The organism is Arenibacter echinorum (assembly GCF_003259375.1).
In the GTDB taxonomy this organism is placed as follows: Bacteria; Bacteroidota; Bacteroidia; order Flavobacteriales; family Flavobacteriaceae; genus Arenibacter; species Arenibacter echinorum.
The window spans coordinates 851,089-908,759 of record NZ_QLLN01000001.1 but is presented as its reverse complement, the minus strand read 5'-3'; the positions used below and the strand labels follow the sequence as shown (position 1 = coordinate 908,759).

Annotated in this window: 43 protein-coding genes (2 of these 43 only partly in view); 25 read left to right on the top strand and 18 right to left on the bottom strand. The window is 36.2% G+C overall.

Translation table 11 applies throughout. From position 1 onward, the window contains the following. The 16 genes from LV92_RS03790 to LV92_RS03715 form a co-directional block, all read left to right on the top strand. Positions 1-376 carry the end of an SDR family oxidoreductase gene (locus tag LV92_RS03790; RefSeq protein WP_111622286.1) on the top strand. The gene continues 623 nt to the left of window position 1, outside the view, so only the last 376 of its 999 coding nucleotides appear in the window; its start codon lies off the left edge, out of view; it ends in the stop codon at positions 374-376. Positions 377-389: 13 nt separating this feature from the next. Continuing rightward, on the top strand, positions 390-1,730 hold the full coding sequence (locus tag LV92_RS03785) for a UDP-glucose dehydrogenase family protein (RefSeq protein ID WP_111622285.1): 1,341 nt from the start codon (positions 390-392) through the stop codon (positions 1,728-1,730). Positions 1,731-1,741: 11 nt separating this feature from the next. After that, complete coding sequence (locus LV92_RS03780; protein WP_111622284.1) at positions 1,742-3,025, top strand: nucleotide sugar dehydrogenase; 1,284 nt, start codon at positions 1,742-1,744, stop codon at positions 3,023-3,025. Next, complete coding sequence (locus tag LV92_RS03775; protein ID WP_111622283.1) at positions 3,025-4,128, top strand: glycosyltransferase family 4 protein; 1,104 nt, start codon at positions 3,025-3,027, stop codon at positions 4,126-4,128. Before LV92_RS03780 ends, LV92_RS03775 begins: the two co-directional genes overlap by 1 nt. A gap of 7 nt (positions 4,129-4,135) precedes the next feature. Beyond that, positions 4,136-5,494 carry a murein biosynthesis integral membrane protein MurJ gene (murJ, locus tag LV92_RS03770; RefSeq protein WP_111622282.1) on the top strand — a complete coding sequence of 453 codons (1,359 nt, stop codon included), beginning with the start codon at positions 4,136-4,138 and terminating at the stop codon, positions 5,492-5,494. Between the two features lie 283 nt (positions 5,495-5,777). Beyond that, positions 5,778-6,860, top strand: a complete 1,083-nt coding sequence (locus LV92_RS03765) for an O-antigen ligase family protein (protein WP_170126278.1) — start codon at positions 5,778-5,780, stop codon at positions 6,858-6,860. Between the two features lie 29 nt (positions 6,861-6,889). Beyond that, positions 6,890-7,849 (top strand): ATP-grasp fold amidoligase family protein, encoded by a 960-nt coding sequence (locus LV92_RS03760; RefSeq protein ID WP_111622280.1) that lies wholly within the window; start codon positions 6,890-6,892, stop codon positions 7,847-7,849. Then, positions 7,833-8,906 (top strand): glycosyltransferase, encoded by a 1,074-nt coding sequence (locus tag LV92_RS03755; RefSeq protein ID WP_111622279.1) that lies wholly within the window; start codon positions 7,833-7,835, stop codon positions 8,904-8,906. The genes LV92_RS03760 and LV92_RS03755 overlap by 17 nt, the downstream gene beginning before the upstream one ends. A 27-nt stretch (positions 8,907-8,933) precedes the next feature. After that, a complete protein-coding gene (asnB, locus tag LV92_RS03750; RefSeq protein ID WP_111622278.1) occupies positions 8,934-10,784 on the top strand; it encodes an asparagine synthase (glutamine-hydrolyzing) in 1,851 nt (616 codons plus the stop codon). Positions 10,785-10,846: 62 nt separating this feature from the next. Then, positions 10,847-11,941, top strand: a complete 1,095-nt coding sequence (locus LV92_RS03745) for a glycosyltransferase (protein ID WP_111622277.1) — start codon at positions 10,847-10,849, stop codon at positions 11,939-11,941. A gap of 266 nt (positions 11,942-12,207) precedes the next feature. Then, positions 12,208-13,362 (top strand): glycosyltransferase family 4 protein, encoded by a 1,155-nt coding sequence (locus LV92_RS03740; RefSeq protein WP_111622276.1) that lies wholly within the window; start codon positions 12,208-12,210, stop codon positions 13,360-13,362. Between the two features lie 217 nt (positions 13,363-13,579). Beyond that, positions 13,580-14,191, top strand: coding sequence for a sugar transferase (locus LV92_RS03735; RefSeq protein ID WP_111622275.1), 612 nt, complete (start codon positions 13,580-13,582; stop codon positions 14,189-14,191). 79 nt (positions 14,192-14,270) lie between these two features. Further along, positions 14,271-15,140, top strand: coding sequence for a 1-aminocyclopropane-1-carboxylate deaminase/D-cysteine desulfhydrase (locus LV92_RS03730; protein WP_111622274.1), 870 nt, complete (start codon positions 14,271-14,273; stop codon positions 15,138-15,140). After that, entirely contained in the window at positions 15,140-16,156 is a 1,017-nt protein-coding gene (locus LV92_RS03725; protein ID WP_111622273.1) for a GNAT family N-acetyltransferase, read from the top strand. The genes LV92_RS03730 and LV92_RS03725 overlap by 1 nt, the downstream gene beginning before the upstream one ends. Before the next feature lie 16 nt (positions 16,157-16,172). Continuing rightward, positions 16,173-17,192, top strand: a complete 1,020-nt coding sequence (locus LV92_RS03720) for an ATP-grasp domain-containing protein (protein WP_111622272.1) — start codon at positions 16,173-16,175, stop codon at positions 17,190-17,192. 9 nt (positions 17,193-17,201) lie between these two features. Next, positions 17,202-18,209, top strand: coding sequence for a GNAT family N-acetyltransferase (locus tag LV92_RS03715; RefSeq protein WP_111622271.1), 1,008 nt, complete (start codon positions 17,202-17,204; stop codon positions 18,207-18,209). A 116-nt stretch (positions 18,210-18,325) separates the two neighbouring features. On the opposite strand, the gene LV92_RS03710 is transcribed toward LV92_RS03715, so the two are convergent. Further along, complete coding sequence (locus tag LV92_RS03710; RefSeq protein ID WP_072864031.1) at positions 18,326-18,685, bottom strand: hypothetical protein; 360 nt, start codon at positions 18,683-18,685, stop codon at positions 18,326-18,328. A gap of 325 nt (positions 18,686-19,010) precedes the next feature. Here LV92_RS03710 and LV92_RS03705 point away from each other — a divergent pair, with 325 nt between their 5' ends. Continuing rightward, complete coding sequence (locus LV92_RS03705) at positions 19,011-21,272, top strand: TonB-dependent receptor (RefSeq protein ID WP_111622270.1); 2,262 nt, start codon at positions 19,011-19,013, stop codon at positions 21,270-21,272. Between the two features lie 9 nt (positions 21,273-21,281). Then, positions 21,282-21,647 (top strand): heavy-metal-associated domain-containing protein, encoded by a 366-nt coding sequence (locus LV92_RS03700; protein WP_111622269.1) that lies wholly within the window; start codon positions 21,282-21,284, stop codon positions 21,645-21,647. A gap of 371 nt (positions 21,648-22,018) precedes the next feature. Here LV92_RS03700 and LV92_RS03695 read toward each other — a convergent pair whose 3' ends face one another. The 3 genes from LV92_RS03695 to LV92_RS03685 all read right to left on the bottom strand — a co-directional run bounded on the left by LV92_RS03695 (position 22,019) and on the right by LV92_RS03685 (position 27,725). After that, entirely contained in the window at positions 22,019-22,663 is a 645-nt protein-coding gene (locus tag LV92_RS03695) for a GNAT family N-acetyltransferase (RefSeq protein WP_111622268.1), read from the bottom strand. A gap of 1,239 nt (positions 22,664-23,902) precedes the next feature. Further along, positions 23,903-25,321 (bottom strand): tyrosinase family protein, encoded by a 1,419-nt coding sequence (locus LV92_RS03690; RefSeq protein ID WP_111622267.1) that lies wholly within the window; start codon positions 25,319-25,321, stop codon positions 23,903-23,905. A gap of 16 nt (positions 25,322-25,337) precedes the next feature. Further along, positions 25,338-27,725, bottom strand: coding sequence for a fibronectin type III domain-containing protein (locus LV92_RS03685; RefSeq protein ID WP_111622266.1), 2,388 nt, complete (start codon positions 27,723-27,725; stop codon positions 25,338-25,340). 428 nt (positions 27,726-28,153) lie between these two features. On the opposite strand from LV92_RS03685, the gene LV92_RS03680 reads away from it, so the two are divergent. After that, entirely contained in the window at positions 28,154-28,750 is a 597-nt protein-coding gene (locus tag LV92_RS03680; RefSeq protein ID WP_111622265.1) for a DUF7151 family protein, read from the top strand. A 36-nt stretch (positions 28,751-28,786) separates the two neighbouring features. Next, positions 28,787-30,007 (top strand): hypothetical protein, encoded by a 1,221-nt coding sequence (locus tag LV92_RS03675; RefSeq protein ID WP_111622264.1) that lies wholly within the window; start codon positions 28,787-28,789, stop codon positions 30,005-30,007. A 131-nt stretch (positions 30,008-30,138) separates the two neighbouring features. Here the strand turns inward: LV92_RS03675 and LV92_RS03670 are convergent, their stop codons facing one another. The 14 genes from LV92_RS03670 to LV92_RS03605 all read right to left on the bottom strand — a co-directional run bounded on the left by LV92_RS03670 (position 30,139) and on the right by LV92_RS03605 (position 48,197). Continuing rightward, positions 30,139-31,293: a GNAT family N-acetyltransferase gene (locus LV92_RS03670; protein WP_111622263.1), complete on the bottom strand. Its 1,155-nt coding sequence runs from the start codon at positions 31,291-31,293 to the stop codon at positions 30,139-30,141. 63 nt (positions 31,294-31,356) lie between these two features. Next, positions 31,357-32,523 carry a GNAT family N-acetyltransferase gene (locus LV92_RS03665; protein WP_170126276.1) on the bottom strand — a complete coding sequence of 389 codons (1,167 nt, stop codon included), beginning with the start codon at positions 32,521-32,523 and terminating at the stop codon, positions 31,357-31,359. A gap of 227 nt (positions 32,524-32,750) precedes the next feature. Next, the gene (locus tag LV92_RS03660; protein WP_111622261.1) at positions 32,751-33,917 is read right to left on the bottom strand and encodes a GNAT family N-acetyltransferase; all 1,167 of its coding nucleotides are present in this window, start codon (positions 33,915-33,917) and stop codon (positions 32,751-32,753) included. A 201-nt stretch (positions 33,918-34,118) separates the two neighbouring features. Further along, positions 34,119-35,276 carry a GNAT family N-acetyltransferase gene (locus LV92_RS03655; RefSeq protein WP_170126275.1) on the bottom strand — a complete coding sequence of 386 codons (1,158 nt, stop codon included), beginning with the start codon at positions 35,274-35,276 and terminating at the stop codon, positions 34,119-34,121. Between the two features lie 148 nt (positions 35,277-35,424). Then, positions 35,425-36,618 carry a GNAT family N-acetyltransferase gene (locus LV92_RS03650; RefSeq protein ID WP_111622259.1) on the bottom strand — a complete coding sequence of 398 codons (1,194 nt, stop codon included), beginning with the start codon at positions 36,616-36,618 and terminating at the stop codon, positions 35,425-35,427. 176 nt (positions 36,619-36,794) lie between these two features. Continuing rightward, positions 36,795-37,964 (bottom strand): OmpA family protein, encoded by a 1,170-nt coding sequence (locus tag LV92_RS03645; RefSeq protein WP_111622348.1) that lies wholly within the window; start codon positions 37,962-37,964, stop codon positions 36,795-36,797. Between the two features lie 270 nt (positions 37,965-38,234). Beyond that, complete coding sequence (locus LV92_RS03640) at positions 38,235-38,699, bottom strand: hypothetical protein (protein ID WP_111622258.1); 465 nt, start codon at positions 38,697-38,699, stop codon at positions 38,235-38,237. Next, the gene (bshA, locus tag LV92_RS03635) at positions 38,699-39,847 is read right to left on the bottom strand and encodes an N-acetyl-alpha-D-glucosaminyl L-malate synthase BshA (protein ID WP_111622257.1); all 1,149 of its coding nucleotides are present in this window, start codon (positions 39,845-39,847) and stop codon (positions 38,699-38,701) included. The genes LV92_RS03640 and bshA overlap by 1 nt, the downstream gene beginning before the upstream one ends. Positions 39,848-40,024: 177 nt before the next feature. Continuing rightward, positions 40,025-42,937: a glycoside hydrolase family 3 N-terminal domain-containing protein gene (locus LV92_RS03630; protein ID WP_111622347.1), complete on the bottom strand. Its 2,913-nt coding sequence runs from the start codon at positions 42,935-42,937 to the stop codon at positions 40,025-40,027. A 104-nt stretch (positions 42,938-43,041) separates the two neighbouring features. After that, positions 43,042-43,524, bottom strand: a complete 483-nt coding sequence (locus LV92_RS03625; RefSeq protein ID WP_111622256.1) for an ABC transporter ATPase — start codon at positions 43,522-43,524, stop codon at positions 43,042-43,044. A gap of 183 nt (positions 43,525-43,707) precedes the next feature. Further along, positions 43,708-44,499, bottom strand: coding sequence for a (Fe-S)-binding protein (locus LV92_RS03620; RefSeq protein ID WP_111622255.1), 792 nt, complete (start codon positions 44,497-44,499; stop codon positions 43,708-43,710). Between the two features lie 16 nt (positions 44,500-44,515). Next, positions 44,516-45,841, bottom strand: coding sequence for a (Fe-S)-binding protein (locus tag LV92_RS03615; protein ID WP_111622254.1), 1,326 nt, complete (start codon positions 45,839-45,841; stop codon positions 44,516-44,518). An 11-nt stretch (positions 45,842-45,852) separates the two neighbouring features. Further along, positions 45,853-46,809: an MlaD family protein gene (locus tag LV92_RS03610; protein WP_111622253.1), complete on the bottom strand. Its 957-nt coding sequence runs from the start codon at positions 46,807-46,809 to the stop codon at positions 45,853-45,855. 56 nt (positions 46,810-46,865) lie between these two features. Then, positions 46,866-48,197 carry an N-acetylmuramoyl-L-alanine amidase family protein gene (locus tag LV92_RS03605; protein WP_170126274.1) on the bottom strand — a complete coding sequence of 444 codons (1,332 nt, stop codon included), beginning with the start codon at positions 48,195-48,197 and terminating at the stop codon, positions 46,866-46,868. A gap of 129 nt (positions 48,198-48,326) precedes the next feature. Here LV92_RS03605 and LV92_RS03600 point away from each other — a divergent pair, with 129 nt between their 5' ends. The 5 genes from LV92_RS03600 to LV92_RS03580 form a co-directional block, all read left to right on the top strand. Continuing rightward, complete coding sequence (locus tag LV92_RS03600; RefSeq protein WP_111622252.1) at positions 48,327-51,032, top strand: putative LPS assembly protein LptD; 2,706 nt, start codon at positions 48,327-48,329, stop codon at positions 51,030-51,032. 344 nt (positions 51,033-51,376) lie between these two features. Next, positions 51,377-54,385 (top strand): DNA polymerase III subunit alpha, encoded by a 3,009-nt coding sequence (locus LV92_RS03595; RefSeq protein WP_111622251.1) that lies wholly within the window; start codon positions 51,377-51,379, stop codon positions 54,383-54,385. Positions 54,386-54,668: 283 nt separating this feature from the next. Beyond that, a complete protein-coding gene (locus tag LV92_RS03590; RefSeq protein ID WP_111622250.1) occupies positions 54,669-55,535 on the top strand; it encodes a LytR/AlgR family response regulator transcription factor in 867 nt (288 codons plus the stop codon). 203 nt (positions 55,536-55,738) lie between these two features. Next, positions 55,739-56,965, top strand: coding sequence for a cytochrome-c peroxidase (locus LV92_RS03585; protein ID WP_211322923.1), 1,227 nt, complete (start codon positions 55,739-55,741; stop codon positions 56,963-56,965). Between the two features lie 17 nt (positions 56,966-56,982). Continuing rightward, positions 56,983-57,671, top strand: the 5' portion of a protein-coding gene (locus LV92_RS03580; RefSeq protein ID WP_111622249.1) for a parallel beta-helix domain-containing protein. It continues 820 nt past the right edge of the window; only the first 689 of its 1,509 coding nucleotides appear in the window; it begins with the start codon at positions 56,983-56,985; its stop codon lies beyond the right edge, outside the window.

The window sequence follows — 57,671 nt, the reverse complement described above, 5'->3', positions numbered from 1 at the left end:
GAAATACGAATCCCCTGTTATAAATGGAGATGGTAGCTATTCCAGGGATTTTACCTATATAGATAATGTAATTCAAATGAACTTAAGGGCCATAAGCAGTAATAATAAAGAGGCCATAAATACCGTTTATAATGTAGCCTACGGTGAACGGACAGATTTAAAGGAGTTGGTATCCTTATTAAAAGAATATCTAAGTGTTTACGATCCAAAAATTGCTCAAGTAGATATAAAATATGGCCCCAACAGGCAAGGAGATGTACCACATTCTTTGGCGTCTATCCAAAAAGCAAAAAATTTGCTGGATTATGATCCAGAATTCAATATTGAGGCTGGGTTGAAAGAGGCAGTAACATGGTATTGGGAAAATTTAAAATAAAATATAATCTAAAATGAATTTAACTGTTATTGGAACCGGCTATGTAGGTCTGGTAAGTGGTACTTGTTTTGCCGAGATGGGAAATACGGTAACCTGTATTGATGTTGACACCAAAAAAATAGAAAATTTAAAAGGGGGTATTATCCCAATCTACGAACCGGGCTTGGAAGCCATGGTAAGAAGAAATATTGAGAACAAAACCTTGCGCTTTAGTACCAATTTAAATAATCACCTTCAGAAATGCGATATAGCTTTCATTGCCGTTGGTACCCCTATGGGGGATGATGGTTCTGCCGATTTAAAATATGTGCTTCAAGTGGCCAAAGAGATAGGACTGCATATGACCAATCCCTTGATTATTGTTGACAAATCTACCGTTCCTGTAGGCACTGCTGATAAAGTTTCGGCCACTATTCAAAAAGAATTGGAAAAACGAAATGTAGACATAGAATTTCATGTAGTCTCCAACCCTGAATTTTTAAAGGAAGGGGATGCGATAAACGACTTCATGAAACCAGATAGGGTGGTTATTGGATCCGACGATCAAAAGTCGACCGAAAAAATGAGAACCTTGTACTCCCCATTTTTTAGAAGCAGTCAGGACCGATTGATCACCATGGATGTCCGTTCCGCTGAAATGACCAAGTATGTGGCCAACGCCATGCTGGCCACCAAAATATCGTTTATGAACGAAATAGCCAATATATGTGAATTGGTGGGCGCGGACGTGAATAAGGTAAGAATTGGGATTGGGTCCGATAGCAGAATTGGGTATAGCTTTATATATCCAGGTTCGGGATATGGTGGATCTTGTTTTCCAAAAGATGTTAAGGCATTGAAAAAAACGGCTGAGGAACATGGCTATAAAGCCAGTTTGATTAGCTCTGTAGAGGAAGTAAACGACCGGCAAAAACTGGTAATTGCCCAAAAGGTAATTACCAGATTTGGTGAAGATCTAAAAGGAAAAACCTTTGCCATATGGGGCTTGGCCTTCAAACCTGAGACCGATGATATGCGGGAAGCACCTGCCATATATATCATTAAGGAATTAGTACAAAGAGGGGCTAAAATACAAGCATATGACCCGAAAGCGATGAAAGAGGCAGAGCATTTTTATTTAAAAGATATGAAAGGTGTTACTTATTGCAAGTCCAAGTACGACACTCTTAAAAATGCCGATGCCATGATTCTACTAACGGAATGGAAAGAATTTAGGTCTCCTGATTTTGAAGAATTAAAGGTACAATTAAATACCCCGATAATTTTTGATGGCCGTAACCAATATAATGATGTATTAATGACGGAGAGGGGTATTGAATACTACCAAATCGGAAAAAAATTGAACAACCATTAAAATAAAAAAATATGAGTAATATAAAAATTGCTGTAATTGGATTGGGATATGTTGGCCTACCATTAGCCCGCCTGTTCGCAACTAAATACCCCGTGATAGGATTTGATATCAACGAAAAAAGAATAACAGAATTACAAGCAGGTAAGGACAATACCTTGGAAGTAGAGGATGATATCTTGCTAGCCGTTTTGTCGGATACCCCAAAAATGGATAATACAGGACTGTATTGCACAAATAAGCTAGAGGATATTGCGGACTGTAATTACTACATAGTTACTGTACCTACTCCAGTTGACAGTACCAATAGGCCCATTTTAACGCCACTATACAAAGCTAGTGAAACGGTAGGCCAAGTACTAAAAAAGGGAGATATCGTAGTATATGAGTCTACCGTTTATCCTGGGGTTACCGAAGATGAATGTATTCCGGTTTTGGAAAATATAAGTGGGTTGAAGTATAACCTAGATTTTTTTGCAGGATATTCGCCAGAAAGAATCAATCCGGGGGACAAAGAACATACCGTTGAAAAAATCTTAAAAGTCACCTCTGGTTCAACTCCAGAAATAGGCAAAAAAGTAAATAAGCTCTATGCCTCTGTAATTACGGCCGGAACGCACTTGGCTCCTAACATCAGGGTTGCCGAGGCGGCCAAGGTTATTGAAAACTCACAACGTGATATTAATATCGCTTTTGTTAATGAATTGGCCAAGATTTTCAATTTAATGGGTATTGACACCCATGATGTTTTAGAGGCTGCAGGTACCAAATGGAACTTCCTACCCTTTAAACCAGGATTAGTTGGGGGGCACTGTATCGGCGTAGACCCCTATTATTTAGCCCAGAAAGCACAGGAATACGGCTATCATCCTGAGATTATTTTGGCCGGAAGACGAATGAACGACGGTATGGGCAAGTATGTAGCTTCAGAAGTCGTTAAAATGATGGTACAAAATGACATTAAGGTAAAAGGAGCTAGTATATTGGTATTGGGAATAACCTTTAAGGAAAATTGCCCCGATGTCCGTAACACTAAAGCGGTTGATGTTATAAACAACCTAAGCTCCTACGGAGCAGAGGTAGACATTTATGATCCTTGGGCATCGGCGGAAGAAGTTATGCATGAATATAAGTTGACAGCTTCTAAAGAATTGGCGGACAAAAAATTCGATGCTATTGTGCTCACTGTGGCGCACAAACAATTTCTGTCTCTTGATTTCAAGTCACTACTAAAACCCAATGGGGTCGTGTATGACGTAAAAGGTTTTATACCGGAACAAGCAAACGGTAAATTATAATGCATAATAAAAAAGTAAAGCAAAAACTTGCTTTTGTTATACCCTCACTTGGCGCTGGTGGAGCAGAGCGTGTGGTTTCTACTTTGGCAAACACACTAACCACCGATTATGAAGTCTACATTATATCTTTCATTAAAGTAGTCCCTTTTTATCAATTGCACAAGGATGTGCGATTATTACATTGTGTTGATAATGTTCCTCCTAGTAGAAATATTTTTAATGCTTTAAAAAGTAATTATATTTTACTAAAAAAAATCAACGCGATTGTTAAAAAGGAAAAGATTCAATTATTGATTGGTTTTTTAACTAGCGCTAATGTATTATCTGTTCTAGCAGCAAAAAGCAATTCAATCCCTTGTATTATTAGTGAAAGGAATAATCCGAATAAGAATAAAGCCAATAAATTTTGGAAATTACTTAAAAGTTTCAGTTATCCTAAAGCAAACTTTTTAGTCGTTCAAACTAGGGAAATTAAAGAATATTACGCTTCAAGTGTAGATGAAAAAAAATTAATAATTCTACCTAATCCAATTTCTAATGAATTGTCCTTAAAGCGGGATAATGAGGTTTTTAAAGAAAATGTAATACTTAACGTTGGAAGATTAACCAATCAAAAAGCACAGGATGTTTTAATAAAGTCGTTCTCTGAAATAGAAGACAAAAACTGGAAACTTTTAATTATAGGTGAAGGCCCAAAGAAGAAGGAATATGAGCAACTGATTGAAAATCTAGACCTTAAGAACAGGGTAATAATAAAAAGTAAAATTCAAAATATCGATAAGTACTATAATTCTTCTAAAATTTTTGCGTTTACTTCAATATTTGAAGGTTTCCCTAATGCCCTTATTGAAGCCATGCATTTTGGTATTCCAAGTATATCCACAGATTGTCCAACAGGCCCATCAGAGTTGATTAAAGATGGTATAAATGGTTTTCTAATCCCTATGAACAATGAGGAAGTTTTAACAGAGAAAATTAATCAACTCATTTCAAGAGAGGATTTAAGATTATCCTTCGGAAAAAATGGCCAGAAGGCGGTAGATCAATTCAAGGTGGACGCTGTCGTTAAGCAATGGAATAAAATTATTCAGCTTTCCATATAAATTAAAAATGATTGATTTTATAAAGGATTATCTCCGTAATCTAAATATTAAACATCTTATCAAGCAACCGGTATTTAAAAATATCATGTTGGTTATGAGTATAACTCTGCTCATGAAAGGTGTTGGATTTTATAAGGAATCGGTGGTCGCAGCGACCTTTGGTCTATCCGAATTATTGGATACATTTTTTATTGCCATGTTGGTGCCTGGATTTATAAATAATGTGTTTTTGGGGGCTTTTAGAAATGTTTTTATCCCCAACTATGTCGCCGAATTGAAAACAGGAAATAACATTGCCTCATTTCAAGGAACTGGTTTCTTTATAACGGGCTTGGTATCCTTTCTTTTCTTAATAATAGCCTTTTTATTTACTGATGTATACTTAGAGAATTTTTTCGCAGGGCATGATCAAGCCTTTTACGACTTAGTAAAATTACAATTTCATTATGTTCTCCCATGTATTCTTTTATGGGGGTTTTCATCAATATTAAGTGGATTGTTGAATATTAATGGGGAATTTAGATATACATCATTTACTTCCATATTTACCCCTGTTTCCATTATTATTTGCCTCTGGCTATTTCAAAAGTTATTAGGAGATTCAGTATTGGCTATTGGAACCCTAATAGGTGCAATTATAGGATTTATATATTTGCTAGTGATAAGTTTCAATCGGGATGTAATAAGCGTTACCTGGCCAGATTTTAGCAATAAAAATGCCAAAGAAATGTTCTACCAATTACCCGCAAAGGTGTCTTCAGGCTTTTTAACAGGAATGAACGGAGTAGTAGACCAGTATTTTGCAGCCCAATTAGCTGTTGGTTCAATAGCTGCTTTAAATTACGGCCTTAAAATGCCAGCCTTCTTATCTGGTATTTTGATTATTGGTATTAACAGCGTTTTATTACCCTATTTTTCAAAGGCAGTAATAGAGAACAAGAAAAAGACCTTTAAACTTCTGTTTAAGGTATTAAAGTCTCTATTTATTGGAGCCGCCATATTTTCTATAATTGCCATATTTGCAACAGATTTTTTTGTACAATTATTTTTTGAACGTAATGAATTCACAGCTGAGGACTCCGCATTGGTATCCATAATACAAAAAATTATATTGGCCTACATCCCCTTTACAATTGCAGGAATGGTTAACGTAAATTTTTTAACCAGCATCAACAAAAATGCAATTATGGCCTATGTATCTTTTGGAGCATTGGTCATAAATATCATTCTAGATTATATCTTAATACAATATTATGGTATTTTTGGTATAGCAATTTGTACTACAGTAGTGGTTATAATAAAGAATATCGTCTTATTTGGATATACCGTAAAATTAAGTCGACAGGAAAAAATATTAAATACTTAGATATTATGTGTTTCGCGACTCTAAAAATTATTGTGCTTTTTTTATCCGATAAAATTGTGGAAAATATTCCCGGTAACTTAAATTGCTTTTAACGATATAAAAACAATTAGCGATAATATTTACCTATATTTTTGTACAAAATAGAATGTTTAATGTTGGACTAGATAAATCTTTTTCATTGTCTTTGCAAAAGCTTAAACTTAATAGTAGATAAAAAACTATATCCCATTTACAGTTAATGAACTTAATACGTTATTTTATTTTATTTTTAATTTTGTGTAATATGCCAAGCTACCTTCTGGCTTATTTTGGCAGCACATTAGGGTCTTTAAGTAGTTACGCCTCATCCCTAATGTTATTAGCGTATTACTTTCTTTCAAGAGAAAAGCACGAATTAATTTTTCCTTTTATTTTATTGGGAATACTCTACTACACCTTAAGTGGCCTTAATTTTTCAGAATACGAGCCGGAGTGGTTCTTTAAAGATTTTATTCGGTTTATGATTGTTGTTGTGTGTGCAGTGGATCTTTTATATAAGACAAACAATAAAGAAATCTATTTAATTTTGCTAATAGGCGGCTTAAGTATCATTATTAACGCAGTTGTATTTCCCTTGGCGAATGCCAACTTCTACCCTACTTATGGACGTTTCAGTGGTTTTTATTTGAATCCAAACTTTGCAGGTACAATATGCTTAATTGGCTTCGCCTTAAGCTATTCAATGTCCCATAAATGGTTAAAACTAGGTGGGCAATTAATTTTTACATTGGCCGGTATCCTAACTTTCTCACGCTCCTTTATAGTTATATGGTTGTTGATAAATATGATTGCGATATATCATAGTAGAAAGAACGTTATTGTTCCAGCCATTGGAGCTTTGGTACTTATTTTATTATTTGCCGTTTCGAGTTTCTTAACCTTGAATACAGCACGATTTTCGGCTTTACAAAGTATTTTTAGTGATGAACAAATACAATCCGAAACCATACAAAAGGATTCCAGAACAGGTACTTGGGCCTTATACACAGATATTATATTTGACAAACCTTTTTGGGGCAATGGATATGAATATATGCAAAAAAAACAACAAGGTCTCCCTGGTGTACATAATACCTTTCTAATGGTCCTGGGGGAGGCCGGTATAATTCCGTTTTTTTTAATAGTCGGAATTTATCTTTTTTTGTTGATTAAAAGTTACTCCTTTTTTAGATCAAATCCAGAATTTTTTTATTTAAGTTGTGTCTTAACCATTAGTCTAATGGTAGGACACACGTATTTTTCAAATTATTACAATGTACTTGTTTCAATGTACCTCTTGATACAGTTTAAAAAATTATCTGCAAGTTCTCCTTTAATTTTAAAATAGAACTGATTTACTATCGTTATACTTCAATCATGAAACAACTATTAAAATATATATATCACAGAACCATAGTTGGCAGAATAGTGATGAACTTATATCACTTTATAAATAAAAAAATAGTCCCGGAACGGATTTACCTAAAATACAGATATAAAAAGCACTTTGGACAGTTTCCTGACTTAAAAAAACCCAAAACTTTAAATGAAAAAATCATTTGGCTTAAATTAAATGACAGAACCCCACTGCACACTCGATGTGCTGATAAATATGAAGTTAGGGGGTTTATAAAAGAATCTATTGGAGAAGAATATTTAGTCCCATTATATTTTCAAACCCAAGATGTTAATGAGATCATTGCGGATAATTTACCTGATGCCCAATGTATTATAAAAACCAATCACGACAGTGGTGGTGGAATTTTTGTTTTGGATAAAACAAAAATGAATTGGGAAGACATTCAACAGAAATTAAAACAAAGGATGGAAAAAAATTACTATCCCCAATCCAAAGAATGGCAGTACAAAAATATAATCCCCAGAGTTATCATAGAAAAATTATTGCAGAACAGTAAGGGTGATATTCCAGAAGATTATAAGCTTCATTGTTTTAATGGAAAGGTTAGAATGATTCAAGTAGATATGGGTAGAGGAACATCAAATCACTATAGAAACTGGTACAATAGAGATTGGCAACGCGAACCATATAAATGGTCTTCCCCAAAAGGACCTGGAAAATATACGGACCCTAGTCCAGATGATGTACCAAGGCCTAAAACCCTGAATAAAATGATATCTCTTTCCGAACTTATAGCTACTCATTTTGACTATGTTCGTGTAGATTGGTACGATGTGGATGGTAAGTTATATTTTGGAGAAATAACCTTTCATCATGACGGGGGCAATAAACCAATATTACCTGAACAATGGGATTTAAAACTAGGAAGCGAACTTATTCTTACAAAACTAAAATTGCAGGATGTCCCAAAAGATTAATATAACATTTATTATTCCTTCTTTAAGGGCTGGCGGTGCTGAGCGTGTAATGTCCTATATTGCACAGTCCTTGGACAAAAACAAATTTAATGCCTCTTTATTAGTCGTTGGGTTCGAAAAAGATGCAGTATTTGAAATAAAAAATATAGAAATAAAATTTCTCAACCAAAGTAGAGTTCTTCATGCATTTTTCCCAATTGCGAATTATTTATCTAAAAAGAAACCACAAATAGTTATTAGTGCCATTGGCCACTTAAATACTTTGATGGGCATACAGGCTCTATTTTTTCCCAAAATTAAGTTTGTTGCTAGAGAAGTAAACGTCATGAGTATTTTAAGTAATATTGAAATTCCTAAAAAAAATTTCTTTAAATTTTTACCTAAATTCAGTTATGATCAACTGGATAAAATCATATGTCAATCTAAAGACATGGCAATTGATATCCGTAAAAAATATAATCTCCAAGAAAATGAATTAATAATAATTAACAATCCAATTTCTGATAAATTTCAAGTAAAGCCAGATTTACCCTCCAACAAGTTTAAACAATTTATTACGGTTGCCAGTTTAAATAAACGTAAAGGGCACCTAAGAATTCTTGACGTCCTTGCCAATTATCCGGAGCCATTTGAATATACTTTAATTGGGGACGGAATCGAAATGGAGACCATATTTTCCCATGCAAAAAAACTGGGTTTATTGGATAAAATCAAACACATCCCATTTACAAAGGATGTATCCAAATATTTACAAGAAAGTGATGTTTTTTTACAAGGATCATATGTGGAAGGCTTTCCAAATGCATTATTGGAAAGTTGTGCGGTAGGTACTCCGGTTATTGCATTTAAAGCACCAGGTGGTATCGACGAAATAGTTGAAGAAGATGTGAATGGATATATTGCCAAAGACGAAGCGGATTTTTTGATCAAACTAAACCTAATTGGAGAAAAACATTGGGACCCTGCTGTTGTAAGGGATTCTGTATATAAAAAATACAGCAAAGATATTATTATAAAAAAATACCAAGACTTGTTCATCGATTTGAATAGGGATTAGCATCTTTTACCCTTAACCATTAAAATTATGTGCGGAATTTACGGAACTACGATCAGGTATAAAAAACAAGAAGTTGAAACCAAATTAAACAGAATTTCGTTTCGCGGCCCTGATAAAATGGGTGTTAGTCAATTGGAATCTGATGACAACCTAGTTACTTTGGGTCATAATAGATTGGCTATAATCGATTTAGACCCACGCTCCAACCAACCTTTTACCTACAACGAAAACATCCATATTGTCTTTAATGGAGAAATATACAACTATTTAGACCTAAAAAAATCACTTGGCAGTAAGGGGTATTCATTTAAAACCACCAGTGATACTGAAGTTATGTGTGCTGCCTATATGGAGTATGGCGAGAAATGCGTCGACTATTTTAATGGTATGTTCGCATTTGTAATTTATGATAAAAAAAAACAAATATTATTTGGGGCTAGGGATAGAATGGGCAAAAAACCATTCTACTATTATATCAATGGTAGGGATTTTGAATTTGCAAGTCAAATCTCAGCCATTCAATTGTTCAATAAAAATCTTTCCATTTCCCAAAAATCCATTAACAACTATCTTAGTTGGGGTACCATTCCCGATCCTGATACAATTTTTAATGAAGTTAAAAAATTAAAAGCCGGTTATTCTTTTGTTTACGATCTAAAATCAGGTTCTTACAACCAAAAACCATATTGGGATTTGGATTATAAGGGCACAAATCTTTACAAGGGATCCTATGAGGATGCTAAAAATGAGCTGGAGTCCATATTGTCCGATGCCGTAAAAATTAGATTATTTGCGGATGTGCCAGTTGGCATATTTTTATCCGGAGGAGTAGATTCTTCACTGGTAGCAGCTATGGCCACCAAAGCCACCAATGAAAAGGTAAAGACTTTTTCGGTTAAATTCGATACAAAAGGATTTGATGAAAGTGCCTATGCACAAAAAGTAGCCCAACATTTGCAGACCGATCACCATGTCATTGAATGTAATTATAATGAGGGGATAGACTTAATCTCCAACCTCTGTGAATTCTATGACGAGCCTTTCGCCGATTCCTCTGCCGTTCCATCGTTATTACTTTCCAAGCATACAAAAAAACATGTAACTGTAGCATTGTCAGGGGATGGCGGTGATGAAAGTTTTTTGGGATATCACCGATATAATTGGATGAGATATGTACAAAAAGCATATGGTCTTCCTGATTTCGCGAGAAATATATTAGTTAATGGCTTAAATATAATACCATACTACAAAAGCAAAGTAATAGCCAATGTTTTAAACAACAAAAACATAAACGATGCATACCTTGGCATGATGGTTAACACTAAAAATCATTTGCTGGTAAATACACCGGATTTAAGTGATCTAGAAGAAAGAAAATACTTGTACCATGAAAACAAAAATATATACGAGCGAATATCAGATTTTGATTTAAAAACTTATCTAAACTGGGACATTAATACGAAAGTAGATAGAGCTTCAATGGCTTTTTCCTTGGAGACAAGAGCTCCCTTATTGGATTATAGAGTTGTTGAATTTTCGAGATCAATTCCTACAGACTTTAAATTTAACAAGAATAACCAGAAGAGAATCCTAAAGGATATATTGTACAAGCATGTTCCAAAAGAATTTTTTGATCGACCTAAGTCTGGATTTACTATGCCGTTTAAAGTTTGGTTCAGAAATGAATTAAAGGATTATGTTTTAAGTGAACTAAGTGATGAAGGTCTAAAAACAATACCAGGAATTAAAATACCAGAAGTAAAAGCAACCATACATGAGCATATGGATGGGACGGCTAATAAGTATCCTACCATTTGGGCCCTATTGGTTTTGAAACAGTGGTTGTCCAAAAACGCTGCTGGTTTGGAAATAAAGTAAATCTTTTACCGTTCCCGTTAAGAACATTCCTGTTAAGATTAAATCAAAAAGTCAATTAGAATATGAGAATATTAATTCTATTACCCAATGATACTATGGGAGGAGCTGAACAATATTTAAAAATGGTCGCCTCATACCATAAAAGTGATAAAATTGATGTTTACTTTCTTAACAAAAAGTTGAAAAATTCTTGGGAAGATTCAAGCTCTCAAACAACGTTACATTATTCAAAATATAGTCGTAAATATATTTCTGTTTTCCTATTGATTCTTAATTTGGCAAGATCTAAAAACAAATCTTACGATTATATTTTTACTTCCCATGTCTACACAAATGGATTAATTGGAATACTACTTGGCCTTAAACTTATTAGAGCTAAACACTTTGTAGCAAGGGAGTCCACCTCTATTTTCCTTAGGTATAATGGTCTTAAGCTTTTATCATATAAGCTTTTCTATTGGATAGGCTATAGAAAGGTTAATTTATTGGTAAGCCAAACAGAGTTGATGAAAAATCAACTTATAACCGGTTTTCCAAAAATAACCAAACTCACTAAAATTGAAGTTATCCCAAACCCCATTGATTTTGACCTGATAACAAAAAAAGCTTACAGTAGCACTAACCTAACTATACCTGAGAATTATATAGTTTCTGCCGGTAGGATGATTCCAGAGAAAGGATATGATATCTTGATAAATGCTTTCTCCAAATTAAAGCCCCAATTTAATGATTTGAAACTTCTAATACTGGGTGAGGGCATAGAACGAACCAACCTAGAGGGATTAATAACCCAGTTAAATCTTGAAGGCGATGTATTACTACAAGGTTTTGTGGATAACGTATATCCCTATTTTAAAAAAGCTACAGTGTGCGTTGTTTCATCTAGGGTTGAAGGGTTTCCTAATGTTCTTCTTCAAATGATGTCACAAAACTCTAAAGTGGTTTCTACCACCTGTGCTGGTGGAATAGAAGATATACCAGGTATCCAGATTTCTGAAACTAATAACCAAAACAATCTTGAAGAAGCCATTATCAACACATTAAATTCAAAAAAGGATAATCGTACTCTTTTTGATGAATATCTTCAAAGCAGGGATATTTCGTCATTTATGACCAAGGTCGATTATTATCTAAACAGTGAAAAAACCAAAAAATAATACTTTTTAAGAATATGTCTTAACCTTGTCCAGTGGATAATGGGTGCTGAATTTAGTCCAATAAAACATTTGTAAAAATAATACCGTAATATTTAGTGTATAATGGCGTTATAAAAAGTATTCACTAACAATAAAATATTCATTTGATCTTGGTATACTCCAATAAACATTGACATTACTATTTCTACGTTTACATGATAAAATTATTCTAAAATTCCCACTTAAAAATTATTAACAATACTTTTGCAAAAAAATACCTAAGACTAATGCAGAAAAAACTTATTCGAATAACCACTACATCTGGTTCTCTAGATGGCCTACTGCAAAACCAGCTTAAATTTATGAGTGATTATTTCGAGGTAATTGGAATATCTTCTAAAGGAATTCGCTTAGACAATGTAAGGAAAGAACAGGGCGTGAGAGTAATACCTGTTCAAATGTCACGAAGTATTTCTCCCTTTAAGGATTTGATTGCATTGTATAAATTATACACTATTTTCAGCGAAGAAAAGCCTTTTATAGTGCATTCACACACCCCAAAAGCAGGATTGTTAAGTATGATGGCCTCATATTTTGCAAAAGTTCCACATAGATTGCATACGGTTGCCGGCCTACCATTATTAGAGACGACAGGAATTAAAAGACGAATATTAAATCTTGTTGAAAAATTGACCTATGCTTTTTCGACCAAGGTCTATCCAAACTCCTTTGGTCTGGAAAAAATAATACTGGACCATAATTTCATTGACAAGGACAAATTGAAAGTTATTGGAAATGGGAGTTCCAATGGAATAGATCTAGCTCATTTCGACCCTAATTTGTTTTCCCAGGAAGATAATCATGCGTTGCGCAAAGAATTGCATATAGGGGAAAATGACTTTGTCTTCATAAATGTGGGCCGAATGGTAACGGATAAAGGAATAAATGAACTGGTAGAGGCTTTTTGCAAAATTCAGGAAACATTTAAGGACACCAAGCTACTTTTACTAGGAGAATTTGAAGAAAAACTTGATCCATTATTGCCTGAAACTATGGAAAAGATAAAAAACAATCCTAATATAAATTATTTAGGGTGGCAATGGGATGTACGTCCCTATTTCGCTATTTCCAATATGCTGGCCTTTCCCAGTTACCGGGAAGGATTTCCTAATGTAGTTATGCAAGCAGGTGCTATGGGACTTCCTAGTATTGTCTCTGACATCAACGGATGCAACGAAATAATAATAAATGGGCAGAATGGGTGTATTATTCCTCCTAAAAGTACAGAACACCTTTACAACGCAATGGTTGAGTCCCTTAAAAATGGGACTTCAAAATTCAAAAATGTTAGAGAATCTATAGCTACCAGGTTTGATAGATCTGTAATTTGGAATGCAATTTTAGCAGAATACGATTCATTAACACCAAACCAAAAAAAATAATAATTTATTAAAACTACAAACCTTAAATTTATAAGGTTTATTTAATTTCGATAGTCGTAACGTTTTGATCTTTATCCTACAATTAATCCGATTTAATTTATAGTTGAACACAATTAATTGGCTACAATTTCGTCAAACTATATTTTTGTTCCGATATTAATTTTCAAAAATTAATCGACTACGATAGAAGCATAAATCTAGCTAAGGAAAACCAATAATGTATAAGTCAACATTCAAAAGATTAATAGATTTAATTGCTGCCTTGTTAGCCTTTGTAATCTTATTGCCCATAATTCTCATCGTCGCGTTTATTTCTTTAATCATCAATAAGTCCAATCCTTTTTTTTCCCAGGAACGACCAGGAAAGAATGAAGTTGTCTTTAAAATGTACAAATTTAAAAGTATGACGGACAAAAAAGATGAGAATGGCAAGTTGTTGCCCGATGAAGTTCGATTAACAAAATTGGGGAATATCTTAAGGAAAACATCGTTAGACGAACTACCTCAACTAATAAATGTAATTAGAGGTGATATGAGCCTTGTAGGACCACGGCCACTCAGAACCCACTATTTGCCTTACTATACCACTAGGGAAGCTATTAGGCACACCGTTAGACCAGGAATTACAGGTCTTGCCCAAGTCTCCGGAAGAAATGCGGTGGGATGGGACGAAAAATTGGAATTGGATGTACAATATGTACAAAATTTATCATTTCGAAACGATCTAATTTTGATTTACAAAACAATTTTAAAGGTAATTAGGCCTTCAGATGTAATTTTGGATGATAATATGTTGACCCTTGTGGAACATCGCACAAAAAAAAATTAGCTTGACTTATTAATAAATGTTAGATTATTATAATAGCATTATCTAAAATTATTTAAATGTAGTTTAAGTTTTATTACCTATGATTGAATCTATAAACCCGTCTTTTGCAATCTTTAGAGATGATCTATTTCCTCTCATGGGAGGGGGAAACAAAGCCCGCAAAATGATGGCACTGCACCATACAATTCAGGAAGGCCAGCATACTTCAATAGTGACAACAGGCGGAATACAATCCAATCATTGTAGGGCCACTGCTTTGTACTGTTCCAAATACAATTTGGACTGTACTTTGGTGTTGCACGGCAATAAGGAAAAATTTCTTACCGAAAATGGCAATGCCAGATTAATTAGAAACACCAATGCCAGTGTAGTTTTTTGTAATTCCGATGAAATCTCCCTTGAAATGGACAAGGCCATGCTCAATTACAAAGCTCTCGGCCAAAAGCCGTTCTATCTATATGGAGGGGGTCATACATTGGAAGGTAGCAAGGCTTATATCGACATTATAGAAGAAATAAAAAGTAGTGGTTTTGTTCCTGACTATATTTTCTTGGCCAGCGGTACAGGTTCAACGCAGGCCGGTCTATTAGCAGGGATATCCAAATATCAATTAAAGACCAAGGTTATAGGAATTTCCGTTGGTAGAGAAAAAAAAAGATCCGAAAAAATAATAAAGGAATTCTATTCCGAATTATGTAATCGTTATTCAATCCCTGAAAATGTTAATAATATAACAGTGGCTGATGAATTTTTGTGTGGCGGCTACGAAAAGTTTAATGTTGAAATATTGCAAATATCCAATAATTCCTACACAAAATACGGGATTCCCTTGGATACAACATATACGGCCAAAGCGTTCTACGGAATGCAACAAATTATAAAAAAACAGATGATTACTGGAAATATACTTTTCTGGAACACAGGAGGAATATTTAACTATTTTAACTAATGATGGAAATTTTAAAAAACAAAGAAGATTGGAATAACTTTCTCATAAGAATGGAATCCTACGATCTATATCATACCTTTGAATATCACGAAGTTATGAAGAAGACTGGGGAAGAACCAGTGCTTATAACTTACAAAAACAATAACACTGAGATTGGGTTTCCTTTTTTAAAACGAAAAATAAATGACGAATTATCCGATTTGGTTTCCGTACATGGCTATTTAGGTCCCGTATCCATTAATGTTGATGATTCATTTGATTCAGATAATTTTTCGAAGGAATTTCTTAAGTTGTTGCAAAGGGAGAAGATTGTTTCGGCATTTTCAAAATTGAACCCCTATTTGAGCAATCAAAGTAAAGCATTAGCCAAACTCGGAACTCTAGAAAATGTAGGTGAATTAGTATATTTTGACCAGCAAATGGATGTAAATGATCAAATTCTTTGCTACAAAAAGGATACTATACGGTTAATAAAGAAATTAAAACCAATTTCCAGTTATAGAATGGCTACTAATTCTGAGGATATAGAGGCCTTTATGGAAATTTATTACAGCAATTTGGACAGACTGAATGCTAATAAATCATTTTATTATAACAAGGACTATTTCAATACACTTTTAAATTCCGATATGGCGGATGCCAATATTATTTTGGCCATACATAATGAAACCAATGAAATTATGGCGGGTGTTTTTTATTTTGGCACAAAACATATTTCTCATATTGAATTAGCTTGTACCAATGACAAATACTACAATATAAGTCCAGTAAGATATTTATATGACCAGATAAGGGAATTATGCCATAAAGATGAAATGGACTATTTGGATATGGGCGGTGGAAGCGGAGGACGAGAAGGTTCTCTAATGAAGTTCAAATCTTGTTTTGCCCAGAATTATGTTGATTTCAATATTTGGAAATTAATAGCCATGCCGGATGAGTACGATGAACTCCAAACTTTGGACCAAAAAAATACGGATTCAAATTTCTTTCCAAAATATAGATTAAATCTTTAACCCTTAAATACGAAACGTGAATATATTATTTACTTGTGCCGGAAGAAGAAATTATTTAATTAATTACTTTAAAGAAGCCTTAGGTAATAATGGCCAAATAATAGCCGTTGACACTCAATTAACTGCTCCTGCCCTGGTGGACGCGCATTTGGCATTTAAGGTGCCGTCCATATATGATCCTGAATATATAGATTCCTTGAAATCTATTGTTAAAGACAATAATGTTAAGGCAATTATTTCATTGAATGATCTGGAACTTCCAATACTTTCCCTACATAAAAAAGAATTTGAAGATATGGGTGCCAAAGTCATTATTTCGGATGAAAACGTAATCGACATGTCATCCGACAAATGGAAAACCTATAATTTCTTCAGTAAATTAAACATCCCCACACCCAAAACATTTATAACAATAGAGAGTGTTTTGGAAGCTATTAAAAACAATACTCTACAGTACCCCTTGATTGTTAAACCAAGATGGGGAAGTGCATCTATAGGAGTTGATGTTGCCGAAAATGAGAAAGAGCTTTTACTCGCCTATGAATTACAAAAATTAAGAATAGAAAAATCCATTCTTAAAACTGTGAGCTCCAGTGATATTGACCATAGTATTATCATACAGGAGAAATTGGATGGTGAGGAATATGGAATGGATATCTTAAACGATTTTAATGGAGATTATTACGGTTGTTTTGTAAGAAAAAAATTATCCATGCGATCTGGTGAAACCGATAAGGCCGTTTCCGTCATAGACGATGAATTCTCCAAGTTTGGCGAATTAATTGGAAACCATACTAAGCACATTGGTAATATGGATTGCGACTTTTTTGTTGTGAAAGACAAAATTTACATTTTAGAATTAAATCCAAGATTTGGAGGAGGCTATCCTTTTTCACATGAAGCTGGCATAAACACCCCTGCCATTTATATTTCATGGCTGAAAAATAACAAGGATGTAAGTAAATTTAACAATTTTAAGCCCGATCAGCTATTTTCAAAATGTGATATGTTGATGAAAATCCCAAATAATTATTAAGAATACCCAATGAAAGATATTGCTGCTAATTCCAAAATATATTCATCAACCTGGTTGAAACATTTTGGTAATGGATTATTAGAAAATAAGTTCAATTTTATTGATAAAATATCATTTGTCAAAAACAAGATCCTTCCTATCTATATCAACGTTGGTAAGAACTTATCACTGGGTATATCATATTCAAAACCGTTAGATGGACCAGATGAAACTGCCAAGAAATTAAAGAATGGTGTAATTCTAATTTATCACGTTCCAACATATTACAGTCCTGATTTTTTAGACTATAACAATACTATCGGATTACACAAAATATACGATTCAACTGGGTATATAATCGATTTTAAATCTTTTGATAATTTGGATAGCTACCTTACGGCTACCCTAAGCCAAAGCCGGATTAAGAAAATACAGAGGAACAAAAGACTCCTGGAATCTAGGCATGATATTTCCTATAAATGGTATTATGGGGAAATCTCAGAAACCGAATATGAAAAAGTATTTGAATCGTTTCGCAAGTTATTGGAAAAAAGATATGACGATAAACAAGAATACAACCGTCATTTAAATGATCACATCTGGAATTTTTATCATGAACTATTTTTCCCGCTAATTAACACCAAAAATGCTTCTTTTTACATTATTTATAACGGCTCTGAGCCTATTTCAATTTGTTTTAACTACAATACACCGGATAGTATTAAGGGAGCTATATCGGTATTCGATATTGATTTTGCCAAATATGAAATAGGTAATATGTACTTAACCAATCAATTCGAAATATGTTTTGAAAACAACATTAGAATTTTCGATTTAGGGCTAGGAAATTACGGTTATAAAAATCGTTGGAGTACTGACACTTACACCTTGGACCATCATGTATTCTACAATAAAAATTCTATCATTTCCAGAACCTTGGCGAAAGGCATGCAGAAATACTTCCAAACAAAACTTGAACTGAAAAAGAAGGGGGTTAAAAATATATTTGTAAAGAATCAGAATGTACAAATAGAATAAAGCCTATTTTTTTGAAGTTTTACTTATCGATCCATACCCTAGGGCAATTTGGCAACTGTCAGGAATTATCAATCTTAGTAACTTAAGGAACCTAATATTAACAATTGTTGCCTTATTTAATTATCTGTTGTCATATTAAAGTAAATTCTTTTCATAGTTAAATCCAAACTATCAATAGAATAGGTGAAATTACCCTCGTTTTCAGGCTTTTTTAAAAATAATGACAAATTATTCTGATCTACGATACAATATATCATTGGATCGTCCTTTAATTCATCAAAGTCCATTACCTGATATGCAGTGGTATCACCTGGTAATAAATTATTAAACCTCATAGAAAATAAGGCCAAATTTGTAAGCTCATATGAGCTATTGTTTATCACCCTAATTTTAGTCTGCTCCTGCTTCTCAAGTACGGTATGACTTTCGCAGAAAATGAGAATAGAACATAGAAGTAAAAAAAATGAAGTTTTCATAATTTTGATTTTAATTCTTAATTATTTCTTTTCCAATATTACTTAAATATTAGTAACCAATTCCAATATTTAGGGTCCATTAGCCGTTACTCTAGTTATATAACAACTATTAAAACATTCTAACCAAGGGGAGAGTAAAATAAAATTAAAGTTAGTAAATTAACAGCAGCTAAAGAACCTATTAACTTTAAATAATTTGTTCCATATTATTAACTAATCAATAAACTTTAATCATTATTTCTACCTGAGGCGGCCATCATTATACTATAATTCCTGGTTAATAAATGAGATATAGCAATTATAAAGCCAAAGAAAATTTCTTCATATGCATTTGTTAAAAAATCCGTTTAATAAGCTTATTTTATTTGCAATTCTCTTTATAATTCCTTTGGCTGCTACAAGTCAGATTACTATTTCTGGAACTGTAGTTGTAAATGATGGCTCCGGAACGGCCGTAGCACAATTTGGGGTTCATGTTTATTGGCAGGATAGTACTGCCGTAGTTTTAACCAACAAGGAAGGGAATTTCAAAATACCATTTAACAACAACACCAAAAAACTTGTAGTTAGCCATCCGGGGTACCAAACAGATACCTTAGATGTCAATAGGCCAAATATTGGTAAAATATTACTCCAGAAAGAAATAAATCTGGAAGAGGTAGTAGTAAAAAACAACATAAAACCGCTACAAAAGTCATTGTTTGAAGTACAAAATGTTGTCACAGTGGACAGCAGGGAAATGCTAAAAGCCGCCTGCTGCAATCTTTCGGAAAGCTTTGAAACCAACCCTACCGTAGATGTTAACATTTCAGACGCAGTTTCTGGTGCCAAACAAATTCAAATGTTGGGCCTAAATAGTCCCTATCTCTTGTTTACCCAAGAAAACATACCCTCTATAAGAGGCGCATCCCAAATCTATGGTCTTTCGTTTATACCAGGATCTTGGATTGAAAGCATACAAATTACCAAAGGTTCGGGTGGGGTTCAAAATGGGTACGAAAGTATTTCCGGACAAATAAATTCCGAATTGGTAAAACCGCTTAGTGATAAGCTCTTATTTTTGAACATCTATTCCAATAATTATGAGAGGTATGAGTTTAACGGAAGATTCAACAAGAAAATTTCAGAAAATCTAGGAACAGGAATTTATGTCCATGGCAATTTAAGGAATGGGACCATAGACAACAATAATGACAGCTTTCTGGATACGCCTTTGGCCGAACAAATCAATTTAATGAACAGGTGGCAATATATGGACAGTGAAAAAGGCTGGGTAAGTTTTTTAACCCTTCATTATCTAAAGGACAAAAAAAATACCGGCCAGGTTAATTTTGTACCGGAACGGGATAAATTAACTACCAATCATTGGGGAAGTGAGGTACTAACTAACCGTTTGGACATTTCTTCAAAAGTAGGCTATGTTTTCCCGGAACTGCCTTATCAAAGTATAGGAATACAGACCTCATATAACATTCACGACCAAAATTCCTATTACGGTCTAAACCAATACAACATTAAGCAAAACTCATTTTACACAAACTTAATTTTCAACAGCATCATTAATAATACACAAAATAAAATAAAGGCTGGCATCAATTATAGTAATGACTATTATGATGAACAGGTGAATGGGCAAGACTTAGGAAGAAATGACAATACTATAGGATCATTTTTTGAATATAGTTATGATAGCTTGGAGAGATTAAGTTTAGTAGCCGGAATTAGAATGGATCACCACAATAAACTTGGCAACTTTATTACCCCACGTTTCCATATAAGATACTCACTTTGGGATAAGGCTAGTCTAAGGGGTTCTTTCGGCAAGGGTGTAAAAGGTGCAAATATATTTGCCGAAAATCAACAATTTTTCGCTTCGTCCCGAAGTTTGGAAATCATTGAAAACTCCGGTAAAATTTACGGTCTTAATCCGGAAGTTGCATGGAATTTTGGAATAAGTTTTATCCAAAAATTATATCTCTGGAATAGAGTCTTGGATTTTTCTGCTGATTTTTACAGTACACAGTTTCAAGATCAGGTGTTAATTGATTGGGAAGATCCTAGAAAAATATCATTTTATAATTTGGACGGTAAAAGTTATTCCAATAGTTTGCAAATAGATCTAAATTATGAATTAGTTCAAAATTTTGACTTAAGAGCTACCTATAAATATTACGATATTAAGGTTGATTACCGCTCGGGTAGTTTAACAAAACCTTTACAACCCCAACATCGTTTTTTCACCAATCTAAGTTATGAAACCCTTAGAAAATCGAATGGATCCCAATGGAGATTCGATTATACCCTTCACTGGCAGGGGGAACAACGATTACCCAATACAGCTTTAAACCCTAGCGAATACCAATTAGCGTCATTTTCACCTTCCTACGGTTTAATGAATACCCAGGTAACCAGAGTGTTTTCAAAGAAATTTGAAGTTTATATAGGTGGGGAAAATATCGCAAATTATACCCAGGAAATGGCTATATTAGGTAGTGATGACCCGTTTGGACCGTATTTTGATAGTACCATCCTATACGCCCCTGTTTTAGGAAGTACTTATTACGTTGGTTTAAGATATAAATTATAAATTATTGATATGAAAAAATTAATTATTTGCTTTCTATTGATTATTACTTCAGTACATGCCTATGCACAGGACAAAAATAAGAAGGTCTCCTTTGAGGTAAAGGGAAATTGTGCGATGTGCAAAGCAAGAATAGAGAAGGCGTCCCTTAAGGTCAAAGGAGTAAAATATGTAAATTGGGACATCCCTTCCAAACAACTGACTCTAATATTGGATGAGAATAAATGTACACCCCTAGATGTTAAAAAGGCTATTGCAAGGGTTGGTCACGATACTGATTCAGCTCAAGCAGATGATAACACCTATAATGACTTACCTCCCTGCTGTAAATATAGAGATCCGGCAAGTATTCATCTAGATCACGGTACAAAACACTAAGAAAAGAGAAATAATAAGGTGTCATTTCTTTTTAATTATAGTTCTTTTACACACCAATGGGTGTGTCTGTAAAATTAAGAATGTCTAGGTTTTAGTTTTATCATAAGAGGAAACCTATTTGAATAGATTGATCCCGGTTGTTTCCAAATAAATCTACTAGCCGGGGAGTCGTTTTTCTAAATATTAAACTTCAAAATCACACAAAGATAAATTACTCAATTAAAAAATAACTCGATATATCACCTACTCTTGCTTATTTAATTATAGTCTTGCAGACATGATTTTACGTAACAAGGATTAAACCTCCAAGTTACACAGTTATTTTTAATATTAGCTAGTTAGCTTTAAGTCTTCAATTATGGAGATCCCATTCATTTCGCTTCATAATGCTTGAGTATAAAGTTCCAGTATTTTTTTTTGAAAAGCCCAACGTACAGAAACAATATCTTATGCCTTATGCACAATTTTTTGTTAGACCTAAGTGAAGATTTATTGAAGAACGCTGTTATGCAATATATTTCATTGATTCCCTTTTCTACTAATCTCTTATAACAATGGTAGCGCAGATAGGGCGCTAGGTTTTTGCCCCTTTGTGCTTCAAAGGTATAAAGATTGTAAATATATGCCTGATCATCATTTAGTTTAAAGGTCCGATTCCTATAGATGAAATCCTCACATTTAGCGAACACTATGGCTACAATTTCACCCTTAGATTTTAAGCCCATGCACAAATGCCCTTCCCGAATTTCCTTCTCCAATGCACCTGGACGCTTTCCAAGAACTTTATTCAAGATACCTATTTCATCTGTTGTTACATCAACCACATTATAGCTGGCAAGATTATCCTTAATTTTTGGTTCAGTGCTGAGAGAAAATTCTTCCTTATCCCAATAATAAGGATAGAAATCCAGACCAAATCGGGTTATAAAGTTTCTTAAAGTAAGAAGGAATAGGCCATTTCGAATTCTATTTCGAATCATCAGAACCTTAAAATATTTACTTCTTTCAATATCCATAATTGACAATCATCAGTTCTAGGAAGTTAACCAAATCTACCATTGGTCATTTTTAAAATCATATTTATTATAAAGATACGCGCTCTATAAAATATTGTTGACCCTAAAAAAATTATTCTTTGTCAACCTATGACTTCTACACTAAAGAATAAAACTCCTTATTAGGCGCTTTCAGTGGCAGTATAAATAAGTGATATTCAATATATTAATTCGTATTTTACAACAAAAAACCTGAATATGAATCTCCAGCTCTTACAACGGAGTATTATTCTAATTGCGTATGTGCAATGTAAGTAAATTCGACAACTTTCAGAACACCTTTTTTAATTACCTCACGGCATGAGCAGTTCGTACGGTTTGGACTTCATATATTTAACCGGACATAAATGTATAATACCTATTTTTTAGTTAAGGCTAAAGGATAGTAAATGTAAATCATCAGTTTGCAAAAAGAAAGCGAAAATACAGAACTACCGCCCATAGTGAAAATAACTGCCCAATAGTTCCCAATATATTGAACCAGTACTTTATCGTTTCAAGACCAAGTCAAGCTTGAATACAAGACCGGTCAAAGCGAGATGTATTTAACGGCTATCTTATACCTGTTCCACCGATAGGTTGTTGGATTTTTATAAGCCAAACTTAGAGCGCCAGAGACACCGGCATCCCTACATGAGATATGACAACTAAATCAAACAATATCAGAAAAGAACTTATATTCCATTCTGATAGATTTTCACAATAAGCCATTTACAGTTTTACCAAGATCCTTAAAAATTATCATTGATCGATAAAACAAAGTATGAGAAGAAAAGGTAATTGTTGCGTTAACACATTAGCGGAGTCATTATTTAAAAGTTTAAAGGTAAAATAGGGTGTACAACCAAAATCACCATCTAAGGTCTACAGCAGAATTATCGGTATCTCAATAGATATAAATTTGGTACAACAGAAGAAGGAAACACTTTTCTTTGGAGTATACGATTAACAGGAAATTGAAATAAATTTGCACAATCCAAAAATAGCTGCATGACTCCTATCCCAAGGTCCATTATTTTGTTGCAAGTCCTATTATATATATTCTTGAAAATTAGACTTAATCTGGAATGTGCTTAATAAAGGTTGATTTTTAATTGTGAATCAAGATTCCTAATATCCCATACATTTATGACTTGATCCGGTATGTCCCTTCTATTTTCCATTTATATAATTAATAGAACATTTTTTGAATTCAAATACCTAGAGTTTCACAACCCTTTTGGCCAATAAAATTTCACCTTGACCATTTACGACTTGTATAACATATATACCAGCTGCTAGGCCGTAAAGATTATTTATTTCCAGAGTATCCGTATTTTGGAAAGATTCCTTTCTAATGGACATGCCCATCATATTAAATACTTCTATGGAACAATCCGTTTTTTTATTTAGATTGATCGTGATTTTATTGACAAAAGGATTAGGGAAAGTAGTCATAAAAACAGGGCTATCATCCTTATTATCCTCCTGCCATTCTACGATATTTTTAATATCCAGATGATCAAACGGCTTATCATTTACGACCAATGCGCCACTAGATTTTCCAGTAAGCCCAGAATTGCCTACATCTATCCTCGCAGAAAAAGTAGATCCACTTGCAGCCATAAAACCTGGCTTTAATTCAATGGTATTTAATGATTCTATTCTAGCAACACGACCAGAGGGCACAATAAACCCGTTATCTCCTGCTTCAATCAAAAACTGATAATAAAATACCTCTTCAGGATTGTAAGTGTTACTAACAATATAATTATCCAAGACCGCTAGCCCATTTCTGGCATAAAAAACACCCAAAACCCTACTATCAATAAGACTATTAGGATTTACTAATGGCAATGTCTGTCCATTGAAAACATAGGTTCCGTCATATCTCAACATAGAGGTCCTTATAAAGCCGGATGAACCAGGATTATTTGTTTCCCATTCCTGCCAAAGTCGATCAACATTGGTATGGTGCAAGTAAAAAACGGGATCCCTTGGTGAGGCACCGGTAGGCATCATTCCACCAGTCCATTCATGGGCACCAGCATGAACCCTACCTCTTTCCAAACGATTGGAATATGCATAAAATCCTACCGTTTGGGAATCCGGAGCAGGCCAGCTTGTCCCATTTATGCCTTGTATCACATTAACATTACCATCGCTTGTACCAGTTGTAACCGGTAAAGAACCGTTTCCTCCCAAGTTTCTCCCTAGGCTCCAATTCGCATTAAAGCTCCCCATTAAGTCTTGGTTCCACAATGTTGAATTTACAGACCTCTCCACAGAACTGTCCCAATATACTAAACTAATTCTTGGATTGACATTTTGCAAAGCCTGTTCCACCTCGAACATTTGTCTTCTGTGCCAAGCAAGAAATATATCCCGCTCCGGTTCATCCGGAAGGTTAAAATGTAAATCCAAACGCGTTGGATCAACGGTATTGTCAAAATTGAAGAAGTCGTTGTGAAAGGTTGCCAAATCATTGATCAAATCGCCACCCGATCTTAAAGCATAAAAGCCGTTCACCAATTCAATTTTTTCATATTGGGACATCTCCGTAAAGTTTTTACGTATACTTTGCCCCTCAACGTGAAAAACCGAAATTGCTAAAACAAATAATGCATAATATTTATTCATGATACATTATAATTTTCTAATTATTTCCTTTTATCAATCCTTCCAATTCCAACAATTTTTCGGACAATAATTGAATTTTCTTATTTTCGTTTTCTAACTTCATTATCTTCTTTTCCTGTTGGATCGCATATAACGTTAGTTCTTCTATTTTCTGAAGCAACTTTGCATTCATCTCCCCTAACATTATGCCGTTTAGCTCTACTTCCATAGCGCTAGGTATATTCTGCAAATGTCCCTTATCCAAAATATGTTGTTCAACTTCCTGCAAAGTTGGTAAGCCATAAGACTTAGTAAAGACAAAATCCGGCCAATTTTGGGATAATTCAACCTTTATTTCCTCAGCCACCACATTACCATCAACAGCTAGTCTATAGCCTTGGGTATTTGTAGTTCCGATACCTACATTTCTACTAGCAAACAAATCCCTTGCTGTCCAGTCAATGGTTGGTAAATTTGAGTTTGCTGAAGTATAATCTATTACGCCGCTGCCAGTTGTAGTAACATTGGTAGTATTACTAGCTGGGGAAACGTTGCCTGCTGCATCACTTGCCGTTACAGTAAAGGCATAGGAAGTATTTTGAGTAAGCCCGGTCACATTAAAAGTAAGGGCTCCTGTGGTGGTCCCAATACTGGCACCGTTCTGCAAGATATTGTATCCCGTAACCCCTACGTTGTCCGTAGAAGCGGTCCATGATAGGTTCGTGGTAGTAGTTGTAGTTCCACTAGCCGTTAAATTGCTTGGTGCAGTTGGTGCCTGACCATCGGCGGCCGTGAGGGTGGTGACATTTGCCGTATTACTAACCGGTGAAATGTTCCCTGCTGCATCACTTGCTGTTACTGTAAAGGCATAGGAAGTATTTTGGGTAAGCCCGGTAACATTAAATGTAAGAGCACCAGAGGTGGTCCCTATACTAGTACCGTTCTGCAAGATGTTATATCCAGTAACCCCTACATTATCTGTAGAAGCTGCCCAGGAGAGGTTTGTTGCGGTTGTTGTTGTTCCATTGGCAGCCAAATTACTTGGTGCCGTTGGTGGCTGGTTATCCGCCGCCGTGAGGGTGGTGACATTTGCCGTATTACTAACCGGTGAAATGTTCCCTGCTGCATCACTTGCTGTTACTGTAAAGGCATAGGAAGTATTTTGGGTAAGCCCGGTAACATTAAATGTAAGAGCACCAGAGGTGGTCCCTATACTAGTACCGTTCTGCAAGATGTTATATCCAGTAACCCCTACATTATCTGTAGAAGCAGCCCAGGAGAGGTTTGTTGCGGTTGTTGTTGTTCCATTGGCAGCCAAATTACTTGGTGCCGTTGGTGGCTGGTTATCCGCCGCCGTTAAGGTGGTGACATTTACCGTATTACTGGCGGGAGAAACATTGCCTACCGCGTCCCTTGCCGTAACTGTAAATGCATAGGAAGTATTTTGGGTAAGTCCGGTCACATTAAAAGTAAGTGCCCCAGTAGTTGTTCCTATGCTAGTACCATTCTGCAATATTGTATAGCCCGTAACACCTACATTATCAGTAGAAGCTGCCCAGGAGAGGTTTGTTGCGGTTGTTGTTGTTCCATTGGCCGCCAAATTACTTGGTGCCGTAGGTGGCTGGTTGTCTGCTCCGGACTGGGTAGTGACATTTGCAGTGTTACTTGCTGGCGAAACGTTGCCTGCTGCATCCCTTGCCGTTACCGTAAAGGCATAGGAAGTATTTTGAAAAAGTCCCGTTACGCTGAAGGTAGTAGCCCCATTTGTAGTCCCTATACTTGTACCATTCTGAAAAATGGTATATCCTGTAACCCCTACGTTGTCCGTAGAAGCGTTCCAATTTAAAGTAGTGCCTGTAGAAGTAGTTCCGCTTGCCACCAAATTCGTTGGTGCAGTAGGAGGTGCTGTATCGCTACCTGCAGGCAGTATGGAAACATTGTCTATAAATACGGTATTTCCAGCAGTATTCCCAGAAGCAGAAGTTCCATTATAAATAGTTATTCGAGGACTGGAGGAAGTTGCAGTAACATTAAAAACGTACTCCGTCCAATTCGTCTCTGTAATTACAGTTGTGGAAAACCCAGACATACCTGACCAATTGGCAAAAGCTGGAGCTGCAGGAACTGTGACTTGCGGCCCTTGCCTTGCCCAAATCCTAATAACATAATCTGTACCAACCGTTGCATTATAAGAATAATCCATACGATATCTGTTACCGGTATTGGACACCATTCTTATGGCAAAATTTCCCAGTTGGGGATTTGAATTATCCGAGCTGATTACCGCCGTGCCCGACCATCCTGTTGTGGTATTAGCTTCATTTGCAATAGAAGCTGCGTTGGATTGGGTATGCAAATCTTGGCCAATAGCCCCCTCCAAAAACATCAAAGAAAATGACAATAATAATAGTAGTACTTTTTTCATATAAAAGCTTGTTAAAATTGAAAGAACATAGAGAGGGAATTTGTAGCAAAATTAACATATTTTAAGACCTTAAAGTATTATAATCTATGAACTGCACTTAATTCCCTATAAATGGTAAAAAATAATGTATATCACTCATAAAAAGGTGACATAAAATCTCATGCATACAGATGGCTTCCAATTCTGGAATAGAAGCAGTTTCTCAATAGTTAGACCCTTCATAATTGATTATGTAATTCGCTGTCAAAATGGTGTTAATTTTATATTCCAAAAAAACCTTTATCAAAATATGGCATTTTAGAAGTTATATTGCCTAATGGGAAATATGTTACATTTATCGATTATATTTATTCTTTTGGCTAAAGTTCAATAGATTGATATACCCTATTTGTATCTTTAACAAATTAAATCTTACTCAAAAGTTATTTATGCTTAACACACAGCTTTTTAAAATTACTATATTACTCGTCTTTTTGGCCGGTTTTGTAGGTTGTAGTCCCGAAGATGGTACCGACGGCCTTAATGGCTCTAATGGTATAGATGGCAGTAATGGATTCAATGGATTGATCAAAACCTTAGTAGAGCAGCCAGGAGAAAATTGTTCCAATGGAGGTTTTAGCGTTCAGTCTGGTTTGGATGTCAATGCCAATGGTGCTTTGGACACCAATGAAGTAACCAGCACGGAATATTTGTGCAATGGAGACAATTCCAATATAACTTACCAATCCTATGTTTCATTGCTTAGTCAATCAGGGACGGAGAATCCAAGCTCCAATATCCTTGAGAATACTTTAGACTTAAACATTAGTTGGGTCAGGGAATCCCAGGGCAAATATGTGGGCACCCTGGATAAAACTATAACTATTGGAAAAACTGTTATTTTTTATACTACACCTACGACCCATACCGGGGTAAGAGGGGAATTGATCGGTAATAACCAAGTAAGGATAGAACTCCAGAATGGTATAAATGCCTTTATGGACAATTTCTCCAATTTATCCTTTGAATTGAGACAATATGAATAATCCCTATGGGATTGACCTTTTTATAAATTTATGATCATGAAGAAAAAATACATTGTACCTATAGCATTCCTCTTAGTCCTTTTTGGGTATGGCCAAGGAAATACCTACCCTGCTTCAGGAAATGTAGGTATAGGCACGCTAACACCAAGTTATAACCTTGAGGTGGCGGGATCTTTTAGTGCCTCGGAAATATTTGTGAATGGGGCAATCATGCAAAGCTCCCCGTGGTCTCTTAACGGCTCCAACACTTTTTACACCGCTGGCCGGGTTGGTATAGGCACTAATAATCCAGGTTTTGCCTTGGATGTGGTAGGTACTGTAAATGCAACAAATCTGTTGATCAACGGAAATCCACTTCCTGCATCGCCTTGGAGCCTTAACGGTCTTAATGCCTTTTACAATGCAGGACGTGTAGGAATTGGCACAAACAATCCTGGATTTGCCCTGGATGTGGCCGGGACCGTAAACGCAACAAATCTATTGATCAACGGAAGTCCACTTCCATCATCACCTTGGACCGTTAATGGTGTTAACACATTTTACAATGCTGGGCGAGTGGGGATCGGCACTAACAACCCGGGATTCACCTTGGATGTGGCGGGAACAGTAAATGTTTCCAACTTATTAATAAATGGAGCACCACTTCCAGCCTCACCATGGACAGTCTCGGGTTCTGAAACTTACTTTAATTCAGGCAATGTGGGTATAGGAACCAACAATCCTAATTTTGATTTGGATGTTGACGGAACCATAAATGCCACTACTTTTCTCCTAAATGGGTCACCGTTCTCAAGTTCTCCATGGACGGTATCGGGATCCAATGTGTTTTATAACGGCAGTGGCAGAGTAGGAATTGGTGTAACCAATGTTCCTCTTGGTTATGCATTAGCTGTGGATGGTAATGTGTTGGCTGAGGAAATTAGAGTGGAATTATCCCAAAATTGGCCAGATTTTGTTTTTACAAAAAATTATGATCTTCCAACATTAGAGGAGGTGGAGAGGCACATTTTAGATAAAGGTCACTTAGAGAATATCCCAAGTGCCGCAGAAGTTGAGCTGAACGGGATTAGACTGGGAGAAATGAATTCCAGACTTTTGCAAAAAATAGAGGAATTGACCCTATATGCAATTCAACAACAAAAAGAAATTGAGGAACTAAAGCTGGCCAATTCTAAATTTGAAGACCAAAAGGAGTCTCTACAATTATTGGCAAGTCGGTTAGATAAACTTGAAAAACTAATAATTGACAATAAATAGATTTACGTTATCCTAAATTTATATTCAGTTATTTCAACGGGTTCAACTTTTTATGGTTGAACCCGTTTTTTCGTTACTCTAAGAGCTATTGACATACTCCTGGCAACCTGTTAATTAATCATTTGACTAGTTTATAAACTGATTTTTATGATTTTGGAAGTGCCCTTTACAATAAAGGAGCCGGGCTCATTGGTCAATTTATAAATTTGGATATCTTTTGAATACTCAGAAGTGCTATATTGAAATTCGTATACCCCTTTTCTTAGTGAGCTATATTCTTCTTGATTCAAATTAATCAGTTCTGACTTGGCATTTTTAGGAAACAATGTTAATTCTGTTATTTTCATTTCCGGTTGGTCATTTTCCTGGAAATCGTTCTCTGAATTATTCTTTTTTAATACTTTTCTGATTCCGTCCTTAATAAATCTTAATTTTGGCCTCAACAACAATTCCTTCATTTTAATATTGGCCAATAATTTTGCCCCAAAACTATTTTTTGGATATAATATATAACGATCAAAATTAGTTATAACATTACAAAACTCTCGCTTATATCTTAGATCGCCCCTCATTAAATCAAAAATGGCGTAATTATTTTCAAGACACCATTCCAGTTGTTTTATAATGTCTATATAGCCCAGTCTAAATTTAGAATAGTCAATATCATATGACCTTATTTTGTTGACATAAACACTGGCAATATGATAGTTAAGACAAATATCAATAGGTCTGTTTTCATTATAAATGACATATAGGGAAGCTTCTTTTTTCAAGATCATCTCGAAGGTCCGTTCCTTATATAAATTCCATTCCTCCATTGCTTGATGTTTATCACCTCTTTGAGAAAATCTTTCCTCGATAAACTTTTTCAGATATTCAAACAGCAACTCGTACTCCTCCTTTGTTATTTCTCCAAAATATATTTTATAAGTTATATCAAAGCATTTTTCCAATCTATTGACCAACCCCCTTAATCTAGATCTACTCTTTGCTCCCATTTGGCTTTTTAAGTATTCTTGAACATCGGAACAACCTTCGAGATTTACATAAAAATCCAAAACGCTACTATTCAATATTTGATAAGAGTCATATTTTTCTTGAAATTCAATATTTACATAGGGCGGCACATCCTCCAAAATATGAATCCCCGATTTGGAATTATTCCCAATACTCTCCTGAGAATAAATGATTTTTTCTGGACTGTTTTTTAAATATACCTTATTAATGGAAGAACACTCGGTCTTTTTTTCATAGTATACCGAATCAAAAATGACACTTTTACTCATAATATTTTAAAGAATTGTAACCTAATAATTGAACTAGCACCAACGAATTTATTCAAGTGCATACTATTTATAGATTATTTGTTGGGCTTTATTTTTTCCAGCAATGATATAGGAATTATCTCTGTCCAATATCTTATAGACATTGAGAGTATTGGAATGCTCAGAATTAATGTATTGAAAGTCATATTGGATTTTTCGCAAAAAAGAATACTCGTCTGTGCTCGTATCTACCACAAGATGCTCCCCATATGATGTGTTGTCACCCAAATTTACCAATTCAATGTTAGAAGCTCCCGATTTTGATGATGCGCCCCCCTTTTCAGTAATTTTTTTAACTATTGCTCTAATTTTGGGCTTAATGGGCAGAATGTTTTTTTCCCTTAAATATATTTTGAAATTTATTACAGTCATTACGATATAGGCTGTTATTCTTTTAACAATATTTTTTTTATTGTACAATATGTGACACTCATACTGCTCTATAGCATTGCACCACAAACGCTTGTAAGCCAATTCCCCCCAACGCATATCAAACCTACTGTATCCGTTATTAAAACACCATTCCATTTTTTTCAAGACAGCTATATTACCAAGTCCGAATTTAGCATAATCAATATCATAAGATGTTATGGCACTGTCAAATATATTTTGATTTAGAAAGTTTAGGCCGATCACAATTGGTTTTTCACCATCAGAAATTAAAAAAAAAGCAGCCTTTTCATCCAATATTAATTGATAGGCATTTTCCTTATAAAATGTCCATTTTTTTAACGCAGAATGCCCTTCATTTCTTTGAGAAAACCTCCTGTTTATCATTATTTCCAATTGATCGAACAAGAAACTATATTTTTCTTTGGTTATTGAACCACAGTACATCTCATAGGTAATGTCAAAACAATTTTCTAATCTTCTAAGGCGACTTTTAATAGTTTTTATCACTCCTTTTGATAACTGCACCTTCATATACTCCTCAACATTAACATAACTCTCCAGATCTGCTGTAAAACATGGTATTGCCACAATTTTACAAAGATCAAAGGGAGAATTCTCCTTATCCACTTCAAGTTCAAAATATGGTGGAATATATTGTACTATGCATATGTCATTTAAATATTCTCCTGCATTTTCTGAGCTATTATTATTCAATATACTACCATTAGTTCTATTATGAACACTTTTGTAAAATGGGTATACAGAATTCCTTTCGAAAAACTCAAAACTAAAATTCAATTTTTTAAGCATGGGGAAACTTATTAATACATTTTAATATTGACAAAACCTCATATTATGGTAATTATCTATCATTTCAATCTATTATTAACGCTTAGGGAATGAACTTTTTTTAATTAATTTACATGCCGAACAATGAATTTCATACATAATCATTTTACAACTCCAATCTCCAGTCCCAGAATAATCATAACAACAATGAACCTATGGCATCAAGGAAAAATGGCTTAAAAAACAAGCTTTTGTAATTGTGATTTTCCAGCAATAATATAACTCATCCTATCATTGTTCACTCGATAAATATTTATATTGTTAGAATGTTCCGAATTACTATATTGAAAATTATACACTGGATTCCGCAAAAATTCAAATTTCTTATCTTCTAAACTCACCAAACTCAATCCGTCCTTAAAAGGAAGTTCGGTTAAATTTTCAATTTTAAAAGATGGTGAACTATTACTTTCAACATTTTGACTCGGTTTTTGCCTGCTTCTAAAACTAAGATTAAAAGGTAATATTTTATGTTGAAATAAGAATTTCTTAAAAATGATGAGTCTGGCAACCATAAATGCTATAGGCATAGCAATAAATAAGTTGTTATATACAACGTCGCACTTATATTCCTCGATAGCATTGCTCCATAGTCGCTTATAATATAATTCTCCCCAACGCATGTCTATTCTTTGGTAATCATTTTGAAAACACCATTCCATTTTTTTATAGACGGCAATATTCCCAAGACCAAATTTGGCGTAATCAATGTCATAAGAAGTTATGGCACTATCCAAGATGTTTTCAAAATGATAATTAAGATTTATTGATATAGGTTTTTTACCATCATAAATAACAAATAAGGAAGCTCTTGCCTTAAGAATTAATTCATATACATTTTCCTTATATAGATTCCATCTTTTTAGACCAACATGCTCCTCCCCCCTTTGTTTAAACCTATCCCTTATCATTCGCTCGAACTCCTCAAACAAAAACTTATACTCCAAATCATCAATAGCTCCATAATGAGTTTTATAACTAATATCAAAACAGGATTCAAGCCTTTTTATCTTGCTTAAAATATTCTTCCGATGCCTAGAGCCCAAATGTGATTTTAAATATTCATCGGCGTTTGCATATTGACTTAAGTCCATTATAAATCCGGTTCTATATTTAACCTGGAATGCCCTATACAATTTATTTCGATTGTCTATTTTGAAATCAAAATAGGGCGGAATCATATTTACCACACATACACATAGACCATTTTCAAATGCTTTTAATCCCTCCGTATTTTCATTATAAATGATTTGCCCATTAATATTATTAGTTAAACTTTCATAAAATGGTAAAATCGAATTTTTCTCAAAAAATTCGAAAAAGAAATTCAATCTTCTAAGCATGGGAAACTTTATTTAAACGAAAGGAATTTTTGAAATATCCTTTTATGGCATTATAGGGAAATTAAAACAGATTTAGACTGTAGAATAATAGGTAAATTGGTATTATACAAATAACTAAAACAATAATAGCATCTATATTCTTACAGGCATACTATTATGATCTCCCGTAACAATAATTTACAGCAAACATCGGTGGCTAAGTTACAAAATAAGTTTTTGCAATTTCCGTTTTCCTGCAATAATGTAGCTCATTTCCTCATTATCGAGGCTATAAACATCAATGTCGCTGGAATGTGCTGAATGGGTATATTGATAATTATATACTGGATTACGTAAAAACTGATATTCATTCTTACTTAAGTCTAAAGCCCTTATCTGATCATTGGAAGGAAGTTCCGCCATGTCTTCAATTCTAATTGCAGCTACAACGTCAACTTTGTCGACGGTTTCATTTTTTGTCCTATTCTTGCGTAAAAACTTTAATCTTAATTGCTGTAATTTGCTTTTTCCCATTGACTTTTTAATGTTCAAGTACTTTGCAATAGTAAAAGCGAGTATTAGATTTGTTGGGTTATTTTTGTTATAAACTACGTCGCATTTATACTCTTCGATCTTATTGCACCAAAGGCGTTTATACGGCAGATCCCCCCATCGCATATCCACCATCTTAATATCATTTTGAAAACACCACTCCAATTGTTTAACCAGGACAATTTGTCCCAAACCAAATTTAGAATAATCAATATCATAGGAAGGTATGGCAATATCCAGGATATTTTGATAATGATAATTCAAATTTATTACTATAGGTTTTTTCTGATCATATATTACAAATAGGGAGGCTCTTTTGTTCCGAATTAAATCATAAACACTTTCCTTATAATCATCCCATCTTTGAAAACCCACATGCTCGTCCCCTCTTTGCTCGAACCTACTGCCAATCATAAGCTCAAACTCCTGAAACAAAAACTCATACTCCGATTCATCTATTTCACCAAAGTAACATTTATAAGTTATATCAAAACAGGATTCCAATCGTTTTAAACGGCTTAAAATATTTCTCCTATTTTTAGATCCTAAATGTGATTTAAGGTACTCATCAGCATTGGGAAATGGACTTAAATCCATAATAAACCCAGTTCTAGGTTTAACTTGAAACGCTCTATATGAGGTGTTTTGTATATTTATTTTTGCATCCAAGTAGGGAGGAATAAAGTTTACAACAAACACCCCACTTTTCGACCCTACTATTTTTTCTATACTTTTATTGACACTAATTTGTCCATTAGTTCTATTGTTCACCTCTTCATAAAAAGGTAGTATTGAGTTTTTTTCAAAAAATTCAAAGAAAAAATTCATTTTTTTGATCATGGCATTGAATTATACAAATAAAAGGGAATCGTTTAAAAGGGTATTCAGTAGCACAAAATAGGCCTGCCTATTAGGTAACTAAAGCTTATAAATGATATTCTAAATTTGCTGATTTACAAAAAATATCTGCTGAATTTTATAAATCCAGGTTATATGTTAAGGTTTTCAGTTTTGATTTACCTTCAATGATGTAACTCATATTCTCATTATTAACGCTATAGATATTAATATCGCTGCTATGCTCTCCATGAAAATGTTGATAATTATATATTGGACTTCGTAAAAATTGAAATTCTTTTTCCCTTATGTCTATTGGTTTCAAAATATCCTTTGAGGGAAGCTCCGTCAGGTCTTCAATTCTATAAACAGGACCAGTGTCCATTGCTTCAGTGGGTTGGTTCTTTTTCATGCCCTTTGATAAAAATTTCAATTTTAAGGGCAGCATTTTGCGGTCTTCCAATATTTTTTTAACGTTTACGAACTTCGAAATTGCCAAAGCAAGCAACATATCGGTGGGGATATTTTTGTTATAAACTACTTCGCACTTATAATCCTCTATCACATTACACCAGAGTCGTTTATATGGCACCTCACCCCAACGCATGTCTACCCTCTTATAATTATTTTCAAAACACCACTCCAATTGTTTTAACAGAGCAATATTGCCAAGTCCAAATTTGGAATAATCAATATCGTAAGAAGACATGGCGCTATCCAGTATATTGTCGAAATGATAATTAAGATCTATTACAATAGGTTTTTTCTTGTCGTATATTACAAAAAGGGATGCTCTTTTTTTAAGTATTAAATTATAAACATTATCCTTATATAAATCCCATCTTTTATAGCCTACATGCTCCTGCTTCCTTTGTTCAAATCTCATTTTTATCATCCGCTCAAAATGCGAAAATAAAAACTCATATTCCGATTCACTTATTTCACCGTAATAAATTTTGTAATTTATATCAAAACAGGTTTCAAGTTTTCTAGCTCCAGCTAAAATAGTCTTCCTTTTCCTTGAACCTAGTTGTAATTTTAGATAATTGTCGGCACTGGTAAATCGACTTAAATCGATTATAAACCCAATTCTAGGTTTAATTTGAAATGACCTAAAGGGTGTGTTTTTCTTATTTATTTTTAAATCTAAGTAGGGTGGAATAAAATTCACAATACTTACCCTATTTTTAAATCTCCCTATTTCCTCTGTACTTTGATTAACACTAATCTCGCCATTAGTATTATTATTTACGCTCTCATAAAATGGAAATATAGAATCCTTTTCAAAAAATTCGAAATAAAAATTCAATTTCTGAAGTCTTCTGTGAATCATAACTCCGTTTATTTAATTACCGTTAATAATATTTAATTTGACCCTTTTGAAAAGTGTATATGGTTAAAAATTTAATCCGAGATAAATGTTCAACACTTATCCCGGATGTTCTTATTAGTTATTTTAATCATTATTAATTTCTAAGGGACATTTTATATGGCTCTTAGAATTCACTTTTAAAATGCCAGCACCTCAAACTCCGACCTTCTGTTTAGTTTGTGTTTAGATTCCGGACAGTAGGTATTATTGTCACAATCGTTCACCAATTGGGTTTCTCCATATCCATCACCAGTTAACCTTGAGGCATCTATTCCCTTCTTAGCTATCAAATAATCCAAGGTCTGTTTTACCCTCTTTTCAGATAACCATTGGTTGTACTTCTCGGCCCCTCTGGAATCGGCATGTGATCCCACTTTTAATGTCAATGAAGGATTTTCTTCCATCAGAATGGTCAACTTGTCCAACAACTCCATATATGGCTTGCTCAAGTATGAAGAGTTGAGACTGAAGTATACATTGCCCAAATCCTTGATTTTATTTTCCAACTCTGTCCTTCTTCTGTTCTCTGCATCCTTTCTAGCCTGCACTTCTGCAGCCAAACGCGCTTTTTCCTTTTCTTGGGCCAAACGCTCGGCCATAAGTCTAGCCTCTTCCTCTGCCTTCTTAGCAGCTGCAATAGAATCGGATACCCTTTGGTTTTCTTCTATCAACGCCAACTTCTCCAATCCTTTTTTGGACAATTCCTTTTCAATTCCAAACCTATATACCACTCCAGCGGAATGTTGTATCTGTTTGGTGGATCCTTCCTTAATTCCCCATTTTCCCATGGTATTAAAATTTAGACCCCATCGATCATTGAACCAGGTATTAATTCCAAAACCGGCATTTCCTGTTGTCCTGCCCACAGAGCCTATATCACTATAACCAGCACCAACCTGAAGAAATGGATCGAACCAGCCAGTTTCACCAATAATCTTATTAAGATCATAACTTATCATACCATCAATGGCGTAATAATCCCTCTCAACAGTATTAATTGCTCCGTCAACCTTTTTACCAATATCATATTTATTGTAAGAGCCTATGGCCTTTATTCCTAGTCCATTTTTAAAAAATCTACCGATACTTATTGAGGACGGATAAGGCAGTGCATTCCAGGTATCCTTAATATTTAGAAAATCCTTGCTAAACGGAGTAGCGGAATCATCTACAATATTATAGCCCAGTCCTAAGACCCATGAGCTGGTAACAACACTGTCCTTGGCGGTTAGTTGTAGTTCTTGGGCACCACTTAAATTAAAGGAAATAGCACATAAAAAAGTAATAGCAAACGCGTAGGTTTTCATAACATTGTAATTTTGGGATTCTTTATAATCTTTGTCCAAAGCTATGGCAATGTTAAATGGGTGCCATTTTAAATCTACAAAAAGCCTTAAAAATCGTTAAGCGGTTTCTTACAAAACACGCATTTGCGATTTCGAAATCCAAACATTTTTTCATCCAAGAAAACGGTATTTCAACCGACGAAATGGGCCTATAATAATACATAGGATAATTAAAGGAGTTTAAAATATCTTGAAGTCCTATTGCTAATTGAGAACAAAGGCCGATAAACCTTAGTCCGATTTGTGGAAACTGATTTCTTTAGGGGTAAGGGGCATTTTATAGATACTGAAAGGCGTAGTGGTTATATTGGTGATTTCCTTCCCGGAAGGTATCCGTTCTTTTGGTCCAACTACAATATTATCTTTGTAATCCTCAATAACGAACAACTCCGTTCCCCCGACGCCCAAGGTAGTTCCTGCACAATATATCAAGAGTAGCTCCTTGCTAAAATCTACTTCCGGAATTGGAAGACCTGGCTTTCTGGTCTTGTTTATTTGAATAAAAAAATTTCTTAACGTCTTTGGGTCCCTTACAATTTGAAATTCTGAATCTTCCACCCCACTATAGTTATCCACTAAAACCAGTTGAAGTTCTTTTGAATTTTGCATGGAACCATCTGCCTTATCCTTAGGCACACCTTTTTGCCCAGAACAGGAAATTCCCAAAAGGCATAAAAATAGTAGTAAGAATCGCATTAATTTTGCTGTAAACTTTCATGCCTGGCCAATAAGGCCTTTTCATATATTGCCTCATATAATGGCAAAACTTTCAAGATATCAAAATCCATTGCCGCTTTTGCCGCATTGTCTTTGAATTTTTCCAAAGTTCTATCGTCACTTAATATCTTTAGTGCATTTTCGGCCATCTCCTCAACATTGCCTACATCACTTAAATAGCCAGTGACTCCCTGGCGATTTACTTCTGGTATTCCTCCTGTATTACTGGAAATTATGGCTACCCTATTGATCATTGCCTCCAGAGCGGCCAATCCAAAACTTTCTGTTTCCGACGGCAAAAGAAAGAGATCCGAAAAACATAAAATCCTATCAATTTCATTACTATTGCCCAAAAAGATCACCTTATTGACAATCCCAAGCTCCTCGCACAATCGTTCTGCACCTTCTTTTTCAGGCCCCTCCCCCACCATAATCAACTTGGCGGGTATTTGTTTTTGAATCTTATTAAAAATATGTATTACGTCAGGAATACGCTTTACCTTCCTAAAATTACTTATATGGGTTATAATTTTCTCATCTTCCGAGGCCATTAGGGAACGTTGACAGTCCGTGAAATTCATACTGTACTTCCTTTTGTCTATAAAATTGGGGATAACCTCTATTTCTTTTTTGATATCGAACAGCTCCAGCGTACTCTCCTTAAGGTTTTGGGAAACCGAGGTAACCACATCGGACTGATTAATACTAAAATTAACAGCAGGCCTATAGAAGGGATGCTTGCCCACCAGAGTTATATCTGTACCGTGCAAGGTGGTAACCATGGGAATATATATTCCCTCTTCCTCCAACATCTTCTTGGCCATATACCCGGCATATGCATGAGGTATGGCATAATGCACATGCAATAACTCTATACCAAACAACTTAATAGTATCTACCAATTTACTGGAAAGAGCCAATTCATAGGGTTGGTAGTGAAACAAAGGGTACTCTGGCACGTGTACTTCATGAAAATATATCTTATTGCTAAGCAACTCCAAGCGCACTGGTTGGCGGTAAGTAATGAAATGGACTTCGTGCCCTCTATTTGCCAATGCAATTCCCAATTCTGTTGCTACCACCCCGCTACCTCCAAAAGTGGGATAACATACTATTGCTATTTTCATCTGTTTATTTTTAATTCATTTTAGAGGTCGAATATCTTAGTCATGCCTCACGGATCCTATAACTTTTCACCCTAAAAAAACCTTAGTCGAACGTGTATGGATAAAATTTCAGAATGCTTAAAGCAAAATGATAATTCCTCCTATAAACCTCAGTTTATATTTATACAAAGTAAAGATTTAATTTATTATCGCTTCATAAATGGCCTTCTGAATCCGTGTTCTTAACCCAGATTTAACCAATAGTGTATTGGAAGCCGAGGGGTAGGTACGGTTGGACAGAAAAACATATACCAAATCCTTTTCCGGATCTGCCCAAGTATAAGTTCCTGTAAAACCGCTATGTCCAAAACTTTTTCTGGAAACCAAACTACAGGCGGGTCCCCCACCGTGCGGTTCAGGCTTGTCAAATCCTATACCACGCCTAACATTCTGATCACAAAAATAGCAGGTATTAAACTTCTTTAACGTTCTGGCCTCCAAAAACTGTTGACCTCCATAAAAACCATTTTGAAGGTACATCTGCATAATTTTTGTAACATCATTGGCATTACTAAAAAGTCCGGCATGCCCCCCCACTCCACCTTGCATAGCGGCACCCATATCGTGTACATAACCCTGCACAGTCTGGTACCTATAATAATTATCTTCCTCCGAAGGAACAATATCCGCCTTTAAAAATCTGTCAAGAGGATTAAAACCGGTATGTGTAGCGCCTATAGGCTTATACAAAAACTCTTCGGCCAAACTATCCAATCGCTCCTTGTAGGTATCCTCTATATACTTTTTCATTACATAGTAGGCTATGTCACTATAGCGATACCTATTGGACTTTAAGTGCTGTCTACCAATCCTGTTATATATAGAATCCTTATAAACATCCTTTATGTACAATTGATCTGCCACCTTAAAGGAATAACCGCTGGTCGGCTGATGTCTGTAAAATTCACTGGAAGGTTTTCTTTTATCATCCAAAGTATCGATATAAAAAGCGATCCAAGCCGGTAATCGGCCATAGTGCGATAAGGCCTTTAGGACAGTCACATTTTTTAGGTCGGAATTGGAATAGGCCGGTATAAGTTCCTCAAAAGTATTATCCAAAGCAATTTTACCCTCCTCCTCCATCTTCATTACCATGGGCAGGGTTGCCAAGATCTTGGTTATGGATGCCAAATCATAAATATGGTCCGGTGTTATTTTTTCGTCCGAATCATAGGTTGGTTTTCCAAACCCTTTGTTGTAAATTACTTTTCCTTTCCTCGCTACGACTATTTGTGCCCCAGGAAACATCAAGGAGTCAATTCCATTTTGAACCATTTTATCTACTTTGGCCAATTTACTGGAACTCATACCAACCCTCTCTGGAAGACTATATCCCAAACGCATCAGGGATTCCAATGGAATAGTTGTATTTACCGGAAATTCGGTATGGGAAGTAACGGGCAATATCCCTTTTGCTGGAAGAGCCCCAAAAATTACCTGTGCTGTTTTTTCCTGGGCCAATACACTATTTTGATATCCCACGATTACCGCATCGATACTTTCAAAAGACTGTACATCCAAAAGAGCGTAGGGTTTTGCAAATACCGCCAGAATTAGATTGGAGGTACGCTCCCTAGCTATTTCCCCTAACCAAGAGAGTTCATTTTTGGTAAATTTATAGGCTTTCCAAGGGCTTTCATTGCTCTTGTGCAGGCCGATGATCACCAAATTATAATCACTTAACTTCTGTTTTAAGGTGGTTATATCCTTACCATTAATCTGTGTAACATCAGCGTATTTATTCAATTCCTTCAGAAAGGGGTCACTTTCTGCATCCCCAAATTTTACATAGGCAATTTTCTTATTTTCCAACTTCTTGATCGCCATCAAAGAAAAATCGTTTTTAACCACGGTAATGGCGTTCTCGATAGCCTCCTCATACAGCACATCATCCTCCAAAGAATTTAAATCCTCATATAGATTTTTAGTGTCTATTGGTTTATAATTATTAAGTCCCACCTTATACTTTGCCATCAATATCTTCTTTACGGAAGTAGCCAGTCTATTTTCCGTGATCCTCCCTTTATTATAAGCTTCCAAAAGTTTGGACTTGGCCTTGGCTACATCCAAAGGCATTAATAGAATATCGTTTCCTGCCAAAAATGCGGTAAGTTCTACCTCCCCTTCCTTGGCAAAATTGGATACTCCCTTCATATTAAGTGCATCGGTGAATACCAATCCCTTGAAGTTAAGCTGTTCCTGTAGTACATCTCCAATAATCTGTTCGGACAAGGAAGATGGATAGCCTTCCTTGATTTCCAAGCTCGGCACACTTAAATGGGCAACCATTACACTACTGAGGCCCTCCTTGATCAATTTTTTATAGGGATATAGCTCAATACTGTCCAAACGTTCCCTCGTAAAATCGATTACCGGTAAAGCTTTGTGCGAATCCACAGCAGTATCACCATGTCCTGGGAAATGCTTCCCACTTGATAAAACTCCTGCGTTTTCCATACCTTTCATAAAGGCAATCCCTTTTTGGGCCACATTTTCACGGTCCTCCCCAAAAGAACGATTCCCAATTATTGGATTCTGAGGATTAATATTAATATCTATGTCAGGGGCAAAATTAATGTGCACTCCCAATCTTTTTGCATGCTTGCCAATCCGGTTCCCTACTTTTTCCACAATGGCATTATCCTTAATGGCCCCCAAGGTCATATTCCAGGGAAAGGCATAGGTAGAATCCAATCTCATGGCCAGACCCCATTCGGCATCCATACCAATCATTAGGGGAACTTTCGAATTCTTTTGAAAATCGTTGGTCAATAGTCCCTGGCGGACGGGACCTCCAGTAGAGAAAATGACCCCACCAATATGATGGTCCTTAATCAACTTTTTAGTTTTTTCCGTACTGGCCTTGTCCTGATCCGAAGTAACCATGACCATAAACAACTGTCCCAACTTTTCATCGAGGGACATTTGACCATATGTAGTCTCAACCCAGTTTCGCTGAACCAAAGTATCCTTGGTAACCAAAGGGTTAATTTGACCTTGAACAGTGTATATTGATATTATAAATAGTAATACGAGGTAATTAATGCGCATAAAAAAATCCATCTTTGATGGTAACTAAGAATTATTTGAATTATTATACTTTTCCGGAAAACAACCCAAACCTTTGGTTTAGCTGTATTTTAAACCGGCCAAGCCTACATAAAACGACCATGCCAGCTTTCTTCTGCCGGCACTTCCCAATGATTCTGGTATTCGTGCTTATTGGTCACCAGATTATTAAAGACAATGGTATTTTTGGAAACAGCCTTTTGCTTGGCCATTTTTTTGAAGTCGACCAAAGATTTGTAGGCCACAAAATCGCCCTGCTTGTAAGAAACATTCATTTTATCCAACAGTTCCACCTTGTATTTTTGCTCCAACTGCTGAATAAAGCGTACAGAAGCATCTATAGAACACCCAGTGGCATGATTGAGGGTTTGATCCAAAGCAAGGACAATAAACCTGTTGTACCTAATTTCATAGCCAGCGAGCAAATCGCTTCCGTGGGCAGTCCAATCCGCTATAAAGGTATCCAGTTCCTGCCTTAGCTGCTGTAATTCTTCCTCAGAAAAACTTCTACTGGCTTGAAAGATCCAAACTCTAGATTCATCCGGCAATGTGTTAAATTCTACGAGCATTTATTAAATTTTTAATGTTCACCCAAACGATTTTCCTATTTAGTATTTCGTTCAGTTCTATTCTACCTGGTCCTGATCTTGGTCTGTCTAATTCTAAAGTGTGGTTGTTAGCTTCAATTTTGATACCCCCCTTATACCCATTCAAAGTATTCCTCGGAGATCATGGTTATTGTTATGATAAAATTACAAATCCTCTGCACTGGCGATCAACTCGGCAATATCCATCACCGCCACGGAGGACTCTTTTTCCTTATTTTTCACTCCATCGGTCAACATAGTATTGCAAAAAGGACAACCGGCAGCTATTATTTCCGGTTTAATGTCCAAGGCTTGTTCCGTGCGTTCTATATTGATATCCTTACTCCCTTTTTCCGGCTCTTTGAACATTTGAGCCCCTCCCGCACCACAACAAAGTCCACGTTTTTTACAATTCTTCATTTCCACCAGTTCCGCATCCAACTTGCGTATTAAATCGCGTGGAGCCTCATACACATTATTGGCCCTTCCCAAATAACATGGGTCGTGAAAAGTAATTCTTTTGCCTTTGAACTGACCACCTTCCATACTAATGCGGCCTTCATCCAACAACTGTTTTAGAAATTGGGTATGATGTACTACCTCATAAGTACCGCCAAGTCCAGGATATTCATTTTTGAGGGTATTAAAACAATGAGGACAAGCCGTTACCACTTTCTTAACCTCATAGGCGTTTAAAACCTCAATATTGGTCACTGCCTGCATTTGAAACAAAAATTCATTACCAGCCCTTTTTGCCGGATCTCCCGTACAGCTCTCTTCAGTACCCAAAACGGCAAAGCTAACATTTGCCTTGTTCAAAATCTTGACAAAGGCCTTAGTTATTTTTTTTGCCCGATCATCAAAACTTCCAGCGCAGCCTACCCAAAATAATACCTCAGGTTGTTGTCCTGCTGCAAAAAGTTCTGCCATTGTGGGTACTTTCAATTCATTTTCCATGATAAGGGTTATTTCTTTATGATTCCTTGGACCAGTTAAGCCTATCCATTTGGTTGAACGGCCAAGGTGCCCCATTATTTTCAATATTTCCCATCATATTATTTAAGTCCGATGGTGCGGCAGATTGCTCCATAACCAAATATTGGCGCATATCCATTATAATGGACAAAGGATCAATACTCACGGGGCAGGCCTCCACACAAGCATTACAGGAGGTACATGCCCAAAGTTCCTCATGGGTTATATAGTCTCCCAACAATTGTTTACCATCTGCCACGAATTCTCCCTTATTGGTATCAATATTCTTGCCAACTTCTTCCAACCTATCCCTGGTGTCCATCATAATCTTGCGAGGGGATAATTTCTTACCCGTTTGGTTGGCCGGGCATTCACTGGTACATCGTCCACATTCCGTACAGGTATAGGCATTCAGCAATTGTACCCATTTAAGGTCCATGACATCCGAAGCGCCAAATTTTTCAGGTATGGGAGCATTCTCATCGGGAGCAGCAAAGGGATCTGCACTTGGATCCATCATTAGCTTTACTTCCTTGGTTACCGCCTCTAAATTATCGAACTGTCCCTTAGGCCTAAGCCTTCCAAAATAGGTGTTTGGAAATGCTAACAGAATATGCAAGTGCTTGGAATAATATAAATAATTCAAGAACATTAGAATACCCACAATATGTAACCACCATGCCGATCTTTCTATCAAAATGATGGAGGATACAGACATTTCTTGAAATAATGGGGCAATAAACTGGCTTACAGGAAAAGCCCCTGCCTTGGTATAATGGGCCACGTTCATTTGCTGCAATTGATAATCAGAAGCATTCATGGTCAGAAAAAGTACCATAAGGACCAATTCTATATAAAGAATTAAATTTCCATCTTTTTTTGGCCACCCGCTCATCTCCGGATTCAGGAATCTCTTCAACTTAATTAGATTTCTACGGATCCAAAAAACAACCACCGCAATAATGACCAACAAGGCCAGTATCTCGAACGATCCTATGAGAAAACTGTAAAATCCACCCAAAAAGGCAAATATCCTATGGGTACCAAAAAGACCATCTATAATAATCTCTAGCACCTCCAAGTTAATAATGATAAAACCTAGATAAACTATGATATGAAGAATCCCTGGAATAGGACGTACCACCATTTTGGTCTGCCCTAGTGCAATCCTGAACATATTGTTCCACCGTTGGGATTTATTATCACTGGTGTCTACCGCTTTGCCCAATTTTATATTTCGGGAGAGCTTTTTAATATTTTTTGCAAAAAAACCAATTCCCGCAAAAAGTATAATTGCAAAAATAATATTAGGAATATAATCCATATTGTGATTCTCTATTTTTCGGCCGGATCTTCTTCAGGAATGGCGTAATCTATTTGCTTTTTACCAAAAACAGAAACATTTACATACCTCTTTGGATTTAAGCGAAAATCCTGCAATAGTAAATCCAGTTCCCTTGAGGCGTCCGCCAGATTGTTATAAAGCGCTTTGTCGTTAACCAATTTTCCCAAAGACCCTTCACCTCCTTCTATTTTGGCCATCATATCGTTAATGTTGCCCATAGTGTACTGTAATTTTTTTATAGTCTCACCCAAACCGGCATTGGCCAGTGTATCCGAAAGCTTGTTGAAATTATCGGTTATGACACCTAAATTACTAATGGATTTCTCCAAATCATCTTTGTTATCCGTTAGAATTTGGTTTAGGGAATTAGCGCTACCCTGAAAACTTTTAACCAATACGTTCAAACCGGCAATACTTTCCCTTAAGTCCTTTTTTGTTTTTACATCCAAAATATCATTAACATTCATCAGGAGGGAATCGGCATTGGTTACCGCGCCTTCCACTTTCATTTGTAAGGGGGTCAAGCGTTGCTGTACCAATTCGGTAAGCCCCGGTCTAGTACTGGAAGGTAAGGTGTCTCCTGATTTTGCCATGGCCGCATCATCAAAAACCGGCTTTATCTGTATTCCCTTTCCGCCTATAATTCCAGTATCATATAATTCCGCATTACTATTTTTGGAAAAAGTGAAACCGTTGTCTACCGTAAAGGTTACCAATAGATTCCCAGAAGCATCATTGAATTTAATATCATTTACCTTCCCTACGGTGAAACCATTGATAGTAACCTGCGTCCCGGATTGTAATCCCCCAACATGATGATATACCGCATAGAAGGTTTTGCTATTATCGAAAAGAGGTGTAGATTTTAAATAACTAAAACCAAGTATGAACAAAAGGATACCCCCCAAGACTATAATACCCGTTTTTATTTCCCTAGATATTTTCAAAAGCTTTTATTTTCAGTTCCTAACAAAATTAGAAATAATTTTTAGAAGAGTGACTATTATTCCGAAACGTATTTAAGCGCTTCCGTTTCCGAAATACGCACCCCATCCTTATAGGCTACTATATAGGATGTATTATATCCTTTGGCATCCGCGTTGCTTTTTAAAAGTGTGGCTTGGAAATGGGAATCAGTATTGCCGTACATATAGCGGTACAAATTATTGTAAGGTTCTTTGGACAAGGTATTTAAACCCTTAAAGTTCTCGGAGTTCAATGGAATATTTTTTGAGCTGGCAAAAATTTGCACCTTAAAAATAATGTTTTCAGATTTCTTAGCCTGCTTTTCAACTGCCTTGACCTCCTTTTCAACTACCTTCGGCTCTTCTTTCTTAATAGGTTCTTTTGCTATTTCCTTGGTAGTATTATCCGTTTCATTCTTTACCACTAGTACTGTTTTGGGTATATTCTTGACCGGTTTTTGCTCTAGTACGAGTTGTTCAGATTTCTTTTCTCCCGTATTGGCCACTGATTTTTCGGCCACTTTCTTAACCTCCTCCTGCTTTGGTACAGGGACAACAGGGGTCTCGTTCATAGCAATCTGATCTGTACCCGATATCATCTCACCCTTATAGGTTAAAATGGCATCGGCAATGGCCTTGCCCATTTCATTATGACCCTTTGCAGAATTCAAATAGGCGCCTTCATCCCTATTCGTCAAAAAACCGGTTTCTACCAAAACGCTAGGCATAAAGGTCTGGTGAAGCACAATAAAACCAGCTTGCTTCACTTTTCTATCGGTTCTTTTCAACTTGTTTGAAAAATTATCCTGCATCAATTTTGCAAGATTGATGCTTTGATCCAGAAATTCCTCCTGCATAATGGTCAGACCAATAATGGATTCCGGGGAATTAATATCGTAGGCAGCATATCTACTTTCATAATTATCCTCCAGATATATTACCGAGTTTTCCTTCTTTGCTATTTCAAAATTTTGCTTATTGGCGTGTAATCCCAATACAAAGGTGCCCGCCCCGTGGGCATCGGAACTATGCGAATCACAATGGACAGAAACAAATAAATCCGCATTGGCCTTGTTGGCAATTTCACCCCTACGGTACAAATCCACAAAGGTATCGTCCTTACGCGTATAAATGACCTTGATATTGGGATTCCTTTCCAAAATTTCCCCTACTTTCAGAACTATCTTTAAGGCTATATTTTTTTCCAAATATCCGTTCCCCAAATTGCCAGGATCATGCCCTCCATGCCCCGCATCCAAAACAACGACAAGTTTTCCGTCATTGTCATCGGTCTCCATATCTTTGCTGAAAGAAGTCAGGAAATATGTTAAAATTATAAATGGAATAATATAAAACCGTTTCATATTCATATAACTAGAGATAATTTGATCTTTTAATTAGGTTAAATTTATCGCAATACCCTACAAGCGGAACAAAAAATATATGTAAGTTTGAACCCAAAATGTAGCTAAACCGTTACAAAAATAGGATATATAGCTTTGCAATCAAATAAACATCATGTACTTTTCCTATTGCTCCTATTATTTGGTGCATTTACTGCATCTGCCCAAGAAGATCAAATTAAGCCCCTGCCCATAGTTGCTTTTAGAGATACTATAAAAGCCCCTCTTTTGCCCGATCCCAAATTGCGGGATACCCTTATAACGGATACTACAAAAGTAGACTCTTTAAACGGTAAAAAACCGCTTCTCCTGGACAAAATAAAATACAAGGCCAAGGATTATGTGAAGATGAGTCAAAAAGATCAAAAAATATATCTTTATAACGAAGCCGAACTCTATTACCAGGACACCGAATTAAAGGCTGGAATCATTATAATGGACTACGTGAAAAATGAAGTCTATGCAGGGCGTATAAAGGATTCTCTAGGGAATTATACACAATTACCTTTTTTCAAACAGGGTACAAATGAAGTGATTCCAGACTCCATACGGTTTAATTTTGACACCCAAAAGGCCATTATATGGAATTCCAGAACGGAACAGCAGGCAGGCTTGGGTCAATTGGGCAGTGATGCTATGAAGGTCTATGCCCAGATTACCAAAAAAGAAAACGATTCCGTTTATTTCCTTAGTGAGGGCAAGTTAACAACATCCAAGGACACCGTAAATCCTGATTACTACATCCGCGTAAAAAAAGCCAAATTCGTACCCCAAAAGAAGGTAATTGCGGGATTCAGTAACCTATATATAGCCGACGTGCCTACCCCCGTGGCACTTCCATTTGCTTATTTTCCTTTGACTGTTGGTAGAACTGCGGGAGTAATGATGCCTACTTTTGGAAGCGACCCTACAAGAGGATATTTTTTACAGAACGGAGGATACTATGTTCCCATAAACGATTATGTAGATCTTACCCTTACAGGCGATCTATATACCAATGGCAGTTATGGATTTAGAACCCAATCCGTATACAGTAAAAGATATAAGTATAGAGGGAATGTAAATTTTAGATATGAAAACCTGGTTACCAGTCAAAAAGGATTTAGTGACTACAGTAGATCTACCATATACAATATCCAAGTTTCGCATGCCCAGGATGCCAAAAGCAATCCTAATTCAAGGTTTCAAGCCTCGGTAAACCTTGGGAGTAGTTCCTATTATAGGAATTCCCTGTTGCAACAGAACCTGCCAAATACCCAGGTAAACAATTTATCATCCTCCATATCCTACTCCAAGACCTTCCCGGAATATCCGTCCGTAAACCTAAGTTTAACGGCCACGCATAACCAAAATACCAATACCGGGGTAGTGGATGTAACCTTGCCCACCTTGCAAGCCAGTATGGAACGTATATTTCCTTTCGCACCACGCGAAGGCATAAAAAAAGGAATCATTCAAAATGTAAACTTTCAATATAACCTAAACGCAAGAAATAGTATTTCCACTACGGAAGATGATTTCTTAACGAGTAGAATGTTCGAAAATTCACGTTTTGGTGCTAGAAACTCCATTCCCCTCAGTACCAATTTCAAAGTAGCCAAACATTTTAGTGTAAGTGTAGGAGGCTCCTATGAGGACGTTTGGGCCATTGAAACTTATGAGAGAGGCTATGACCCGGATACCAAAAGGGAAGTGGTTACGGATACCATTAATGGATTTGACCGCTTTGGTACATATAATTTTAGTGCCAGTATAGGGACCACCTTGTACGGTCTGGTAAACTTTGGGGAGGATAAAAAAATTCAGGCCATCAGGCACGTTATGAGACCGTCTGTGAGCTATGGCTATACCCCATCATTCGATCAATATTATGACAGTTATATCGGTGCCGATGATGAATTGGAATTATATAGCAGGTTCGAAGGTACTTTGAACGGTGCTCCGGGCCTAAACAAGTCCAGTTCAATGAGTTTTTCCCTGGGCAACCAATTTGAGGCAAAGGTGCGCGACAAAGATTCCACGGCCATTAAACCGAAAAAAATATCCATTTTAAGCAATCTCAATCTCTCCACCGGATATAATTTTGAAGCAGATTCCTTAAAGCTAAGTCCTTTGAACCTTAGTGGTGGAACCAACATTCTAAACAATAAAATGGCCATTAACTTTGGTGCCAGTTTTGACCCCTATGCCATTGATAATAATGGAACCCGTATAAACACCTTCAATGTGGACAACGGAGGTAGCCTATTTAGGCTTACAACAGCAAGAGCCAACCTTAGCTACTCCCTGAGCAGTGAAACCTTTGGAAAGAAGAAAGACGAGAAGAAAGAGGATAAGAAGGATGAATATGACTATGTAGCAGCAAGTGGTGGTAGGGATGACGACCTTTTTGGAAGGGCCAACGACTTTAACGAAAATAGGCCGGAAGACGAAAGGGACAAGGATTCCGAAGACGTGGAAAACCCCGTTTATGGCACAAAATTGCCCTGGGACCTTAGATTGGCATATGCCGTAAATTATAGCAACTCCAATAGACAAAACACCATTGGCAGCCACTCCTTAATGTTCTCAGGAAACATTCAACTTTCCCCAAGATGGAAAATTGGAGGTTCTTCCGGTTACGATTTCAAAAACAAAGGATTTACGCTAACCCAACTTCGGTTTGAGAGGGACCTTAAAAGTTTTAGGATGAACTTTAACTGGACACCCTTTGGCACCTACAAACGCTGGTATTTCTTTATAGGAATAAAGAGCTCCATATTACAAGACCTTAAGTGGGAAAACCGGAGCAAACGGAATTAGCGTAAAATCCAGGTATCGGAACTTGCCCTATCATTTGACCATTAATGCCCCAAAATATTTCTCCTATATTCTTCAACTTTATTATATCTATTTGTTCAAGCCGTAAGGGCAGTTAAAAATCACTTAGCAGACAGTCAGATGGGTTAATTAATCTTATCTTTAACAATAGGAATTAAAGGGTTTCATAAACTCAAATTTATTGACAATGCCCCAATGCCATTTAATCAGCAAGGCATGGCGACTAAACATTTTAACAGGTGTGCAGTAGGGCATTTCTATAGATTCCCTAATTAAGCCTTTGTACAATTGGCCAGTACTGTGCCCCTTTATTCCAAAGCCAAGAAATGTACTTAAACTGCCACACATATTACAGCCTTCGTTTTGGAACCATATCCGAGGTGGAACTCTTGGAATTGGCCAAAAAGAACCATATAGATCATTTGGCGCTAACCGACATCAACAACACTTCGGCAGGATTAAACTTTGTACGAAAAGCGCAGGAAAAAGGCATTAAACCTATACTGGGAATCGACTTCAGAAACGGGGTAGATCAGTGTTTTATTGGTTTGGCCAAAAATAACTATGGCTACCATGAGTTGAACAATTTCTTGTCCGAACACCTGCACCATAATAAGAAATTTAATTCCCGAGCTCCTATTTTTAAACACTCTTTCGTAATATATCCGTTCGAAAAAGTATTACTGAATAAACAGGATACTTTTTTGGAGCATGAATTTATTGGCATATCCATTAGAGATCTTAGAAGGTTACCCTTTACCAAAATAATTGAGTATAAGGACAAATTAGTGTTACAACAAGCTGTTACTTTCCGGAATAAACGCGATTTTAACGCTCACCGTCTACTTCGGGCCATTGACAACAACATCCTCCTAAGTAAATTGTCCCAAAGTGAGGAAGCCGATCCCGAAGAGAAAATGGTTTCTATGGATGATTTATTATCCGCTTTTTCCGAATATCAATTTATTTTGGAAAATACCGAGCGATTAATGCAGTCCTGCGATATTTATTTTGATTTTTCAGAAAACAGGAAGCCTCAAAACCTTAAATCCTATCTAGGTAATACCAAAAAGGACGAGGTCCTTTTGGAGGAATTATGCCATAAGGGCCTACCTGAAAGGTACAAACACACCAAAATTGACAGGGTAATTCTTGAGCGTCTCCAAAAGGAATTGGACTTGATAAAGAAAATGGGATTTGTATCCTACTTTCTCATTAATTGGGATATTGTATCCCACGCCAGAAAACAGGGCTTCTTTTATGTGGGCCGGGGAAGCGGAGCTAACAGTATTGTAGCTTATTTGCTCCGCATTACCGATGTAGACCCCATTGAATTGGACCTGTATTTTGAGCGTTTTATCAACCTGTACCGGGTAAACCCTCCCGATTTTGACATAGACTTTTCATGGAAAGACCGTGAGGCCATGACCCAATATATTTTTGAAAGTTTCCCCAACGTTTCACTCTTGGGCACCTATGTTACCTTCCAGGAAAAAGGGGTTGTGCGTGAACTCGGCAAGGTCTTTGGACTCCCCAAAGAGGAAATAGATGTGCTATGCGACAAAAAATATAATGTTTCGGAATTGGACAAGGTAGCTTTATTGGTCCTTAAGTACGGACAATTACTTAAAGGAATGCCCAATTATTTAAGTATCCATGCCGGGGGCATCCTTATAACTGAAAAACCCATTCATTACTTTTCTGCCACCCACCTGCCGCCCAAGGGTTATCCTACCACACAGTTCGACATGGTAATAGCGGAAGATGTTGGTCTCTTTAAGTTTGATATCCTATCTCAACGGGGTCTGGCGAAAATTGAAGAGACCTTGGAAATCATAAGCTATAATCAACCAGCGGAAATAAGCGGCATAGATATCCATGATGTTGCCCAATTTAAAAATGACCCCATCATCAATAACTTGGTAAAGAGCGCCCAGTGTATGGGTTGCTTTTATGTTGAATCGCCAGCCATGCGGATGTTACTCAAGAAATTGGAGGTCGATACTTATTTGGGATTGGTCGCTGCCAGTTCCATTATACGCCCCGGAGTGGCCAAAAGTGGTATGATGCGGGAATACATATTACGCCATCGAGACCCACAACGCGCCAAGGAAAGGGCACATCCCATTATGCTATCCATTATGCCAGAAACCTACGGCGTAATGGTATATCAGGAGGATGTAATTAAGGTTGCCCACTATTTTGCCGATCTTACTCTTGGCGAGGCCGATGTTCTTAGACGAGGTATGAGCGGCAAGTTTCGCTCTAGGGAAGAGTTCCAAAAAGTAAAGGATAAATTTGTTGACAATTGTAGAAAAAAGGATTATGAAGATAAGCTTATTTTCGAAATATGGGACCAGGTGGCGAGTTTCGCCGGTTACGCCTTCGCCAAGGGCCATTCCGCCTCTTATGCCGTTGAAAGCTATCAGACCCTATTCCTAAAAGCTTACTACCCTTTGGAATATATGGTGGCCGTGTTGAACAATGGCGGTGGCTTCTATAGTGCCGAATTCTATATCCACGAAGCACGCATGCTAGGAGCCAAAATTCATTCTCCCTGTATAAACAAAAGCTTTATGAGGAATTGTATTTATGGGAAAGAAATGTACCTCGGATATATGTACCTCAGGGACTTGGAAGGCAAGGTGGTAGATCACGTTATAAATGAAAGAACTACCAATGGGCCATTTTTATCATTGACCAATTTTCTGGATAGGGTCTTTATATCCATAGAACAATTGAGTATCCTTATCCGTATCGATGCCTTTGCATTTACAGGGATAAATAAGCACGAACTCTTATGGCAAGCTCATTTATCCCTATCCAAAAATACCAAATTGGACCACCCTAAATTGTTTAATGCCACTCATCAAAACTTTGAAATCCCCAAATTATACTCCACAGATCTGGAATTAGCCTTTACCCAATTGGAACTTATGGGATTTACACTTTGTAGTCCGTTCGATATTTTGGCGGAACCTCCGAGCAACACACATGGCAAAAAAGACTTGGAAACTTATCTTAGCAAGAATATTGATATTTACGGATATCTGGTGACCGTAAAAAATACAAGGACCCATCAGGGAACCAGAATGAATTTCGCCACCTTGGTAGATCAACACGGGGAAGTCTTTGACACCGTACTTTTTCCACCAGTAGCTGCAAAATATTTTTTCAGGGGAAGAGGTATCTATCGCTTTTATGGAAAAGTGGTGAACGAATTTGGCTTCTTAAGTATAGAGGTCATAAAAATGCAAAAACAGGATTATATCCCAGATCCAAGATATGCGGACATGAAAACTAGTGTATTAAGACAGAATTCTGACAACAAATAAAACCAGGCCAATTTGGCTGCCCGGAATAGTCTAATATATCGCCGGCAATGGATCTATTTCTTCCCATATGTCTTAATTGGCAAAAGGGTTTAAGTATGCCTGGACGATTCTTAAATGAAATTTTAGATTTTAAAAAAACAAATCCAACACCAAGTTTTAATAAGATAATTTCGTGAGGGCATTCCTATAAAAAGTATTTTCACTAGATTCGATGTAACTATCTAACCCAACCAGTAAAACCAAAAGAAATAACCATGTCTTGTTTTTGTAACCCGTCCGGCCTATGAGGAAGCGTATAGAAGCAATATTAAATCAGGATATCCCTTATATGGATTCCTCTAGAAGTAAACTTCTATTGATCGGCTTTATAGGCCTGTATTCTTTCATTTTCATAAATATATATGCCCCTTACAACATCAATAAATGGGGCGAAAATTACTATTGGGAGTTTATATTAATAGGTCTTAGTGTTCTTATTTTTACCCAGTTTATACTGCGTGCCCTATTTGGACCCAAAAGATTTAAAATCTATAGTTTACTCCCTTGGGGCCTAATGGAGATGGCATTAATGGCCGTTATATTTGAGCTTGCCTATAGTCCACCAATGCGAACGCTTCAAGAACAAATTTCGGAATTCCTACTAACCTTTTGGCAAATAGGTCTTGTAGTGGTTGTACCCTATACACTATTTTTATGGTATGCCCAGATCCAACAAAAATTATCCTCGTTTAAAGAAGAAATTCAATTCAATACAAAAGGTACAAATGATGAGGGCAACGGTGAATTGTTGATTTTTAACGGAGAAAACAATATGGTAGTATTGGCCATTAAATATAAGCAGTTGTTATATATCAAATCTGCGGGAAATTATTTGGAACTTTTTTATTTCACCGGAGAAAAAATCAGCAAAGAACTCATTAGAATGAGTTTCAAGGAATTGGAGGACATCATCAATGACACCAAGGTAATACGCATCCATAGATCCTATATGGTCAATACTATACACATCAGCACTGCTAAGAAAACTAAAAAGGGATATAACCTTAGTATCCAATATATCCCAGAGGAAAAAATTCCCGTTTCGTACGGTTATAAAACCGATTTCGAAAAAGCCCTCCAACAAAAAAAATGTCCCATTAATCCCAAATAGGGATATTTCATCACAAAGTACCAAAGACATATTGGGTTGTTGAAACACCATTGTTAATTTGTGTAAATATAGAGTATTAGTCCAGGCTGATGTGCAGGATTGTACACAACTACTTTATATAAGTGCTAGGCTTTTTAGTTCATGCACGATAATAAATGTAATCGTGAATTCGCTGAAATACAGCTTAGCACTTTCGATTCAAAATGTTAAAGAATAACCAAAGGGTAATTCAAGATCTGGTGGAAAAAGGTAGGGTCATATTAAAAGTAATTATATCAGTAGCAGTTCTAGGAATCATGGCAGTCATTTTTTTTGCCGGCCAAAGACCTACGGCCTACTATCCGGTTCCTCTTTTAAATAGCAGCTGCCCTCCCGGATTTAAGCTGAACGAGAATAATGAGTGTATTGCCAAGAATCTCTATAGTCAATATGCCACAACCAACAAGGCCGGTGTAGGAGGTTTAAAATCGGCCTTACCAGAAATTAGGGATGGTTTTTCTCCGCAAGAAATTGATTTGGGAAGGTACTTATTTTTTGATCCCGCTCTCTCTGTCGACCAAACCGTTTCCTGTGCAACGTGCCATGATCCCGATAAAGGATTAGGCGATGGATTAGCAACTAGCCAGGGAAAGGATGGACAACAATTAAAAAGAGCGGCACCTTCCCTATATAACGTAGGCTATTTAAAAAAACTCTTTTGGGACGGTCGTGCCTCAACTTTGGAGGAACAAATGTTGGAACCGTTGTTCTCCAAGGATGAAATGGGCAATACGCCCGAAAATTTGATCGGTACCATAAATGAATTTGAAAATTATAGAAAATTATTTGCGGAAGCATATCCCAAAAGGGATAGGGACCAACCTATTGCTCTCCATGAAATTACAAAGGCCATTGCGGCCTTCCAATCTTCCTTGGTTTCTATAAATAGTAAATATGACCAATATGCACATGGTTATGATGAAGCGTTGAATAAAAACGAAATTGAAGGACTCAATATATTTAGGTCTTTCGTGGCGCGTTGTGCAGAATGCCATACCCCTCCCCTATTTACAAATCAACAATTTGCCGTTATTGGAACCCCTGAACCAGACGGATTACCATTGGATCCAGGGGCCGAAATTCCCTTTAGCGACGAAAGCCTTAGAGGGGCATTTAAGGTCCCTAGTCTTCGGAATATAGCCCTAACCGCCCCCTACATGCACTCAGGAAGATTCAAAACTCTTAGGGAAACCGTTCAATTTTATACGGACGGTCGCGGACATGCAGTGCCAGAGGGCGAAAACCTATTGATTCATTGGCATATATGGGAACCCAATTTAACCGATTACGAATTGGACCGCTTGGTGGATTTTCTTAAAACCTTGACCGATGAATCCTTTAAACCTAAAATACCGGAAGTCCTGCCTTCGGGACTTAAAATATCAACCTAAATAATACCAGTTAAGAAATGAAGAAAAAGTCGCCTTTTATTAAAATCATTAGCTCTATTTTACTCATTGGAATAGGTGTATTCATAGGAAAATCGTTCTTCGGACAAAAAAATGTGGAGACCGTACCCATTCCTTCCACCATAAAATATAGAAATATAGGGCTTACGAACGACACTACACAAGTAGCCTCCGCTGAAGAATTTACAGGAAAAATCATAGAAGTCAAAAAAGGCTCATCCATCCAAAATGCAGTAAAAGAGGCTAGCCCGGGCGATCTAATTCGTGTATATCCTGGAACGTATTCGGAGAACGTATACATTGATAAGGATAATATTAGCCTTCAAGGAGTCATAATCAATGGAGATTGGCCAACCTTGGACGGCAAAAAGGAAATTAACGATGCTTTCCTATATTCTGGCAATGGAATTCTTATTGAGAATTTTAAAATAATCAACTACAAAGGCAATGGCATAATGGGCCAAGCTGGTAACAATTTTATAATACGCAACAACTGGATTATCGATACCGGTGTATATGGCATTTTTCCACAGTATGGCAAAAACGGATTGGTGGAGCATAATGTACTAAGTAAAATCGCGGATGCCGCCATATATATCGGAATGTGCGATAATGTAGACGTATTACATAACGAAGTATTCGACAACGTTGCGGGCATTGAGATTGAGAATTCTAGGCACTGTTTGGT

Coding starts and splice junctions, on each gene's coding strand:
- LV92_RS03785 (WP_111622285.1), top strand. CDS start 390: ATGAATTTAACTGTTATTGGAACCGGCTATGTAGGTCTGGTAAGTGGT.
- LV92_RS03780 (WP_111622284.1), top strand. CDS start 1,742: ATGAGTAATATAAAAATTGCTGTAATTGGATTGGGATATGTTGGCCTA.
- LV92_RS03775 (WP_111622283.1), top strand. CDS start 3,025: ATGCATAATAAAAAAGTAAAGCAAAAACTTGCTTTTGTTATACCCTCA.
- murJ (WP_111622282.1), top strand. CDS start 4,136: ATGATTGATTTTATAAAGGATTATCTCCGTAATCTAAATATTAAACAT.
- LV92_RS03765 (WP_170126278.1), top strand. CDS start 5,778: ATGCCAAGCTACCTTCTGGCTTATTTTGGCAGCACATTAGGGTCTTTA.
- LV92_RS03760 (WP_111622280.1), top strand. CDS start 6,890: ATGAAACAACTATTAAAATATATATATCACAGAACCATAGTTGGCAGA.
- LV92_RS03755 (WP_111622279.1), top strand. CDS start 7,833: ATGTCCCAAAAGATTAATATAACATTTATTATTCCTTCTTTAAGGGCT.
- asnB (WP_111622278.1), top strand. CDS start 8,934: ATGTGCGGAATTTACGGAACTACGATCAGGTATAAAAAACAAGAAGTT.
- LV92_RS03745 (WP_111622277.1), top strand. CDS start 10,847: ATGAGAATATTAATTCTATTACCCAATGATACTATGGGAGGAGCTGAA.
- LV92_RS03740 (WP_111622276.1), top strand. CDS start 12,208: ATGCAGAAAAAACTTATTCGAATAACCACTACATCTGGTTCTCTAGAT.
- LV92_RS03735 (WP_111622275.1), top strand. CDS start 13,580: ATGTATAAGTCAACATTCAAAAGATTAATAGATTTAATTGCTGCCTTG.
- LV92_RS03730 (WP_111622274.1), top strand. CDS start 14,271: ATGATTGAATCTATAAACCCGTCTTTTGCAATCTTTAGAGATGATCTA.
- LV92_RS03725 (WP_111622273.1), top strand. CDS start 15,140: ATGATGGAAATTTTAAAAAACAAAGAAGATTGGAATAACTTTCTCATA.
- LV92_RS03715 (WP_111622271.1), top strand. CDS start 17,202: ATGAAAGATATTGCTGCTAATTCCAAAATATATTCATCAACCTGGTTG.
- LV92_RS03710 (WP_072864031.1), bottom strand. CDS start 18,685: ATGAAAACTTCATTTTTTTTACTTCTATGTTCTATTCTCATTTTCTGC.
- LV92_RS03705 (WP_111622270.1), top strand. CDS start 19,011: ATGCATTTGTTAAAAAATCCGTTTAATAAGCTTATTTTATTTGCAATT.
- LV92_RS03700 (WP_111622269.1), top strand. CDS start 21,282: ATGAAAAAATTAATTATTTGCTTTCTATTGATTATTACTTCAGTACAT.
- LV92_RS03695 (WP_111622268.1), bottom strand. CDS start 22,663: ATGGATATTGAAAGAAGTAAATATTTTAAGGTTCTGATGATTCGAAAT.
- LV92_RS03690 (WP_111622267.1), bottom strand. CDS start 25,321: ATGAATAAATATTATGCATTATTTGTTTTAGCAATTTCGGTTTTTCAC.
- LV92_RS03685 (WP_111622266.1), bottom strand. CDS start 27,725: ATGAAAAAAGTACTACTATTATTATTGTCATTTTCTTTGATGTTTTTG.
- LV92_RS03680 (WP_111622265.1), top strand. CDS start 28,154: ATGCTTAACACACAGCTTTTTAAAATTACTATATTACTCGTCTTTTTG.
- LV92_RS03675 (WP_111622264.1), top strand. CDS start 28,787: ATGAAGAAAAAATACATTGTACCTATAGCATTCCTCTTAGTCCTTTTT.
- LV92_RS03670 (WP_111622263.1), bottom strand. CDS start 31,293: ATGAGTAAAAGTGTCATTTTTGATTCGGTATACTATGAAAAAAAGACC.
- LV92_RS03660 (WP_111622261.1), bottom strand. CDS start 33,917: ATGCTTAGAAGATTGAATTTCTTTTTCGAATTTTTTGAGAAAAATTCG.
- LV92_RS03655 (WP_170126275.1), bottom strand. CDS start 35,276: ATGAATTTTTTCTTTGAATTTTTTGAAAAAAACTCAATACTACCTTTT.
- LV92_RS03650 (WP_111622259.1), bottom strand. CDS start 36,618: ATGATTCACAGAAGACTTCAGAAATTGAATTTTTATTTCGAATTTTTT.
- LV92_RS03645 (WP_111622348.1), bottom strand. CDS start 37,964: ATGAAAACCTACGCGTTTGCTATTACTTTTTTATGTGCTATTTCCTTT.
- LV92_RS03640 (WP_111622258.1), bottom strand. CDS start 38,699: ATGCGATTCTTACTACTATTTTTATGCCTTTTGGGAATTTCCTGTTCT.
- bshA (WP_111622257.1), bottom strand. CDS start 39,847: ATGAAAATAGCAATAGTATGTTATCCCACTTTTGGAGGTAGCGGGGTG.
- LV92_RS03630 (WP_111622347.1), bottom strand. CDS start 42,937: ATGCGCATTAATTACCTCGTATTACTATTTATAATATCAATATACACT.
- LV92_RS03625 (WP_111622256.1), bottom strand. CDS start 43,524: ATGCTCGTAGAATTTAACACATTGCCGGATGAATCTAGAGTTTGGATC.
- LV92_RS03620 (WP_111622255.1), bottom strand. CDS start 44,499: ATGGAAAATGAATTGAAAGTACCCACAATGGCAGAACTTTTTGCAGCA.
- LV92_RS03615 (WP_111622254.1), bottom strand. CDS start 45,841: ATGGATTATATTCCTAATATTATTTTTGCAATTATACTTTTTGCGGGA.
- LV92_RS03605 (WP_170126274.1), bottom strand. CDS start 48,197: ATGAATATGAAACGGTTTTATATTATTCCATTTATAATTTTAACATAT.
- LV92_RS03595 (WP_111622251.1), top strand. CDS start 51,377: ATGTACTTAAACTGCCACACATATTACAGCCTTCGTTTTGGAACCATA.
- LV92_RS03590 (WP_111622250.1), top strand. CDS start 54,669: ATGAGGAAGCGTATAGAAGCAATATTAAATCAGGATATCCCTTATATG.
- LV92_RS03585 (WP_211322923.1), top strand. CDS start 55,739: ATGTTAAAGAATAACCAAAGGGTAATTCAAGATCTGGTGGAAAAAGGT.